Source organism: Caproicibacterium sp. BJN0003, from assembly GCF_026314295.1.
In the GTDB taxonomy this organism is placed as follows: domain Bacteria; phylum Bacillota; class Clostridia; order Oscillospirales; family Acutalibacteraceae; genus Caproicibacterium.
The window spans coordinates 2,303,116-2,360,786 of record NZ_CP111108.1; the positions used below are offsets into that span (position 1 = coordinate 2,303,116).

58 protein-coding genes and 1 tRNA gene (2 of these 59 only partly in view) are annotated in these 57,671 nt (G+C 43.1%); 38 read left to right on the forward strand and 21 right to left on the reverse strand.

From position 1 onward, the window contains the following. From OP489_RS11460 to OP489_RS11485, 6 genes are all read left to right on the forward strand, one after another. A protein-coding gene (locus OP489_RS11460; RefSeq protein ID WP_266162114.1) for a sodium-dependent transporter crosses the window boundary here: on the forward strand, positions 1–1,086 show its 3' portion. 249 nt of this gene lie to the left of the window's left edge; the window shows 1,086 of its 1,335 coding nt (coding positions 250–1,335); the start codon falls outside the window, past its left edge; it ends in the stop codon at positions 1,084–1,086. Positions 1,087–1,118: 32 nt separating this feature from the next. Continuing rightward, positions 1,119–1,721 carry a lactate utilization protein gene (locus OP489_RS11465; protein WP_266162116.1) on the forward strand — a complete coding sequence of 201 codons (603 nt, stop codon included), beginning with the start codon at positions 1,119–1,121 and terminating at the stop codon, positions 1,719–1,721. A gap of 208 nt (positions 1,722–1,929) precedes the next feature. Continuing rightward, positions 1,930–2,322 (forward strand): DUF4176 domain-containing protein, encoded by a 393-nt coding sequence (locus OP489_RS11470; RefSeq protein ID WP_266162117.1) that lies wholly within the window; start codon positions 1,930–1,932, stop codon positions 2,320–2,322. 32 nt (positions 2,323–2,354) lie between these two features. After that, positions 2,355–3,572: a CPBP family intramembrane glutamic endopeptidase gene (locus tag OP489_RS11475; RefSeq protein WP_266162118.1), complete on the forward strand. Its 1,218-nt coding sequence runs from the start codon at positions 2,355–2,357 to the stop codon at positions 3,570–3,572. Continuing rightward, positions 3,569–4,036: a tRNA adenosine(34) deaminase TadA gene (gene tadA, locus OP489_RS11480; RefSeq protein ID WP_266162119.1), complete on the forward strand. Its 468-nt coding sequence runs from the start codon at positions 3,569–3,571 to the stop codon at positions 4,034–4,036. Before OP489_RS11475 ends, tadA begins: the two co-directional genes overlap by 4 nt. Before the next feature lie 24 nt (positions 4,037–4,060). Further along, complete coding sequence (locus OP489_RS11485) at positions 4,061–5,803, forward strand: CvpA family protein (protein ID WP_266162120.1); 1,743 nt, start codon at positions 4,061–4,063, stop codon at positions 5,801–5,803. 198 nt (positions 5,804–6,001) lie between these two features. Here OP489_RS11485 and OP489_RS11490 read toward each other — a convergent pair whose 3' ends face one another. From OP489_RS11490 to ppdK, 6 genes are all read right to left on the reverse strand, one after another. Next, a complete protein-coding gene (locus tag OP489_RS11490) occupies positions 6,002–6,988 on the reverse strand; it encodes a hypothetical protein (protein ID WP_266162121.1) in 987 nt (328 codons plus the stop codon). A 27-nt stretch (positions 6,989–7,015) separates the two neighbouring features. Continuing rightward, positions 7,016–8,608, reverse strand: a complete 1,593-nt coding sequence (locus tag OP489_RS11495; protein ID WP_266162122.1) for an MBOAT family O-acyltransferase — start codon at positions 8,606–8,608, stop codon at positions 7,016–7,018. 18 nt (positions 8,609–8,626) lie between these two features. Continuing rightward, positions 8,627–8,854, reverse strand: a complete 228-nt coding sequence (locus tag OP489_RS11500) for a phosphopantetheine-binding protein (protein WP_180341929.1) — start codon at positions 8,852–8,854, stop codon at positions 8,627–8,629. 57 nt (positions 8,855–8,911) lie between these two features. Next, positions 8,912–10,429 (reverse strand): amino acid adenylation domain-containing protein, encoded by a 1,518-nt coding sequence (locus OP489_RS11505; protein WP_266162123.1) that lies wholly within the window; start codon positions 10,427–10,429, stop codon positions 8,912–8,914. A 242-nt stretch (positions 10,430–10,671) separates the two neighbouring features. Further along, positions 10,672–11,190, reverse strand: coding sequence for a hypothetical protein (locus tag OP489_RS11510; protein ID WP_266162124.1), 519 nt, complete (start codon positions 11,188–11,190; stop codon positions 10,672–10,674). A gap of 312 nt (positions 11,191–11,502) precedes the next feature. After that, positions 11,503–14,133, reverse strand: coding sequence for a pyruvate, phosphate dikinase (ppdK, locus tag OP489_RS11515; RefSeq protein ID WP_266162125.1), 2,631 nt, complete (start codon positions 14,131–14,133; stop codon positions 11,503–11,505). Between the two features lie 418 nt (positions 14,134–14,551). Between ppdK and OP489_RS11520 the strand changes: the two genes are divergently transcribed. The 7 genes from OP489_RS11520 to dnaJ all read left to right on the forward strand — a co-directional run bounded on the left by OP489_RS11520 (position 14,552) and on the right by dnaJ (position 22,365). Further along, the gene (locus tag OP489_RS11520) at positions 14,552–15,508 is read left to right on the forward strand and encodes a ribose-phosphate pyrophosphokinase (protein ID WP_266162126.1); all 957 of its coding nucleotides are present in this window, start codon (positions 14,552–14,554) and stop codon (positions 15,506–15,508) included. Between the two features lie 95 nt (positions 15,509–15,603). Continuing rightward, positions 15,604–16,206, forward strand: a complete 603-nt coding sequence (gene pth / locus OP489_RS11525) for an aminoacyl-tRNA hydrolase (RefSeq protein ID WP_266162128.1) — start codon at positions 15,604–15,606, stop codon at positions 16,204–16,206. Next, entirely contained in the window at positions 16,203–17,318 is a 1,116-nt protein-coding gene (gene hemW / locus OP489_RS11530; RefSeq protein ID WP_266162129.1) for a radical SAM family heme chaperone HemW, read from the forward strand. Before pth ends, hemW begins: the two co-directional genes overlap by 4 nt. 198 nt (positions 17,319–17,516) lie before the next feature. Further along, positions 17,517–18,542, forward strand: coding sequence for a heat-inducible transcriptional repressor HrcA (gene hrcA / locus OP489_RS11535; RefSeq protein ID WP_266162130.1), 1,026 nt, complete (start codon positions 17,517–17,519; stop codon positions 18,540–18,542). 31 nt (positions 18,543–18,573) lie between these two features. Continuing rightward, complete coding sequence (gene grpE, locus OP489_RS11540) at positions 18,574–19,155, forward strand: nucleotide exchange factor GrpE (protein ID WP_266162131.1); 582 nt, start codon at positions 18,574–18,576, stop codon at positions 19,153–19,155. A 98-nt stretch (positions 19,156–19,253) separates the two neighbouring features. After that, positions 19,254–21,119 carry a molecular chaperone DnaK gene (gene dnaK / locus OP489_RS11545; RefSeq protein WP_266162132.1) on the forward strand — a complete coding sequence of 622 codons (1,866 nt, stop codon included), beginning with the start codon at positions 19,254–19,256 and terminating at the stop codon, positions 21,117–21,119. Between the two features lie 109 nt (positions 21,120–21,228). Continuing rightward, positions 21,229–22,365: a molecular chaperone DnaJ gene (dnaJ, locus tag OP489_RS11550; RefSeq protein ID WP_266162133.1), complete on the forward strand. Its 1,137-nt coding sequence runs from the start codon at positions 21,229–21,231 to the stop codon at positions 22,363–22,365. A gap of 155 nt (positions 22,366–22,520) precedes the next feature. On the opposite strand, the gene OP489_RS11555 is transcribed toward dnaJ, so the two are convergent. The 7 genes from OP489_RS11555 to OP489_RS11585 all read right to left on the reverse strand — a co-directional run bounded on the left by OP489_RS11555 (position 22,521) and on the right by OP489_RS11585 (position 29,327). Beyond that, the gene (locus OP489_RS11555; protein ID WP_266162134.1) at positions 22,521–23,282 is read right to left on the reverse strand and encodes a creatininase family protein; all 762 of its coding nucleotides are present in this window, start codon (positions 23,280–23,282) and stop codon (positions 22,521–22,523) included. Then, entirely contained in the window at positions 23,276–23,767 is a 492-nt protein-coding gene (locus OP489_RS11560) for a RidA family protein (protein ID WP_266162135.1), read from the reverse strand. The genes OP489_RS11555 and OP489_RS11560 overlap by 7 nt, the downstream gene beginning before the upstream one ends. Before the next feature lie 25 nt (positions 23,768–23,792). Continuing rightward, positions 23,793–24,581 carry an amidohydrolase family protein gene (locus OP489_RS11565; RefSeq protein WP_266162136.1) on the reverse strand — a complete coding sequence of 263 codons (789 nt, stop codon included), beginning with the start codon at positions 24,579–24,581 and terminating at the stop codon, positions 23,793–23,795. After that, positions 24,578–25,408: an amidohydrolase family protein gene (locus OP489_RS11570; protein ID WP_266162137.1), complete on the reverse strand. Its 831-nt coding sequence runs from the start codon at positions 25,406–25,408 to the stop codon at positions 24,578–24,580. The genes OP489_RS11565 and OP489_RS11570 overlap by 4 nt, the downstream gene beginning before the upstream one ends. Positions 25,409–25,477: 69 nt before the next feature. Further along, positions 25,478–26,596, reverse strand: coding sequence for a mandelate racemase/muconate lactonizing enzyme family protein (locus OP489_RS11575; RefSeq protein ID WP_266162138.1), 1,119 nt, complete (start codon positions 26,594–26,596; stop codon positions 25,478–25,480). Positions 26,597–26,640: 44 nt separating this feature from the next. Beyond that, positions 26,641–28,200 (reverse strand): AbgT family transporter, encoded by a 1,560-nt coding sequence (locus tag OP489_RS11580; protein ID WP_266162139.1) that lies wholly within the window; start codon positions 28,198–28,200, stop codon positions 26,641–26,643. A 440-nt stretch (positions 28,201–28,640) separates the two neighbouring features. Then, positions 28,641–29,327 carry a helix-turn-helix transcriptional regulator gene (locus tag OP489_RS11585; RefSeq protein ID WP_266162140.1) on the reverse strand — a complete coding sequence of 229 codons (687 nt, stop codon included), beginning with the start codon at positions 29,325–29,327 and terminating at the stop codon, positions 28,641–28,643. A 260-nt stretch (positions 29,328–29,587) separates the two neighbouring features. On the opposite strand from OP489_RS11585, the gene gctA reads away from it, so the two are divergent. Genes gctA through OP489_RS11620 form a run of 7 tightly spaced genes read left to right on the forward strand, consistent with a single transcriptional unit; the run spans position 29,588 to position 34,983 of the window. Continuing rightward, entirely contained in the window at positions 29,588–30,637 is a 1,050-nt protein-coding gene (gene gctA, locus OP489_RS11590; RefSeq protein WP_416232452.1) for a glutaconate CoA-transferase subunit A, read from the forward strand. Further along, positions 30,634–31,413, forward strand: coding sequence for a CoA-transferase subunit beta (locus OP489_RS11595; RefSeq protein ID WP_266162141.1), 780 nt, complete (start codon positions 30,634–30,636; stop codon positions 31,411–31,413). The genes gctA and OP489_RS11595 overlap by 4 nt, the downstream gene beginning before the upstream one ends. A gap of 27 nt (positions 31,414–31,440) precedes the next feature. After that, positions 31,441–31,638, forward strand: a complete 198-nt coding sequence (locus OP489_RS11600; RefSeq protein ID WP_266162142.1) for a 4Fe-4S dicluster domain-containing protein — start codon at positions 31,441–31,443, stop codon at positions 31,636–31,638. Between the two features lie 3 nt (positions 31,639–31,641). Then, positions 31,642–32,784 (forward strand): 2-oxoacid:acceptor oxidoreductase subunit alpha, encoded by a 1,143-nt coding sequence (locus OP489_RS11605; RefSeq protein WP_266162143.1) that lies wholly within the window; start codon positions 31,642–31,644, stop codon positions 32,782–32,784. A 1-nt stretch (position 32,785) separates the two neighbouring features. Continuing rightward, complete coding sequence (locus OP489_RS11610; protein WP_266162144.1) at positions 32,786–33,601, forward strand: thiamine pyrophosphate-dependent enzyme; 816 nt, start codon at positions 32,786–32,788, stop codon at positions 33,599–33,601. Between the two features lie 4 nt (positions 33,602–33,605). After that, positions 33,606–34,133 (forward strand): 2-oxoacid:acceptor oxidoreductase family protein, encoded by a 528-nt coding sequence (locus OP489_RS11615; RefSeq protein ID WP_266162145.1) that lies wholly within the window; start codon positions 33,606–33,608, stop codon positions 34,131–34,133. A gap of 25 nt (positions 34,134–34,158) precedes the next feature. After that, on the forward strand, positions 34,159–34,983 hold the full coding sequence (locus OP489_RS11620) for a helix-turn-helix transcriptional regulator (protein WP_266162146.1): 825 nt from the start codon (positions 34,159–34,161) through the stop codon (positions 34,981–34,983). Positions 34,984–35,156: 173 nt separating this feature from the next. Here OP489_RS11620 and OP489_RS11625 read toward each other — a convergent pair whose 3' ends face one another. The 3 genes from OP489_RS11625 to OP489_RS11635 all read right to left on the reverse strand — a co-directional run bounded on the left by OP489_RS11625 (position 35,157) and on the right by OP489_RS11635 (position 38,318). Beyond that, on the reverse strand, positions 35,157–36,296 hold the full coding sequence (locus OP489_RS11625; RefSeq protein WP_266162147.1) for an NAD(P)-dependent oxidoreductase: 1,140 nt from the start codon (positions 36,294–36,296) through the stop codon (positions 35,157–35,159). Between the two features lie 77 nt (positions 36,297–36,373). Next, positions 36,374–37,789 (reverse strand): sodium/glutamate symporter, encoded by a 1,416-nt coding sequence (locus tag OP489_RS11630; RefSeq protein ID WP_266162148.1) that lies wholly within the window; start codon positions 37,787–37,789, stop codon positions 36,374–36,376. Positions 37,790–38,066: 277 nt separating this feature from the next. Then, positions 38,067–38,318 (reverse strand): hypothetical protein, encoded by a 252-nt coding sequence (locus tag OP489_RS11635; protein ID WP_266162149.1) that lies wholly within the window; start codon positions 38,316–38,318, stop codon positions 38,067–38,069. A gap of 20 nt (positions 38,319–38,338) precedes the next feature. On the opposite strand from OP489_RS11635, the gene OP489_RS11640 reads away from it, so the two are divergent. After that, positions 38,339–39,181, forward strand: coding sequence for an AraC family transcriptional regulator (locus OP489_RS11640; RefSeq protein ID WP_266162150.1), 843 nt, complete (start codon positions 38,339–38,341; stop codon positions 39,179–39,181). 100 nt (positions 39,182–39,281) lie between these two features. Here the strand turns inward: OP489_RS11640 and nifJ are convergent, their stop codons facing one another. Continuing rightward, positions 39,282–42,836 (reverse strand): pyruvate:ferredoxin (flavodoxin) oxidoreductase, encoded by a 3,555-nt coding sequence (gene nifJ / locus OP489_RS11645; RefSeq protein ID WP_266162152.1) that lies wholly within the window; start codon positions 42,834–42,836, stop codon positions 39,282–39,284. Positions 42,837–43,178: 342 nt separating this feature from the next. Here nifJ and OP489_RS11650 point away from each other — a divergent pair, with 342 nt between their 5' ends. Further along, positions 43,179–44,552: a hemolysin family protein gene (locus OP489_RS11650; RefSeq protein ID WP_266162153.1), complete on the forward strand. Its 1,374-nt coding sequence runs from the start codon at positions 43,179–43,181 to the stop codon at positions 44,550–44,552. A gap of 106 nt (positions 44,553–44,658) precedes the next feature. Here OP489_RS11650 and OP489_RS11655 read toward each other — a convergent pair whose 3' ends face one another. Then, entirely contained in the window at positions 44,659–47,091 is a 2,433-nt protein-coding gene (locus tag OP489_RS11655) for a glycogen/starch/alpha-glucan phosphorylase (protein WP_266162154.1), read from the reverse strand. 274 nt (positions 47,092–47,365) lie between these two features. On the opposite strand from OP489_RS11655, the gene OP489_RS11660 reads away from it, so the two are divergent. Then, positions 47,366–49,402 carry a glycoside hydrolase family 13 protein gene (locus OP489_RS11660; protein WP_266162155.1) on the forward strand — a complete coding sequence of 679 codons (2,037 nt, stop codon included), beginning with the start codon at positions 47,366–47,368 and terminating at the stop codon, positions 49,400–49,402. Between the two features lie 52 nt (positions 49,403–49,454). Next, positions 49,455–49,531, forward strand: a tRNA-Arg gene (locus tag OP489_RS11665). Positions 49,532–49,674: 143 nt separating this feature from the next. Here OP489_RS11665 and OP489_RS11670 read toward each other — a convergent pair. From OP489_RS11670 to OP489_RS11680, 3 genes are all read right to left on the reverse strand, one after another. After that, positions 49,675–50,874: a tyrosine-type recombinase/integrase gene (locus tag OP489_RS11670; protein ID WP_266162156.1), complete on the reverse strand. Its 1,200-nt coding sequence runs from the start codon at positions 50,872–50,874 to the stop codon at positions 49,675–49,677. 13 nt (positions 50,875–50,887) lie between these two features. Then, positions 50,888–51,529, reverse strand: a complete 642-nt coding sequence (locus OP489_RS11675) for a PH domain-containing protein (protein ID WP_266162157.1) — start codon at positions 51,527–51,529, stop codon at positions 50,888–50,890. A gap of 359 nt (positions 51,530–51,888) precedes the next feature. After that, positions 51,889–52,257, reverse strand: a complete 369-nt coding sequence (locus tag OP489_RS11680) for a helix-turn-helix domain-containing protein (protein ID WP_266162158.1) — start codon at positions 52,255–52,257, stop codon at positions 51,889–51,891. A 149-nt stretch (positions 52,258–52,406) separates the two neighbouring features. On the opposite strand from OP489_RS11680, the gene OP489_RS11685 reads away from it, so the two are divergent. The 14 genes from OP489_RS11685 to OP489_RS11750 form a co-directional block, all read left to right on the forward strand. Then, positions 52,407–52,553, forward strand: a complete 147-nt coding sequence (locus OP489_RS11685) for a hypothetical protein (protein WP_266162159.1) — start codon at positions 52,407–52,409, stop codon at positions 52,551–52,553. A 16-nt stretch (positions 52,554–52,569) separates the two neighbouring features. After that, positions 52,570–52,902, forward strand: a complete 333-nt coding sequence (locus OP489_RS11690; protein WP_266162160.1) for a hypothetical protein — start codon at positions 52,570–52,572, stop codon at positions 52,900–52,902. Positions 52,903–52,916: 14 nt separating this feature from the next. Beyond that, positions 52,917–53,693, forward strand: a complete 777-nt coding sequence (locus OP489_RS11695) for a phage antirepressor (protein ID WP_266162161.1) — start codon at positions 52,917–52,919, stop codon at positions 53,691–53,693. Next, positions 53,683–53,910, forward strand: coding sequence for a hypothetical protein (locus OP489_RS11700; RefSeq protein WP_266162162.1), 228 nt, complete (start codon positions 53,683–53,685; stop codon positions 53,908–53,910). The genes OP489_RS11695 and OP489_RS11700 overlap by 11 nt, the downstream gene beginning before the upstream one ends. Before the next feature lie 15 nt (positions 53,911–53,925). Continuing rightward, on the forward strand, positions 53,926–54,189 hold the full coding sequence (locus OP489_RS11705) for a hypothetical protein (RefSeq protein WP_266162163.1): 264 nt from the start codon (positions 53,926–53,928) through the stop codon (positions 54,187–54,189). Beyond that, positions 54,179–54,385, forward strand: coding sequence for a hypothetical protein (locus OP489_RS11710; RefSeq protein ID WP_266162164.1), 207 nt, complete (start codon positions 54,179–54,181; stop codon positions 54,383–54,385). Before OP489_RS11705 ends, OP489_RS11710 begins: the two co-directional genes overlap by 11 nt. 199 nt (positions 54,386–54,584) lie before the next feature. After that, the gene (locus OP489_RS11715) at positions 54,585–54,758 is read left to right on the forward strand and encodes a hypothetical protein (protein ID WP_266162165.1); all 174 of its coding nucleotides are present in this window, start codon (positions 54,585–54,587) and stop codon (positions 54,756–54,758) included. Continuing rightward, the gene (locus tag OP489_RS11720) at positions 54,758–55,153 is read left to right on the forward strand and encodes a Lar family restriction alleviation protein (protein WP_266162166.1); all 396 of its coding nucleotides are present in this window, start codon (positions 54,758–54,760) and stop codon (positions 55,151–55,153) included. The genes OP489_RS11715 and OP489_RS11720 overlap by 1 nt, the downstream gene beginning before the upstream one ends. A gap of 1 nt (position 55,154) precedes the next feature. Further along, positions 55,155–55,625, forward strand: a complete 471-nt coding sequence (locus OP489_RS11725; protein WP_266162167.1) for a sigma factor-like helix-turn-helix DNA-binding protein — start codon at positions 55,155–55,157, stop codon at positions 55,623–55,625. Further along, positions 55,625–55,924 carry a hypothetical protein gene (locus OP489_RS11730; protein WP_266162168.1) on the forward strand — a complete coding sequence of 100 codons (300 nt, stop codon included), beginning with the start codon at positions 55,625–55,627 and terminating at the stop codon, positions 55,922–55,924. The genes OP489_RS11725 and OP489_RS11730 overlap by 1 nt, the downstream gene beginning before the upstream one ends. Before the next feature lie 10 nt (positions 55,925–55,934). Beyond that, a complete protein-coding gene (locus OP489_RS11735) occupies positions 55,935–56,453 on the forward strand; it encodes a siphovirus Gp157 family protein (protein ID WP_266162169.1) in 519 nt (172 codons plus the stop codon). Between the two features lie 10 nt (positions 56,454–56,463). Beyond that, the gene (locus tag OP489_RS11740) at positions 56,464–57,057 is read left to right on the forward strand and encodes an ERF family protein (RefSeq protein WP_266162170.1); all 594 of its coding nucleotides are present in this window, start codon (positions 56,464–56,466) and stop codon (positions 57,055–57,057) included. Next, positions 57,047–57,577, forward strand: a complete 531-nt coding sequence (locus tag OP489_RS11745; RefSeq protein WP_266162171.1) for a hypothetical protein — start codon at positions 57,047–57,049, stop codon at positions 57,575–57,577. The genes OP489_RS11740 and OP489_RS11745 overlap by 11 nt, the downstream gene beginning before the upstream one ends. Next, positions 57,574–57,671 carry the 5' end (the start) of a hypothetical protein gene (locus tag OP489_RS11750; RefSeq protein ID WP_266162172.1) on the forward strand. It continues 196 nt past the right edge of the window, so 98 of the gene's 294 nt are visible here — the first part of the coding sequence; it begins with the start codon at positions 57,574–57,576; its stop codon lies beyond the right edge, outside the window. The genes OP489_RS11745 and OP489_RS11750 overlap by 4 nt, the downstream gene beginning before the upstream one ends.

The following is a 57,671-nucleotide window of genomic DNA, read 5'->3' on the forward strand; positions in this document are numbered from 1 at the left end:
GAATACTGTTTCGAAAGCCGCGGTAAGAAAAAGCTCGGTTCTATTTTAGGCTGGATTCCGCTTTTAGGCTCTCTCGGAATTGCCATTGGCTATGCAATCATTATTGGATGGGTTGTACGTTCCTGCTATGGCTCTATCACGGGAGAAATTTTCGTTGGGGAAGCAAAACAATTTTTCTCACAGGCGACCGGCGATTTTGGAAGCCTTTTCTGGAATGCACTGGTTGTTATTCTTGTCTGTTGGATTCTTCTTGCCGGCACCACAAAGGGAATCGAAAAAGCAAGCCGGGTCATGATGCCGCTTTTCTTTGTACTGTTTCTGGTTCTAGCAATCTGGGTCGCGTTTCTTCCTGGTGCCAAAGAAGGATACGAGTTTCTACTGATTCCAAAATGGGATGCGCTCCTCCGCAGTGATACCTGGGTAATGGCAATGGGACAAGCTTTTTTCTCTCTTTCCATCACCGGTTCCGGCATGATCGTCTATGGTGCCTACCTGGACAAAGGCGCCGATATTCCCAGCGCTTCGCTGCGCACTGCACTATTTGATACCATCGCCGCTCTGCTCGCTGCATTCGCCATTATGCCGGCTGTCTTTGCATTTCACATTGATGCAACCAGCGGCCCTTCTCTGATGTTTCTTACCCTACCCGGCATTTTTAAGCAAATTCCGATGGGACAGATTTTCTCCATCTTTTTCTTTGTTTCCGTAATATTTGCCGGAATTACCTCTTTAATCAATATGTTTGAAGCGGTAATTGAAAGCTGGCAGCATCGATTTTCTATTCCTCGCAAAGCAGCCGTCCTTTTATGCGGCGCGCTGACGCTTTTAGTGGGAATTTTTATCGAGGCAGAACCAAAAGTAGGCAATTGGATGGACTTTGTTTCCATTATCATCGTACCAATCGGAGCTGTTCTCGGTGCAATTTCTGTTTACTATATTCTCGGATATGATAAAATTAAAGAGGAACTCCAGATTGGTCACCCAAAGCCGCTTTCAAAAAGCTATCCAATCTTTGCAAAATATATTTATGTTCCACTCACCATTATCGTACTGGTTCTGGGACTTTGTTTCCACGGAATCGGCTAACAAAAAGTTCCTAAACTAAAGGAGGATGCCCTATGGATATTCAAAAAACGATCCAAAATCTTCAAAAGCATGGCTTTACTGTTTCGTATTTTAAAACCGGAGCAGAAGCTGCCTCTCATCTTGTCTCCCAGTTGCACGGCAAAACGATTGGGATCGGCGGAAGCGTGACGATTGATCAGCTTGGTGTCTATGACCAACTCACAAAAGAGAATACCGTTTTTTGGCATTGGAAACAGCAGCCGGCAAAAGAAGTACGGGCTTCTTCTCTTTCTGCACAGGTCTATCTGACCTCTGCCAATGCAATCGCGCAAAGCGGCGAGATTATCAATATTGATGGCAGTGGAAATCGAATTTCCGCCTCTCTTTACAATCATGAAAAAGTGATTTTTATCGTCGGAACCAATAAAATTGCCGATGACTATGATTCTGCCATGTGGCGTGCCCGAAATATTGCCGCACCACTTAACGCCAGAAGGCTGCACCGAAAAACGCCTTGCGCCATGGGGAAAGAACTAAAATGCTATGATTGCGATAGTCCCGAACGCATCTGCAATGGTGTTTCTGTGCTTCTTCGCAAAATGGGTGGTATTCCTGAAATGGAAGTTATCCTGATCGACGAAGACTTGGGATATTAAAAAATAAAAAGTTCCCTCAATCGTAGAAAAAACTATGATTGAGGGAATTCTTTTGCTAAAAAGGAAATATACTCATTCTACGGGATTTTCCATTGCTAATCGGATATTTTAAGCTTTCATTCGAATAAATTGACTTCTTTTGTTTAGGCATGATATACTTAGAATATTAGTTAAATGAAAAATCTTTTATAATTTGAGGGGTCCATTCATGAAAAAAAAGATTACGGCGATTTTTGCGGCAGCTATTTTATTGTTTGCCGCCGGCTGCAGCACGCAAACTTCTTCCAGCGCTGCTGCCAGTTCTTCCTCTTCGGTTTCTTCTTCATCCTATCAAACAACCGATTATTTGCCGCTTGGAAGCATTGTAACCTTGGTGGATAGTTCGAACAAAATTATGATTTCCGGATATGCCTCTAAAGATTCCGATGGTTCTGTTTGGGATTACTGCGGCATTCTTTACCCGGATGGATATACAGATACTTCTAAACTCTATCGCTTTAATCGTTCTCAAGTAAGCAGTATTGTCTCTGATGGATATACTAATGATGATATGAAAGCGTGGTTGTCTCAGATCAAAAATCGGATGCAGGCACGCGGATAATTTTTACAAATCTTCGATGAAAAGGAGCTTTCATGAACGAATCAAATTCTTTTTCGGAAGGTTCTCCGAAAAATTCTGCTCCAAATCCGGAAATTTCAGACTCTGAAACAAAAATTTCAACAGCACAAAATGATTTTGCTTTGTCAAGCGACCCCAAAGTCACTGATTCTGCAGAACCCTCTTTACCGCCAGGAATACAGAAAGATCCTACTACTCAAACCACCTTTGAAGATCCAATCTCGTTTGCCTCTCTTGTAACTGCACAGCGCCTTTCCTATGAGGAAATGCGGGATACCCGCCGCTGTGCAAGTCATTCTTCTTTTCTGGTCCTTATTTCTATCTTTCTGATGAATCTCATGATTTTAGGGCTCACTTGGTTGTGCCGTTCCAATCCCGCTTTACACAGCAATAGCAGCAGCTTTTTCTACCTAAAGCCCATTATTTATTATTCTATTTCCTGCTTTTCCTACTGCGTAGCGATTGGATTTCCAGCTTTGCTTTATCAGCTCCATACTCATCAACCGCTGGAAAAAGTGGTTCGGTTTGATTCTCCTAAAAGTCACGGCCTTTCGCGCAGCGCAATTATTTGCATGTTTTTTGCCGGAATGGGGCTAACACTGCTGGCCAATTATCCTACCTCTTTTGTTACCCAAATTCTTCAAATGTTCGGGATTTCTCACGTTTCTCCCGACGATATGCCTCTCACATCAGACGTTACCACCCAAATTTTTTATATGCTCTATGGCACCCTCATTCCTCCCCTTGTGGAAGAGCTGCTTTTCCGCGGTGTAATTTTAAACATCCTTAGGCGACATGGCGATTCCTTTGCAATTATCATGTCAGCATTTATTTTTGGGCTTTACCATGGAAATATTCCTCAGTTCGTTTTTGCATTTTTAATGGGTCTGATCGCCGGATATCTTTATATTCGAACCGGTTCTATTTTAATTTCAATTTTAATTCACATGTTTAATAACGGATTTTCCTGTCTGAGTGTCCTTATAGAGCAATGGTATGGGAATACTGTCTTTGAGAATTTTCAAAATGCTTACTTTTTGGTATTTTTACTGCTCGGCGCCGTTGGACTCGGATTTCTTATAAAAAATCGAAAAAAATATCTACCACTCCCAAAAAGTAAAACACTTCATGCCCCCCTATCAGTTCGCATGACCTGTGGAATCGGAAATCTTGGAACAATCTTTCTGATTTTAAATTTCATTGTGCTGTGCGCAGTGACAAATATCCTATGACCGATTCTGAATTGATGCGGGAAGCGCTTCTGTTGGCAGCTCAATCAGCAGCAGAAGGCGAAGTCCCGGTAGGAGCAGTATTGAGCAAAGATGGTGAAATCATTTCACGGGGGCGCAATCGGCGGGAAACTGCTAAAAATGCTCTGTGCCATGCAGAACTTGAAGCAATTCAAAAAGGCTGTGAAGTGCTTGGTGGCTGGCGGCTGTGGCAATGTACCCTTTATGTAACATTAGAGCCCTGCCCTATGTGTGCCGGTGCAATTATCAACGCCAGAATTCCACGGCTGGTTTACGGTGCATCTGACCCCAAAGCTGGTTCCTGCGGCTCTGTTGTTGATTTATTTTCACTTCCTTATAATCATCATCCAATGGTGGAATCCGGTCTTTTAGAGCCGGAATGCCGGGCATTATTACAAGAATTTTTTTCAGAATTGAGAAAAAGACGCAAATCGAAAAACTGTTGAATAAAAAATTAAAAGGAGATCGTTATGAAAAAGCCTCTCACCAAAAATGGGAAAAAAGCCGTTGCAGCAATTGTTATTTTGATTCTGGCTTTTATTTACTACTATGTAGAACTGCCGGCAATCAATATTCATTCTGTTGGCTTCTGGGAATTTCTAATTCTTGCCGCAGTGGTAATTGTATTTATTTTGACCGTCTTACCAAAACTCAAAAATTCGAGCAAAGCAAATCCTCCTGACCTTAACCCCAAACACGATAAGCGTTTAAAAAAAGGACTTCTTTGCATCGGCTTTTTAGTTGTGGTATTTCTCTTAGGCGGGTTACTCTCTTCTCCGATTGTTAACGCCTCCAAATATCAACAGCTGCTTACCGTACAAAACCGGGAATTTACCGATGATATTAAACAAATCTCCTATGACGAAATTCCACTGTTGGACAGCGACTCGGCTGCCCTTTTGGGAAACCGAAAAATGGGAAGCATGGTAGATATGGTTTCTCAGTTTGAGGTCAGTAGCACCTATACGCAAATTAACTATCACAATTCTCCTGTACGAGTGGCTCCACTCCAATATGCAGATCCGATTAAATGGCTGACAAATCAATCCAATGGCATCCCAGCTTATATTTTAATCGATATGGCAACACAGGACACCGAACTTGTTAAACTGGATCAGCCAATCAAATATTCGGAATCAGAATATTTTAACCGCAATATTTATCGCCATCTGCGGTTCCGTTATCCTACTTATATTTTTGACAATATCAATTTTGAGCTCGATGAAAATGGGACTCCTTGGTGGGTTTGCCCCGTAAAAGGGTTTAGCATCGGACTATTCGGTGGGCAGACCGTCGATCGCGTTGTTCTCTGTAATGCACAAACCGGTGAATGTCAGGATATGTCTGTAGGTGATGTTCCACAATGGGTTGACCGCGTCTACTCCTCTTCCCTTTTAGTCTCTTACTACAATTATTACGGAACCCTAAAGCATGGCTTTCTCAACTCGGTTTTTGGTCAGAAAGATTGTCTGAAAACCACCGACGGCTATAATTATCTTGCGCTTGACGATGATGTATGGCTTTATACCGGAGTTACTTCCGTTACAGGCGACCAAAGTATCGTTGGATTCGTTTTGATGAATCAGCGCACAGGAGAAACCCATTTCTATAGTGTACAGGGGGCTGTCGAAAGTTCCGCTATGAGCAGCGCTGAGGGCCAAGTACAGAACCTGGGATACAAAGCGACCTTCCCGCTTCTACTCAACACTGCTGACCAGCCGACCTACTTTATTGCGCTAAAAGATAATTCCGGATTGGTTAAAAAATATGCTATGGTCAATGTTCAAAAATATCAGATTGTCGCAATCGGTGACACAGTTGCGGAATGTGAAAAGAAATATGTTTCCCTAATGGCTCAGAATGGAATCTCTGGAGGAACCGTTAACACCACTGCAAATGATAAAAAAATTACCGGTGCAATCCGCAAAATGGCCCAGAGTGTATTGGACGGCAACAGCCATTATTACCTGCTTCTAGACAGCAGCTCGTCCCTTTTCGATGTTCCAGTCTCTCAAGATCTTGACGTTCTGCGCTATTCTGAGGGAGATCGAATTACACTGACTTATACGCCCCCAGCAGATGGCAGTGCAGATGGTGTCTGTACCGTCACAGGAATTGTAAAAGACTCTGCTGGATCTTCTAATTCATCATCTACCGCAACATCTTCCACTGCTTCAGCCACAGAATCCACCTCAAGTACTACAACAAAATAGTATTAGAGATAAAATAAAGCACCGGCCTTAAAAATATTGAGGCCGGTGCTTTTTATATATTCTTTTTTGGGGGTAATTGATCAAGTTCCTAAGATGTACTTTAAAGTAAATAAACAAATTGCAGCAAAACAAAAGTAGCAGATCCTTCTAAAATGATAAGGAACCTGCTACTTTTTAAAGTCATAAAAGTAAGAAAAATCAGCTTGAACTTTTTTGGACAGCTTGCTGATAGATTTTATAATTGTCGTTCCAGAAGGAATAATCTGAGCCACTGCGGTGATCTGTTAAAGAATAATTTTGTTTGAGATATTCTCCAAGGTATTTTGTCACTTTAGCAGCACCAGCTATATTAATATGATAACCGGCATCCATTGTATCTGTTTCCCAGCTAAATCCCATACTGTCGAGGTCGGTATTGAGATCTAAAAACGGAATCCCTCTGGATTCTGCATACGCTTTTGCTGCATCATGCCTTGCACCGGTCCATGTAATCGCCGCTGGAACATCAATCAGAACAAATGCAGCCCCATTCTCCTGACAAAGTTTTTGCATCTGATCCATGGCATATTGAGAAGCCCATGGAATACTGACAAAGTTTGATTTTTTCTTCATATTATTTTGACCTGTATAAGCCTTTATTTTATTATGAAGATGCTGCCCTCCAATTTTAACGGAACCTTTTTGATTGGTATAATTTACCTCTCGAAAAGCACTGGAAAGATCCAATGTTTTCCACCGATTATGATAGCTAAAAATGGGAAATTCATAAGAAAACATATCTGAAAAAGTATTCCCAATCGTATTTTTTCCCTCAAAGATTTCGTCTAAATCGAGAAGCACTACTTTTGGCTTATGACGAGTCAAAATTTCTCTGAGCATATTTAAGCCCTGAGTTGCACGCTGTTCCGGCTCCCCGCTGTCATAAGAAGTAAACCCATAATTATTCCAAAGTTCCATTGGAGAAAAACCGCAATAAGAATCACTGTTTCCAATTACAAAAACATCAATAGAGTTTCGTGGATAAGAATAAAATCCTCGTCCATCCGGATAGTACATACCGGCTTCTGCTGTATTATCTCGCGGCGTTACAAGAAATGACAACCCTTTTAACGCACCGAAAAGGATTCCTAAGGTCAGAATGACGCAGCAGCATCTTTTTAAAATTGTCTTACTTTTTATCTGCATAGACTGGTCCCACCTACTCCTATTCGTTTAAAAATTACCATAAATCGGGTTGATTGCAACATAACCATAACCGTAAGCACCAAACATAATAATCACAAACAGCATCGCCATGCTGAGTCCCCAGCGCAAAAACGAATTTCTTTGTGCGAGTTCATCACGCAGGTGATGCCCTTTCGTATGCAGCCGACCAACAATCCACAAGAGAAGTGTACCGACCGCTAAAATGATCAGATCTTTATAGTCTAATCCCAAACTTAAAAGAGAGCCATCCGTTAAGACAGAAGGATTAAACCCACTAAACATCGAAACAAACATCTGTTTAAAAGAGCTTATTGTATTTGCCCGGAAAAGCAGCATTCCAACATTGACTAAAAAGAAAGTACGCACCACTTGGAACACCTGAAAACCTTTTCCTTTTCGATCAATTTTCGTAGCTTCAAAGAAGTGGCGAAACACCGGCTCAAAAAGAAGTCCTAAAATTGTGATCACATAATAATACATCCCATAAAGGATATATTTTACTCCAGCACCATGCCAGAATCCATTTGTAAACCAAACGCAGAACAGTGAAATAAGCGCTGGAACCAAACCAGCAAAAAATGTATTCAAATGTTTACGTGTAAATTTTCCAAGAGAAAAAATCGGTTTGGAAATAGAAACCGGATAAAAAACATAATCCCGCAGCCATGTGCCCAACGTAATATGCCAACGCCGCCAGAACTGATTGACCGTATGAGAGCTAAACGGACGATCAAAGTTCTTTGAAAGGGAAACGCCGAACAGCTGAGCACTTCCCGCAACGATATCAATGGACCCCGCAAAATCCGTATAAATCTGCAGGGTATAAATCAGCATCGTCAGGATCACCGTGATCCCGGAATAATTTGCAAAACTGCCGCAGACTTTTCCAACCAAAATATCTGCGCGGTCTGCAATCACGACCTTTTGGAAAAGTCCCCACAAAATCAGCTGAATTCCACTGATCGTCCTCTGCCAATCAAAAGCATGTCCTTCATAAAGCTGGTCTGCCAAAAGATCAAAACGTCCAATTGGCCCCTCAACAATCTGTGGGAAAAAGACCAGAAAAAGTGCTACTTTTCCAAAATTCCGATCCGCGGTATATTTCCCATGATAGACATCCATCACATAACTGATTGCCTGCAGCGTATAGAAAGAAATTCCTAAAGGCTGAATCTGACGACTGACCGTAGGAAAAATCTTTGGGAGTCCTATGGAAACCAACAGGCCATCCATCGCTCCGCCGAGAAAATTATAATATTTAAGTACCAGTAAAATTAAAATATTAACTAAAACGGTCAGCAGCACAATCCTGCGCTTTTTTTTATCTATTTTTTGACGAAAAGCCTTCTTTTCCTCTTTGGGAAGTGTTTTTCGAACGGCCGCTCCATTTTTCGCAACCTTATCCAAAGAAAGGGCACAAAAGTAAATTGAAACAGTTGTAATCAGTAAAAAGATCACCAAAAAGCCGCTGCCCATCAGATAAAATCCATAGCTTGCCGCTAAAAGGACAATCCATTTATATCTTTTGGGAACAATTGTATAAAGAAGAAAAATAGGCACTAAAAATACAACCAGATAAGCTAGTGAATTATATGCCATAAGAACAATTTCTCCTCTTTATTCGTCTTGTAAACGTTTTACCATATCATAAATAGTTTGCGCAGAGAAAAAGTTTTTAGGAACAATATCAAGAAGCGTTATCTCAATATCAAATTCATCTTTCAGTTCATTCACAAGCGTAATGATAGTCAAAGAATCAAGGATGCCTCTTTTAACAAGATCAGTCTCTTTCGTAAAATCGACGCCTGGTTTTAAGGTGTTTAAAATTTGCAGTAATTCGTCCATAATGAACCTACTCCTTCTGATAAAATATCATATTATCTGATTCTTAAAAATCAGTTTTTAACATTTTGTTTGCTCCTGATAGTCTTTCAAAAGCTTTTTGCGGTCAATTTTTCCATTTTGGTTATAAGGAAAACTTCTTAGACGACAAAGCCGTCCCGGCAACATATAAGGTGGAAGCCGGCGCTTTAATTGTTTCATCAGGTCTTCGTCTGAAATCTTTTTTCCCTGATAAAACAGGATGATTTGATCGCTTCCCATATCATAACAGACTGCACAGGAAGAAATCTCCGTCACTGCAGAAGCAGCAGCTTCCACTTCTCCCAGTTCAATCCGGTAACCCATATGCTTAATCTGAAAATCCTTTCGTCCGGCATATTCAAGCTCTCCATAAGAATTATACAGAACAAGATCTCCTGTTTTATAAACAGGTTCCGGATAATAGGGATTCAGCGGATTTTGTACAAAAGCATCTGCTGTCTTTTCCGATTCTGCATAATATCCAGGTGCAACAAAAGAGCCTCGTACAAAAAGTTCTCCTTTTTCTCCGGGCTCAACCAGATGATTATTCTCGTCCAAAACAAATACGTCGCAGTTATTGCAGGCATGTCCGATCGGAAGAGATTCCCCATCTGCAAACTCCCGGTTCACTACATAGTAAGTGCAGATATCGGTAGTCTCGGTTGGTCCGAAGAGATTTGCAAAAGTACAGTCCGGCAAATGTCCCATCCAATAATTAAGCTGCCTTGTCGGCATTGTCTCTCCCGCAAAAAGCACTCTCTTTAAAAACTGCGGCTTTTCGTAATCAAATGCTTTCCAGTTTGCAAGCAGGCAAAGCGCAGAAGGCACCCAATAAATAGTATTCACTTTTTTGGCATTGAGTTGTTGCAGCAACTGCAATGGAAATGAAAACGTCTGCTTTTGAATAATATGCAGGGTACCCCCCACACAAAGTGTGCTATAAACATCCGAAACAGACATGCTAAAATAAAAGGGCGTTTGACTGCCAAAGACAACGGAATCATCAATGGAAAACGCCGAAACATACCAGTTAATATAAGAAATTACATTCCGGTGGCAAACAACAACTCCTTTTGGCATCCCAGTAGATCCGGATGTAAAAAGCGCATAAAGCGGATCCGCATCTACCATATTCTCACGGATCTCTAAAAGCAGTTTCTCATTAATTGGCTCCTGCACTGCATTTTCAAAAACTACGGTTTTCCCAGGCAGAAGTTCATCTGCTTTTTCTTTTAAAGTATCTACCGTAAGAATTGCAAACGGCGAAATTTTTTCAAGGATTGCGGTCATTCGTTTCTGCGGCATTTCAGTATCCAACACTACATAAAAGTTTCCGCTGTAAGCAACTCCCATCATCGCAATCAAAGTTTCTACGCTGCGGGGAATCAGTAACGCCACGGCATGATTTTTCTGACCAAACTTCCCCAAAAAACTTCCGAGTGCTTTGGCCTGCTCCAAAAGTTGCTGATAGGTCACTTCCTGCTGATCATCAGAAAACGCTGTTTTTTCCGAAAAATTTTCTTCTGATTTTTCAATCCATTCCAATATATTTTTCATAATTAAAAATCCTTACTTTTATCAATCGCCTTTTTGCAGAATTAACTGCATAAAAGGACAATGCCTTCATAAAAATACATTCTTTTTTATTATAACCATGTCATAAAGAGAACACAAGGGATAATTCCTTCTGAGTGGCATTTAATTCCATAAACCAAGCATTATTTTTCAGATTTTTTCTTTCTTTTGATAAAAAATAAGTGTATTCCCCAAAGAATCCTTTTATTTTATAATCTGTAATTTTATACAATTTTAATCTGCTCTAGAAATTCCAAGAAATTTTGACGATCTTCGTTAGAAAAATATTCTAGGGAAACGGGAAGATATTCTTTAGAAAAAATGAGAAAAATGAACTGCGAAGTTCCAAAAAGATTTTGCAAGTCGCCCCAAAAAAAGTAATCGTTTATTCCCTCTGCCAATACTGAAAGATGATCCTCACAAAACTGATAATGAATTCTGTTTTGTGACGCAGGCATTCGTTCAAAATAAACTTTTTCTTGAAAATTTTCCTGACGAAAGGCAACTACAAAACTAACGATACTTAAAATAACAGCCAAAATAGCAATCATCATTTGTTCCGGCTGCACTGCGCAAATAATGGCAATAATCAGAAACGCAAATGCGCCCCCCAGCAGACTGTTTTTCATTCTGCGCTGCAGTCTTCTTCCTCCGGGCAATTTTTCCCAAAGGAATTTGGCGAATTCTACCATCTGATTGTCGTCAAATTCTGTTATATTTTTAAATAACACTGTTTTGTCCATCGATTGGCTCCTTAAGGCAGAGTATTTTAATTGTGGCATAAAAAGGTGTTTTATGTCACAATTTTATAAAAAGCATATTTTTTATTTGTAAATTTGTATTCCTTTACCTTTAAAGTTTACATAGAACAGCTTTAAAAGTCAAGAATTGTTACGTTTCTTTTAAAACTGACTATTTGGATTTACGCTTTATAGTGTTAATCTTCACATCATTTTGGTCTTCTAAAAATGAAGCTCATTCTGCAGTATAAAAAAGATCTCCGCGCATTGCCTTTTAAGCAATATGCGGAGATCTTTTAATTTAATGGTAAAAAATTACTTGCGAGGATTCTTAATCGCAGCCTGTGCCGCAGCCAGACGTGCAACCGGCACACGGAACGGTGAACAGGAAACATAATTAAGACCAACATCATGGCAGAACTCAACAGAAGTTGGATCTCCACCATGTTCGCCGCAAATTCCGAGATGGATATCCGGGCGGGTCTTGCGGCCCAGCTCAACAGCCATCTTCACCAACTTGCCAACACCCTTTTGATCCAGATGTGCAAACGGATCCAATTCATAGATCTTATTCTCATAATAAGAATCCAGGAACTTACCAGCATCATCACGGCTAAAGCCGAAGGTCATCTGTGTAAGGTCGTTTGTACCAAAGCTGAAGAACTCTGCTTCCTTCGCGATTTCATCTGCAGTCAAAGCAGCACGCGGAATTTCGATCATGGTACCAACCTGATACTTCATATCCATGCCGGATTCTTTGATCAGCTGATCCGCGGTCTCGACAACAATATCTTTTACGAATTTGAGTTCCTTGACTTCGCCGACCAGCGGAATCATAATACGGGGCTCAACCTTAAATTTATTGCGCTTTGTAACAGCGATAGCAGCATTAATAACAGCGGTGGTCTGCATTTTTGCAATTTCCGGATAGGTAACGCACAGACGGCATCCACGGTGACCCATCATCGGGTTGAATTCATGCAGGCTTGCAATTACATTCTTCAAACGAGCAACAGTAATTCCGAGCTCGTCCGCAATCTCTTTAATGTCCTCTTCCTTCGTAGGCAGGAACTCATGAAGTGGGGGATCGAGGTAACGGATAATAACCGGACGGCCTTCCATTGCTTCATACAGGCCTTCAAAATCGCCCTGCTGGAACGGCATAATCTTTGCGAGTGCTTTTTCACGCTCTTCGGTTGTCTCTGCAACGATCATCTCGCGCATTGCCTTAATACGGGTCTCTTCGAAGAACATATGCTCTGTACGGCAAAGGCCAATTCCCTCTGCACCAAACTTACGGCCCTGTTTTGCATCACGGGGAGTATCAGCGTTGGTGTAAACTTCGAGCTGACGGTACTTATCGGCCCATTCCATAAAGCGGCCAAAGTTTCCGCTAATGGTAGCCGGAGCACTCGGAATCGCCTCTCCATAGATATTGCCGGTGGTGCCGTCAAGAGAAATATAATCTCCCTCTTTAATGGTCTTACCGCCGAGGGTAAAGGTCTTTGCATCATAGTCAACAACGATCTCACCACAGCCGGAAACACAGCAGGTTCCCATGCCACGTGCAACAACAGCTGCGTGGCTGGTCATGCCGCCGCGGACAGTCAGGATACCTTCTGCACTCTGCATGCCTTCGATGTCTTCCGGAGAAGTCTCACGGCGAACCAGGACTACCTTCTCGCCGTTCTTTGCCCACTCTTTTGCGTCTTCAGCAGAGAAAACGACACGGCCGCAGGCAGCGCCCGGAGATGCAGCCAATCCTTTGCCAAGTGCCTTTGCCTTTTTAAGTGCTTCAGCGTCAAACTGCGGATGAAGCAAAGCATCAAGCTGCTTCGGCTCAACACGGAGAACTGCTTCTTTCTCGTCGATCATGCCCTCGTCCACAAGGTCAACAGCAACTTTCAGAGCTGCGTTTGCGGTACGTTTTCCGTTACGAGTCTGCAGCATGTAGAGCTTGCCATTTTCAATGGTGAACTCCATATCCTGCATATCGGTATAATGTTTTTCGAGACGGTCTGCAATCGAAGCAAACTGCTTGTATACTTCAGGCATATCCTGCTTGAGCTGTGCAATCGGAGAAGGTGTACGAACACCAGCGACAACATCTTCGCCCTGTGCATTGATGAGATATTCGCCGAACAGTGCTTTCTCACCGGTTGCCGGGTTACGAGTAAATGCAACGCCTGTGCCGGAACGATCGCCAGAGTTACCAAAGACCATTGCCTGTACACTAACAGCAGTGCCCCAGTCATAAGGAATCTCGTTTAAGCGGCGATAAACATTTGCACGGGGGTTGTCCCAGGAACGGAAAACAGCCTTGACTGCTTCCATCAGCTGAACCTTCGGGTCAGATGGGAAATCCTCGCCCTTTTTCTCTTTATAGAAAGCTTTAAAGCGAACAACCAAATCTTTCAAATCATCAGCAGAAAGCTCGGTATCCATCTTAACGCCTTTTTCTGCCTTCTTCTGATCGATAATCTTCTCAAACTCAGGCTTCGGCAGCTCCATAACAACATCCGAGAACATCTGGATGAAACGGCGATAAGAATCATAAGCAAAGCGCTCATTGTTCGTGAACTTTGCAAGACCTTTGACCACAACGTCATTGAGGCCCAAATTCAGAATTGTATCCATCATGCCAGGCATGGAAGCGCGGGCACCGGAACGAACGGAAACCAAAAGCGGATTTTCCGGATCTGCAAATTTCTTACCGCAGATTTTTTCCATCTTTACAAGATACTCATCAATTTCCGCCTTGATCTCATCATTGATCTGGCGGCCATCATTGTAATACTGGGTACAGGCTTCTGTAGAGATTGTAAATCCCTGGGGAACCGGCATTCCTGCATTGGTCATTTCGGCAAGGTTTGCGCCTTTGCCGCCCAGGAGTTCTCTCATGTCCTTGTTGCCCTCTGAGAACAGATAGACATACTTGTGACTCATAGATAATCCTCCTACACTTTTAATATCAGTTTGCTGAAGTAAACTCAAATCCACAAAGTGGCAGATTTCGCCCACTTCGTTATTATTATAGCAACTTCCTGCCATGATTTCCACAGAAATTTTTGAAAATGCAAAGGTTTTCGAAGAAAATCGAAAGAAAAATGGCGCTTCCTACGAAAAAACAGATTCTTATCACTTCTCCCTTGAAATTTTATAGTAAAACACCTATACTAATAATATATTTTCTGATATTTATTTCACACAAAATAGACTTTTTACGAATTTTTCTTTTTTGTGCGGAATGATAGAAAAAGGGTTTTTCCCCTTTTGGCAACCTTATTATAGGACAAGCTGCCATGAAAAAAATCGGGAAAAAGAGGAGCCCACAAAACTGAATCATTTTACAGGGGGATATGACATGAATTTTCACGGCAAGGAAATCAAGATTTTCGCTGCCAACGCCAGTAAAAGCGTAGCAAAACAGATCAGCGAATGTCTGGGACTGCCCATGGGTAAGAGTGAAGTAACCACTTTCAGCGACGGAGAGATCTCCGTTTCTCTTCAGGAATCCGTACGCGGATCTGATTGCTTTATCGTTCAATCGACCTGCGCGCCGGTCAACAACAACCTGATGGAACTGCTTATCATGATTGATGCGATGAAGCGTGCCAGCGCTGCCCGAATCACTGCAGTGATTCCTTACTTTGGCTATGCCCGTCAGGACCGCAAGGCAAAAGCACGCGATCCGATCAGTGCAAAGCTTTGTGCCGATCTGATCACCACAGCCGGTGCGGACCGCGTCCTCACAATGGACCTTCACGCCGCACAGATTCAAGGCTTTTTCAACATTCCCGTTGACCATCTGCGCGGAGTTCCGCTTTTGGCATCTTTCCTCAAAGAGCGTGTCGCAGACCATGTTGACGATTATGTGGTAGTTTCCCCCGACCTCGGCAGCGTTACTCGCGCCCGTGACTTTGCAACCCGTGTTGGCACGCCGCTTGCCATTGTAGATAAGCGCCGCCAAAAAGCCAATGTCTGCGAAGTTATGAACATCATCGGTTCCGTTCAGGGTAAAAAAGTCATCCTGGTCGACGATATGATCGATACTGCCGGTACCCTCTGCAATGCTGCAAAAGCAATTATGGAGCATGGTGCACTTTCCGTTACCGCCTGTGCAACTCATGGTGTTCTTTCCGGCCCCGCAATTCAGAGAATCCAGGATTCGGTCATTGACGAAGTTGTCCTTTTGGATACAGTTCCGCTGCCTCCTGAAAAGAAGCTGGACAAAATTACACTTTTGCCGACCGCTCCGACTTTTGCAGAAGCAATCGAGCGCATCTATGAAGATAAACCGGTTTCCCCTATGTTTATCTGAAATCCGGCTTGTTAAAATTCAAAATAGAGAAGGGACTGCTGGCCTCCCGGGCGGCGGCCCCTTCTTTTCATCTTTTTAAAGGAGGATTTTCCCCGATGTTTTTTCAAAAATCTCCGGAAGCTATTGGTTCCATTGAATATCTTCTGGTGGGGCTTGGCAATCCCGGCAAAGAGTATGAAGGGACACGCCATAACACCGGATTTATGGCAATTGACAAAATTGCTGATGACGCGGGTGTAAAACTTGACCGCCTAAAATTTAAGGGGCTTTGTACGTCTGCAACATTCGGCGGTAAAAAAGTGCTTCTTCTAAAGCCTTCCACTTTTATGAATCTTTCCGGTCAAAGTGTCACCGAAGCCATGCGCTTTTATAAGCTCCCTCCCGAAAAAGTGATTGTGCTTTTTGATGATATTTCTCTCCCCTGCGGGCATCTTCGAATTCGGCGCAAGGGCAGCGACGGCGGACACAACGGCATGAAAAACATTTTGTATCTCTCCGGCAGTGATCAATTTCCACGCATTAAAATCGGCGTAGGGAAAAAGCCGAATCCGCAGTGGGATTTAGCAGACTGGGTCCTTAGCCACTTTTCAACAGACGAAATGAAACTGATGGACGAAAGCACCAAAAACGCTGCGGCCGCAGCTGCTCTTATGGTAAATGACAAAATTGACGAAGCGATGAATCGCTATAACGGATGAACGGGCTTTATCTGCATGTGCCCTTTTGCGTTCAAAAATGCCCTTACTGCGATTTCTTTTCTCTGCGGGCAACAGAAGAGCAGATGGAATCCTATACGGATTTTTTGATTTTCACTATGAAAAAATGGAAAAAAGAGCACCCGGATTTTTTCTGCGACACGCTTTATTTTGGAGGCGGAACCCCCAGCCTTTTAGGGGCTGAGCGGCTCTGCCGTCTAACAAATACTGCCCGAACCGAATTTGGTCTTACCGATGCTGAAATCACGGTGGAAGTTAATCCCGGAGAAATTCCGCCCGATTTTTTCCCACCTCTTTTTGAGGCAGGTGTCAACCGTATTTCATTAGGGCTTCAGTCCGCAAATTCTAAAGAACTTTCTTTTCTCGGGCGCCGACACACGCCTCAACAGGCTGCTTCCGCCATGGCAGAAGCACGACGCGCCGGAATTCAAAATATTTCTCTTGATTTGATTTTGGCATTTCCGGGACAGACCGACGATTCTTTAAAAGAAAGCATTCGATTCTGCCAAGAAAATGGTGCTTCTCACGTTTCCGCCTATCTTTTGCAAATCGAACCGGGCACGTTGTTTTTTAAAAATCGAAACAGTTTAAATCTTCCCGGAGAAGAAGAAAACTGTGAACGATATCTTCTTGCCTGCCAAGAATTAAAAAATGCAGGTTTTTCCCAATATGAAATTTCGAATTTTGCAAAGCCGGGCTATGAAAGCCGCCACAATTTAAAATACTGGAATCAGGAAGAATATCTTGGGCTTGGTCCTTCTGCTTCTTCCTATTATAATAGAAAACGATTTTACTGGCCGCGTTCTCTGCGGGGATTTCTGATGGGAGAACCACCTATAGAAGAAACCGATCGTGTAATCCCTGCCGGCAGTTTTTCGGAATATGCACTTTTGCGTCTGCGCCTCTGCAAAGGACTAACTGAAAAAGATTGTCTGAGCCGCTTTTCTCATGGAATCCCAAGCTCTCTGCGTGAAGCAGCGATTCCTTACCAAAAAGCCGGGCTTTTAACGCAGTCACCTGAATCACTTTCACTGACGCCGCGGGGGTTTTTGGTTTCAAATTCTTTGATCGAAACCTTGCTGGAAGCATTATAAATCTTAAAATAACTTTTCTAAAAAGGGACTGGCAATTTTTTTGCCGGCCCCTTTTTCTAGTTTTTTGTAAAAATTTTTGACAATTCATAATCTCTTTACAAATACCCTATTGACACTGGGGCAAAGTAATGGTACATTTATAAATGTAGTTAGCACTCGATCTTATAGAGTGCTAACTCGTCAAAAGAGGTGATCTTCATGGAACTCAGCCCACGCAAGCAAAAAATTTTAACAGCGGTCATTGAACTTTATACTGAAACCGGTGAACCGGTCGGAAGCAAAGTGCTGTGTGAGATGCTTGAGTTTCCGGTTTCCTCTGCCACTGTGCGCAACGAGATGAGTGAGCTTTCCGCAATGGGTCTTTTGGAACAGCCACACACTTCCGCCGGAAGGGTTCCCAGTGAATCCGGATATCGTTTTTATCTGGACTCTTTAATTGAACCGGAATCCACCACTCCGGATGAGCGGCATTTTATTGATGCTTTGCTTCTCCCCAGCGCCTATGACCCGGAAAAACTTTTGGACGGTGTTTCACGAGCACTTTCTGGAATGACCCGTTTAGCGGCAATTTCCATTACCCCCAGCGGACGGGATGCAGTTGTTCGGGCAGTTCAGTTTGTTCAGACAAGCCGTCGCACCTCAATGGTCATTTTGATGACCAGCAACGGTACCATGCACACACGGGTTTTTCATTGTGAGTTTGATCTTTCCCCTGAAATTTTGCGGGTATTTTTTCGAGTTTTTAATGAAAAGCTTGTAAACATGCCAATTCGCAAAATTACGCCTGCTTTTATCCAATCTTTGGCGGCTTCCATGGGGAATGTCGGTATGCTGATGAGCAGTGCATTGATGGCATTGTTAGAAGTAGCCCGCGAAGCAATGGGAGCTGACGTTCGCATGGATGGAGAAACGAATCTGCTCTATTATCCCGAGGTTGGAGAAGGGGATCTTCGCCGAGTGATGGGATTTTTAGCGCGGCAAGACGAAGTTTACCGCCTGCTGATTGAACCCGGTGACCGGGTTTTGATTGGAAAAGAGATCGGGGTTCCGGCACTTGACAGCATGGCGCTAATTATTTCCCACTATGCAATCAATGGAACGCCTGCCGGAGCAATCGCACTTTTAGGGCCCATGCGTATGAATTACAAGCGCCTTCTCGGGAGTCTTTCGTACCTTTCCGACAGTGTAGGACGAATGCTCACGGAATTAATGAAATTACAATGACTTTAGAGTCAAAAAGATAGGGGGCATCATCTTGAATAAAAAAGAAGACAACCAAGAGAAGCAAAAAGAGAAGCCACAGGAAGAAAAAGCTGAAAAAACTAAGGTGGAAGAAAAGGAACCTGCTGAGTCAAAGCCCGAAGAAAAAGTGGAAAATCCACAGGAGGATCCTGCAAAACTTTTGGAAAAAGCGCAGGCGGAGCTTAAAAAGCAAAAAGACATTCTGCTGCGCACGGCCGCAGAATACGATAACTATCGTAAACGCACCGAACGCGAGAAAGCAACGGCTTATGCCGATGCAACTGCGGCGACGGTTTTGGAATTTCTTCCGGTAGCCGATAACCTGACGCGAGCTCTCAGTCAGAAAGACTGTTCCATAGAAGACCTGCGCAAAGGGATTGAGATGGTTCAAAAGCAAATGGAATCCGCACTTAAAAAGCTTGGAGTTGAACCCATGGGCAAAAAAGGCGATCCATTTGATGCCGAATATCACAATGCCGTTTCTCACATTGAAAGTGACGATCTTGGAGAAAATGTCATTGCAGAAGTTTTTCAGCCCGGTTATAAACTGGGTGACCGTATTGTTCGTCACGCGATGGTTCAGGTTGCCAATTGATTTTGGAAACCCTAGTTTTTCTTTTGTCCTTCCGCATGGATTTCATGCAGATTTAAATAAAACATTTACACCGAAACATTGATTTGGAGGTAACAAATATGAGTAAAACAATTGGTATTGATTTAGGCACTACAAACTCCTGTGTTGCAGTTATTGAAGGCGGTGAGCCAGTCGTCATCGCAAATGCCGAAGGCGGACGTACAACCCCTTCCGTTGTCGGCTTTAAAAAAGACGGCGAGCGCATGGTCGGCGCAACCGCAAAACGTCAAGCTGTTGCGAATCCGGAGCGCACCGTTTCTTCTATTAAGCGCCACATGGGCACCGACTACAAAGTAAAAATTGATGATAAACAGTATACCCCTCAGGAAATCAGCGCAATGATTCTGCAAAAGCTGAAGGCTGATGCCGAAGCTTATCTTGGCCAGCCGGTCACCAGCGCAGTTATCACCGTTCCTGCATATTTTAGTGATGCACAGCGTCAGGCTACAAAAGATGCCGGCAAAATTGCAGGCCTCGATGTAAAACGTATCATCAACGAGCCAACCGCAGCAGCGCTTTCTTATGGCGTTGATAAAGGGCAGGAACAAAAGATCATGGTTTACGACCTCGGCGGCGGCACTTTTGATGTCTCTATCATCGAAATGGGTGACGGCGTTCAGGAAGTTCTCGCAACTGCTGGTGATACTCACCTCGGCGGCGATGACTTCGATAGCCGTGTCATTGATTGGATGCTCAAAGGCTTTAAAGCAGAAAACGGCATCGATCTCTCCAACGATAAGATGGCAATGCAGCGCTTAAAGGAAGCTGCTGAAAAAGCAAAGATTGATCTTTCCGGCATGACCACCACCCAGATCAACCTCCCCTTTATCACAGCAGATGCAAACGGCCCGAAACATTTGGATATGACGCTCACAAAAGCAAAATTTGATGAACTCACTTCCGATCTGGTCGAGCGCACCATGGGCCCTGTTAATCAGGCAATGAAGGACGCCGGACTTTCCTTCAACGATATTAATAAGATTTTGTTGGTCGGTGGTTCCACTCGTATGCCGGCTGTTCAGGAAGCTGTTAAAAAGGTGAGCGGCAAAGAGCCATTTAAGGGCATCAACCCCGATGAATGTGTTGCAATTGGCGCTGCTATTCAGGCCGGTGTTCTGGGCGGCGAAGTCGAAGGTCTGCTACTTTTGGATGTTACCCCGCTTTCTCTTGGCGTTGAAACCATGGGCGGCGTTATGACAAAGGTAATTGACCGCAACACAACGATCCCGACCAAAAAGAGTCAGATTTTCTCTACTGCTGCAGATGGTCAGACACAGGTTGAAGTCAATGTTCTGCAGGGCGAACGCGATTTTGCCCGCGACAACAAACAGCTTGGCCTCTTCAAACTGGATGGTATTGCTCCGGCTCCGCGTGGAATTCCTCAGATCGAAGTCGCCTTTGATATTGATGCCAACGGCATTGTAAATGTCTCCGCAAAAGATCTTGCGACCGGCAAGGAACAGCATATTACGATTTCTTCTTCCTCCAATATGAGCAAAGATGATATCAATAAGGCTGTAAAAGATGCTGAGAAATATGCAGAGGAAGACAAGAAGCACCGCGAGGTTGTCGATGCAAAGAACAATGCAGAGCAGATGGTCTATGCCGCTGAAAAGCTTATAAAAGACAGTGGCGACAAAATGGACAGCAATGATAAGACAGAACTTGAAAGCAAGATCGCCGCTCTGAAAGAATCTTCCAGCAAAGACGATACTGCAGATATGAAGACAAAATCTGACGAACTGCAGAAGGTGCTGTTCTCCATCAGCGAAAAGCTCTACAAAAATGCTGCTCCACAAGGTGGCGCTGCTGGTGCTGCCCCGCAAGGCGGCGCACAGCCAAATGCACCTCATCAGGATACAAACGGCAACACCGTTTATGATGCAGACTATAAAGATGTAGACGACAACAAAGACAAGAAATAATTTTGGAAGAGAAAGCACAGAACAATCGGATTCTCTGAAAAAATTTGTGTAACGCGTAATCTGGCAGCTTCGGCTGCCTTTCGCGCGTCCTATAGGAGTGATAGAACTAATGGCAGAAAAACGCGATTATTATGAAGTCATGGGCGTGCCGAAGAACGCTTCTGATGACGAAATTAAAAAAGCTTACCGAAAGCTTGCTAAAAAATATCACCCGGATCTTCACCCGGGAGACAAAGTAGCAGAAGAAAAATTCAAAGAGGTTAATGAAGCTTACGAAGTCCTTTCCAATCCGGAAAAGAAAGCACGGTATGATCAGTTTGGTCATGCCGGCGTTGATCCCAATTTTGGCGGAGGTCCCGGCGGAAGTCCATTTGATGCAGATATTGATCTCGGAGATATTTTCAATTCTTTCTTTGGCGGCGGATTCGGCGGTACTCGTCGTCAAAATCCGAATGCTGCACGGCGCGGCAGCGATGCAGAAACCAGCGTTTATATCAGTTTTCAGGAGGCTGCAAAAGGCTGCAAGCAAACGGTTTCCTATGAAAAAATTGACGTCTGTTCTTCCTGCGGCGGAAGTGGTGCCAAAAAAGGCACTTCGGCTAAAACCTGTCCTACCTGCGGAGGCACCGGTCAAATCCACGTCAGCCAGCGCACGCCGTTTGGTGTTATGCAGACTACCCGTACCTGTGATCACTGCGGCGGCACCGGTCGAGTAATCGACAGTCCGTGTCCTACCTGCAGCGGTACCGGTCATGTTCGCCAAAAAAAGACACTCGAAATCAGCATCCCGGCAGGAATCGCTGATCAGCAGGTACTCAATATTTCCGGACAGGGCAACGCTGGAACGCACGGAGGCCCCGCAGGAGATCTTCATGTATTTGTTTCGGTAAGATCTCATCCGATTTTTGAACGCCGCGGATTTGATGTTTGGTGCGAAATGCCGATTACCTTTAGCCAAGCTGCGCTGGGCGCCGAAGTAGTTGTTCCTACAATCGACGGCAAAGTAAGCTACCAGGTACACGAGGGCACACAGCCCGGCGATATCTTTAAGCTGCGCGGAAAAGGCATTCAAAAGCTCGGCAGCCGTGGACGCGGAGATCAATATGTCCGCGTTACGATCGAGGTTCCGAAGAATCTGACTGAAAAGCAAAAGGAACTGCTGCGAAATTTTGATGACTCCGCCAACGATAAGAACTATCAAAACCGTAAGTCTTTTTTCGATAAGCTAAAGAATTTGTTTGATTAAAACACATCTTCTAATCGGGACTGTATCTTAATAGGATAACAGTCCCGATTTTTTATTGTTCATAAAAAGAGAAGCACCCTATCTGCAAATTGCAGATAGGGTGCTTCTCTATATAAATAGGAGAATTGTAAGTAAATTAAAATGGTCTCAAAACGTTACCGATTAAAGTAATCAAAAAATTTTGCCAACTCTTCTGTAACTGCTTCGAAGAGCAGCCTTCCTTTTTCTGGTGATGCAAGATGTGGCTGCCCAATATGTCCCTCGGGATTCACCTCATTGAAATTCGCATATTTCTGATACTTTTTGTAGCCCAGAAGATCACGTTGAAACCACGGGTCTCCGGGTACCGGATCACATTCATGAATTAATTCCTTATGAACAAGCTCTGGGTGAAGATACATCATAATTGAAGTTTCAAATTCACCTGCATGGCCCATTCCGCCTAACTTTGACTCCCGAATCTCGCTGATTCTTGGGCCTGCTACATCCCAATAACGCAATTCTTTGAGAGCAAAAGAGGTTCCATGTTTTTCGCCCATCTCATTGATCACAGCAGAAAGATAAACTTGGTTTCCCCCATGCGAATTGACCAGATACATTCTCTGAAAGCCATTTTCCCGCACACATTCACAAATATCGCAGGCATAATTGACCAAATCCTTTTGGGGCATGGTGATATATCCCGGCGCAAAACGATGATGCGGTGAATATCCATAGCAAACCTGCGGCAGAAGAATGATCGGCGTCTTTGCAAGCGCTGCTGCCTGTTCGGTAACTTCTTTTCCCAAAAAAGCATCCGTCCCTACCGGTAGATGATAAGAATGCTGTTCTGTAGATGCAAAATTGACTACCACTGCAGCTTTTTCACGATACTGCTCAAATTCCAGCTGACTTAACTCGTTCCAGTTAATCAGCATTCCGACTCCTTCTTTCCTGTTTTTTGCAATTCAAAAAGAACTTCAATCTCCGCGGACTGTCCATTTGGTAAAGCACTCACACCGATTGCGCTGCGCACCCCCTGATTCTCAGCTCCCAAAAGAGCAGAAAACAATTCGGAAGCTCCATCCGCAACTGCGCTTTGCTCATGAAATTCTCCTGCACTGGCAATAAAAACTGTCATTTTAATAATTTTCGAAATACGATTTAGGTCTCCGATACATTCTTGTGCATTCGCCAAAATATTCAGCGCGCATTGCCGGGTCGCTTTTTTGCCCTCTTCCAAGGAAACATCTTTTCCCAGATGCCCCACAACCAAAGGTTTTCCATCTTTTGCGCAGCCAGTTCCAGAAGTATAAAGATAATTTTCTCCGAACACCGTCATCATGTTATAACGTCCAATTGAAGAAGTATGTTTTGGGATTTTCAAAGAAAGTTCCTCTATTTTTTTATAAATATCACTCAATATAATGCCCCCTTTTCATCCGGGCTCAGTCGGCAAAGGCTGCAGCTGCACGAGTATAAAGCCGCAAGAAATTTCCGCTAAACCATTTTTCAAGTTTTTGAGGATCAATTCCGCTGAGAAGCACCGAACCCAAGCTGACCGCAGGATCATTCCATGGTCCGTCTGTTCCATAAAGGGCCTTATCAGGATTTAACTCCTGATCAACCATGGTCAATGCCCCATAACGCTTATTGACCGGGCTGCAAAGATCATAATACAGATTCGAATAACGATTGCAAAGTTCAATACATTTTCCGGTTCCAAGATCCATTGCGCCATGACCGATAATCAGCGGTGCCTCCGGGTATTCTTTTGCGAGCTCTTCAAAAACACTCAGCCGATCTCCGCCAAAATAAGTATGGCTCAAAATTGGGATATGATGTTCACTCGCATAGCGGAACATCTTTTCATAATTCTTCCCATCAAGCGGATAATCTCCGGAAAGTTCCGGATGAACCTTAAATCCAACGATTTCTTTATGAGAAAAATACTCTGGCACTTCTTCATCAAACAGCTCCGGATAGTTCGGATTTACCATATACTGCCCCAGAAAACGACCCGGATGTCTGCGGCAAACGTCCAACGTATACTGATTTCCTCTGACAGGGTCGCCTGAAATTGCCATATTAGAAGAAAAGACGACGGTATCCACGCCCAAACGATCCATATTATCGAGCATCTGATACTCGTTATTATAAGGAAGGTAAAAATTCCAGATTGGTCCCATATGTGCATGAGAATCAATCACGCGATATTTTTTGCTTGCTTCCATCATAAATTCCCTCCTTTGATCGGCAGTCCCATGATTCTGCGAGCATTATCTCCTGCAATCAGTTTTTTCTCTTCAAATGACAGATTGGCAAACGTCACTTGACCGACCATCGTTCCAATTGTGGAAACCGGGAATTTAGAACCAGCAATAAAGCGCTGTGCTCCAACCTGATTCACCATATATTCAAGCTCTCTGTGAACATCCAGCCCGGAAGTTTGCACATACAGGTTCTGACATTCCCGCAAAAGCTTGATTAAAGTCCATGCTGTACGCTGAAATCCATCTGCCAAAACAATATCCAATTTCGGAAAGTCTTTTGCGACTTCATAAAGTTTCGACCAATCCGGTTCATCACGGCGATTTGGAGAAAATTCAACGGTGATCGGAATATGCCGACGCTGAAATTCTTCAAAATAATCTCCATAGAACCACTTTGTAAACGCATAGCGCGTTGCTTTGGCCGGATTTCCTGTGGAAGACGGGAATAAGCGAACTGCTTTTATGCCCTCTTTTTCCATCTGATCCACATAGGCTTTCGGAGAACAGCCCATTGCCTCTTCACTGGGAACAACAACCCACGTTGGAATCATTTCCGGGCGATCGTCGCCGATTTCTTCCATTAAAAGATTGTTTCCATAATTCGCCTCATATGCTTTTGCAAGCACATGATACGGCGCCGACTGTGCAATGTGATTGCGGCGCAGCTCCTTTAAGAGTCGCTCTTTATCCACCCACACTCCGGTGAACGGAACCGGTGGGCGTCCAAAGCTGACTGCAAAGTCGAGAAATTCAAGTGCAGAAATTTTTTCGGTAAAATTTTGTTCTACCATTTCTGCTCACCTCTTTCTAATATTATAAAAGCATTTAAAGTGACCCATTTATTTTTTCAGGAACTGATTTTAGTCGGTCCTATATTTTTTAATCTTATCCCAGTCGAGGCTGACCCCCAGCCCCGGACGATCTACTGCCAGAGCATAACCATCCTCTACCGGTAAAGTCTCTTTGATTACATCGTCTTCAAAATAGAGATTGCCGATTACGTCACTGGGATGATCAATTCTTGGAGCCGCAAGACCGAGCTGCAGCTCTGCGGCAGTCCCGATCCCAAATTCCGGCATACTTCCAATACAAAATCCTACTCCGGCGAGCTCGCAGAGATTTGCGATCTGCATAGAACGATAAAGTCCACCGGATTCGCTCACATAAACATTGAAAATATCGCCTGCATTTGCCCGCACTGCATCGAGTGCATCTGCCGGCTCCCAAATACTCTCATCCAGCATGAGAGGAATCGGGAATTTTTCCCGAATTTTAGAAAGCCTTAAAAGTTCTCTAGGTGCAAAAGGCTGCTCAATCGAGAGGACTCCCAGATCTGCTAACTGATAAGCAACTTTAATCAGCGTTTTTTCATCACGCCATCCCATATTTGCATCCACACGAATTCCAAGCTTTGGCCCAAACTTTTCGCGAATTGCACGAACCGCTTTTACATCGTCTTCAAAATCAATCCCAACTTTCACCTTCACCGTATGGAACCCAGCTTTTACATGCTGTTCCACTTGAGCAACGCGCTCTTCGACCGTACCCATCGCAACTGAATGAGAAAGAGGAATCCGCTCTCTGCGTTTGCCCCCAAGCAACTGATAAACCGGTAGTCCAGTGGATTTTCCGATTGCATCATACATGGCCATTTCGATGCCGGCTTTAAAGCAAAGTGCATTTTTACTCCAAGCGATTGCTTTATCCATTTTTGCGATAGCTTCGGTGATACTAAAAGCATCAAGTCCTAATACGGAATCAGAAAGCTTCTGCCCCATATCCCGCAAAAGGCCGCTTCCATAGGTATCCCAGATGGAAGAAACTTCACCAAGGCCACAAATTCCATTATCCGTATGCAGTAAAACAATGACTGCATCTCCAAATGGGTTGTTTCCCAGCGCTGTTTTCCAAACTTTTCCACCCTTAGCACCGCGCTTTGGGATACGAATTGGTATGTACTCGATTTTTTCGATCTTCATTTGATTCCTTTCTTTCTCTTATAAATTGCTACGATGTTTTTGCTTTATAGATAAAGTCCGCCGCCAGGGCCCAGAGGCCATCCGGCCAGGAACCATATAGAGAACAAAACGACCCAAGTCAATAGGTATGATAATGTATATGGCATCAGCAAAGACATTAAGGTGCCCATGCCTGCTTTTTTGTCATAGGTTTTGACAAGTCCCAAAAGCATCGCGAAATAAGCCATAACCGGTGTGATTGCATTGGTAACAGAATCGCCCATGCGGTAAACCATTTGGGTCAATGCCGGACTATAGCCAAGCATCATAAACATCGGCACGAGGATCGGTGCCAAAAGGGAATATTTTGCGTTTGCACTTGGCACAAAGAGATTGATCAGCGCACAAACAACAATCAGGATCAGCATCAAAGGCAGCCCGCTGAGTCCACTGTCGCGAATCGCAGCCGCACCATTTACAGCAAGGATTGATCCGAGGTTGCTTGTTGTAAACCACCCGGTAAATTGTCCTGCAAAGAAGCAGAGAACGACAAACGGAGCTACATCGCGGATTCCTTTTGCCATTGCTACCCCAAGTGCTTTTCCATCCGGAATTGTACCGGCAACTTTGCCGTAAACAATTCCCGGAATTCCAATCAGCAAAACCATTGTTGTTACAATCGAACCAAGCTGCATTTTCTGATTATTGAAAACATTGACGCCGTTTGCATCACATAGAAAACCATATGGTGGAATAACACCGATAATTAAAATAGCCAACATAACCAGAATTGAGATTCCACCGGCGCGCATGCCTTTTTTCTGTTCCGGAGTCGTCTGATAACTGGAAAGATCGACCGCTTTAATATCACTATCCGAAAGATTCGGATCCCATTTGCCCATCCGGGGCTCCAAAACCTTTTCCGTTACAAACGTATTGACGACTGTTAATACAATACACGCAACCGCAATAAAATACCAGTTACAGGTTGGCAAAACCACCGCGTTTGGGTCAAGGATGGCTGCGGCAGCCTGAGAGGTCGCAGAAATTCTTGCATCGGAAATGCCAATCAGCAGATTTGCTGCTAACCCGCAGCCGGTCGCCGCATAAGCACAGCACATTCCTACAATTGGATTTCTGCCGACGGCTAAAAACAACATTGCTGCTAAAGGCGGCAGAATTACGAATCCGATATCAGACATAAAGTTTGAAGAAATCCCAAGAAAAATAATAATTGCAGTAAGCATTGTGCCGCTTACTTTCATCCCCATGCGAATAAACAAAGAATCCAAAAAACCAGATTTATCTGCAATACCGACTGCAATAAATAATGGCAGTGCAATCGCAAGCGGTGCGAAAGTAGACATGTTTTGATAGCAGTTACTGATCATATATTGAATCCCTGCCGGACTCAGCAAATTAAAAACAGTAACCAGTTTTCCATCTGCCGGACTAATTGCACTCCACCCACAGATTGAACCAATCCATGAAATAACTGCTACAAGGACAACCAGCCAAATAAACAGGATAACAGGATCCGGCAGTTTATTGCCGACTCTTTCTACTCCGTCCAAAAACTTTGAACGTTTTACCGACTTAGGCTGCTGTTCCCCTTCTTTTCCCATGAATAATTCCTCCTTCTAATTTTGGAATTGCTCCCCAAGATTCTCATACCCGCTAAATTTGATTGTCTCAATCCACCTTTCTTTATTGTAAATTTCGATTGCAATCGGCTAAATTCTTACATAATGTTTTTCTTTCAAACTAATTGTAAGTTTTGTCTTCTGCCATTATTATAAAAGCCTTTTTTTAAAAGTCAACAAAAATCATGCTGTATTACTGCATAAACTATTCCTTTTTTGTTTGTATACCTTGCCTAATTTTAAGTAAAAAGCAGGGCTATAATTACAAATATTGACTAATCTTACGATATTATTGACTTTTCTTTTTTATTTTTAAAAGCTTTAAATGTTTTAAATTTATTTTTTACACAAAAACTCCGAAGAATTTGCCCTTTCAAAAAAGGCTTCATTCTTCGGAGTTTTGACTGCAATTTTAATAAATTTTATTCTTTTGGCAGATTTTGCTGATCTTTTTGCTTTGCTTCTTCCAAATAGTTATAAAGTGTAAATTTAGAAATCTGGAAAGCCTGGCACAATTCCACATTTGCTTTTGAAATTTTAAAGACCCCCTTTTTATTTAAGTAGCTGAGGGCCCGAATCTTCTCGTTTCGATCCATCATAGACATTGGCTTTCCAATTTGTTGTTCACAGTGGCTAATGTAATAGTGCAGCACATCGTCCACATTTTCAAAGCCAATCTCTTCTTCCGGTATGGAACCGGAATCATTTCCATTCGGCACAAAACCACGCAGCATATTTTGAGACAAAATGAGATCTGTTACATCAAGATTTACGCAGACAGAACCAATAATTTGATTTTTTTCATCATTAATCAGAGTGGTACAAGATTTAAAAATATGTCCCGAACGGTTGCCTGTTCCGTTAAAAAAATAGATCCGACTGTCATGATATTTTTCAATATCGTCCCCACAATGAGCAATCATCCCTCCGCGCGGAGAACCACCTACCGAACGTCCGCTTACAGAACCGTTAATAATATGCACGATGGAATGATCAAATCCTTCCCGAAAATCATGGATAATAATTTCACATTTTTCCCCCATGAATTTTTGGATTCCTTCTGCAAAACGAATAAAAAAATCAAAGTCAATATTCTTTGAAATTCTCATAAAATTGCACCATCTTTCTGTACAAAAAAATTTTTAATATTTTCTTAATTTCATGAAATTTATGAATTGATCTGAATATATTTTTGATTATAGAACAAATAGTTTGATTTGTCTATTGCTTTTAAAAAATAGATTTTAAGCAACAGCGTTCTTGCGTTAACATCTACAAACATTTGATTGATTCTCCGCTTTTGCTGACATTTTGGCGCATGTTATTAAAATTGAATTGACAGCAAGAATGGTTGTAGATATAGTGCGAAATGAACGAAGATGCAATTCGGCTAATTATTCTAAATAAATCATTTCGAAAAGATGTGATGTTTTTGTACAGTAGTAATCATAAAATTTGTTCTCTTTCCGAAGCTATTTCTACCTATGTACACTCCGGCGATCACATGGCATTCGGCGGTTTTACCACCGGTCGAAAACCGCTTGCGGCTGTTTGTGAAATTTTACGGCAGGGACAGACAGATCTGATCGGCGAAGGCGGCCCTGCCGGCAGTGACTGGGATATGCTGATCGGCGCCGGAAGAGTAAAAGCTTACATAAACTGTTATACTGCAAACCCCCGTTTTTCCAATGTAAGCCGCCGATTTCGCGCAGCAATTCAAGAAGGTTCCATTCTTTTTGAAGATTACTCTCAAGATGCACAGATGACCATGTTTCATGCAGCAGCTATGGGGCTACCCTACATTCCCGTTCGTATGATGCTTGGCTCCGGCATGGAAAAAGAATGGGGCCTCTCCGAAGAAGAACGCAAGAAAATCGATAAACTACCGAATCAGAAATTTTTGATTCAGCAAAATCCTTTTAATCCCGAAGAAAAGCTCCTTTTGCTCCCGGTTCCTCGGCTGGACACCGCCATTATTCATGCACAAATCGCCTCTCCCGACGGCACCTGCCGTCTTTTGAGCGATCCGTTTCAAGATATTGATCTGGCCTTCGCCGCAAAAAATACGATTGTTACCTGCGAAGAACTGGTCTCCAACGAATGGATTCGCCGCGAACCGGAAAAGAATACCATTCCCGGCATTACCGTAAGTGCAGTTGTTCATCTTCCTTATGGAGGACACCCCTCTCAGGTTTACGGCTACTACGATTACGATAAGGAATTTTATCTTGAATATGATCGTGCAGGAAAATCTGACGAGGCATTTCAGCAATTTTTAAAAGAGTGGGTCTATGGGGTCAAAAATCATGCTGAATATCTAGAAAAACTTGGTGTTAATCGGCTGCTTAGCTTAAAAAATGTCCCTGGATATGGATTTCATGTTTCCGACGAAACCATCGCAGAGGAGGAGAGCAAATGAGTGAATCTTATACTCATGGTGAGATGCAGGCTTATACGATTGCTCGCCTTATCAAAAAAGATCAGGTCGTAATCGTTGGTACAGGTTTGCCTTTGGTAGGAGCAATTCTTGCCAAAAAGCGCCTTCAACCAACATGCCGTTTAATTGTTGAAAGCGGATTGATGGATTTCAATCCAAAAGAAATTCCCCGCAGCGTGAGCGATAACCGTTCAATGGCACACTGTGCCGTAGCATGTCCGCCGATTCGTTATCTTGGCTATCAGGCAAATGCACTTTTAAATCATAATGATAACCTCATTGGTTTTATCGGAGGTGCCGCCGTCGATATTTACGGCAACGTTTCTGCCACTTCCATTGGAGACTACCATCACCCGAAAGTTCGTTTTCCGGGTTCCGGAGGAGCAAACGGAATCGCATCTTTTGTCAATACCGTAATTGTCATGCCACATGAAAAGCGGCGTTTTGTAAAGGAAATGCCCTATATCACAAGTCCCGGTTGGCTTGAGGGACCCGATGGGCGCAAAAAGTCTGGACTTCCCTCAGACCGCGGACCGCAAGCAGTGGTTTCTAATCTCGGCATCATGAAGTTCGATGAAAAGACAAAAGAAATGTATCTCTCGGGCTATTACCCATTTACTTCACCGGAAGAGATCGCGGAAAACACCGGATTTTCAATGGATCTGTCCCGCGCAAAAGTTCTTCCGGAACCAGACGAGGATACCGTTCGTTTTCTGCGTGAAAAAGTCGACCCAGATCACCTTTATCTTCAACCATAAACTGTAAGCAAACATGGAGGAATTCCTATGAAAAAAGGAATCAGCATTTTTATTAATGAAAAGCTTTGCAAACAATGTGGAATCTGTTCCGCACTGTGCCCAAAGAAGGTTTTAACACAGGAGGTCGGCTGTCCTCCGGTTGTCGCCAATTTGGAAGACTGCATCGGATGCGCACTATGCCAAATGCGGTGCCCTGATTTTGCGATTGAAGTGGAGGTAAAATAAGCCATGGAAAAAACGGTTAAAAAATTTATCGAAGGCAACGTTGCCATTGTAGAAGGCGCCATCGCTGCCGGCGCTCGTTTTTATGCCGGCTATCCAATCTCTCCCAGCTCTGAAATTGCCGAAACCGCTTCCAAAGAGCTGCCAAAGCATGGTGGAATGTATGTTCAAATGGAAGATGAACTAAGCTCTATGGCAACCCTGCTGGGTGCTTCTCTCGCGGGTAAAAAATCGTTTACTGCAACCAGTGGCCCCGGTTTCTCTCTGATGCAGGAAAACTTGGGACTCGGAATTATGTCTGAGATTCCAGCTGTTATCTATGATGTTCAGCGCTGCGGCCCTTCCACTGGCGCTGCGACGAAACCCGCACAGGGAGATCTCATGCAGGCGCGCTGGGGAACGCACGGCGATCACGGAATCATCGCTCTGAGCCCTTCTTCTGCACAGGATTGTTTTGATCTTTCCATTACCGCATTTAATCTCTCTGAAAAATATCGAATTCCTGTCGTTTTCCTTGCTGATGAAGTAATCGGTCATTTGCGTGAAACCGTTATTATTCGGCAGCCGGATCCTTCTGAGATCATCAACCGTCGGCAGCCAGACCCCAATACAAGACCCGAGGATTTTCGTCCCTATGATTTTTCCGGAAATATGCCCGCACCGATGCCTTTTATCGGGAATAAAAAATTTCTAATGCGCACAACCGGTTCCACACATGACGAAAAAGGCGCTTTTCGCCCAACACCGGATAACATTAGCCGTGTGACCAATTACCTAACAAACAAAATTGAAAAAAACGCCGATGATATTGTAATAACCCGAGCATACCATCTTGAAGACGCCGACGAAGTCATTATTACCTTCGGATGCTGTGTACGCAGCGCTATGACTGCTGTTGATCGTCTGCGCCAAGAAGGAATAAAAGCAGGTCTTCTGCAGTTGGTCACGATCTGGCCCATGGCAGAAAAGAAAATCCGCTCCGTTCTCTCTTCCGTACATAGAGTCGTGATTCCGGAAATGAACATGGGACAGCTTGCAAATGAAATTCGTAAATTTAACGATTACGGCTGCAAGGTCATACAGGTCAACCGCAATGATGGCATTTTGATTACGCCACAGCAAATCATTGATGGATTGGAGGCAAAATAAAATGGCTACTTATAAAGATTATATGCTTTTTGATAAGCTTCCCCAAACTTGGTGTGCCGGCTGCGGAGAAGGAATTGCACTGCAATCCATTGCGGTAGTACTTGCTTCTACCGGATATGATAAGCACGATATCGCGCTGGTCAGTGGCATTGGGTGCTTTGGCAGGGTTGATGATTACCTCGACCTCAACTGCATGCATGTTACCCACGGCCGGGCGCTGCCGGCGGCAACCGGAATTGCGCTTGCGAATCCGAATCTCCATGTACTTGTCACGATGGGAGACGGCGATGGTGTAACCATTGGCGGAAATCATCTGATTCACTGTGCCCGCCGTAATATTAATCTGACGGCCATCATTGCAAATAACTACAATTATGGGCAAACCGGAGGGCAGTATTCTGCCACAACACCAACCGGTAGTGTCACCTCGACTTCCCCTTACGGGCATATTGAACCCCCAATGGACATTTGCAAATTGGCCGCTGCAGCAGGCGGAACCTATGTTGCCCGTGCCACCTCTTACAACCCGATACAAATGCGCAAGCTGATTAAAGATGGGATCGAGCATAAAGGTTTTTCTTTGATTGAAATTATGGTGGCCTGCCCCACACATTATGGTCGTTACAACAAGCAAGGAGAAGCTGCCCGCATGATGAAGCTAATGAATGAACAGAGTATCACTCCCGAGCAAGCCTCCCATATGACGGAAGAAGAACTCAGCAACAAAATCATTGTTGGATGCCTTGTCAACAAAGAGCGCGAAGATTACTATACAAAATATCATAAAATCATTGAAGAAGAGAGCGAGGAGGCGTAAAATAATGAAAAAAGAAATTGTTTTAAGCGGCGTCGGTGGTCAGGGGTTGATCTCCACTGGCGAGATCATCGGTCAAGCAGCTTCTATTTTTGAAGGATTGAACGCCACAATGACTGCTTCTTATGGCTCCGAAACAAGAGGAACCTTCACCAAAACAGACGTGATCGTCAGTGACCAGCAGATTGGTTATCCCAATGTAGAGGTTCCGGATTTAATTTTATGTCTCGCACAGGTCGCCTACGATAAATATCTTCCCTCGTTTCGTGATGATACGCTGATCGTATATGATACGGATGAGGTTAAAAAGGCGGATTCTTCTAAAGGACAACACATCGGCTATCCATTCCGCTCGATGGGAATTGAACTCGGCAATATTCAGGCAGCAAATACAATCGCATTGGGCGTTATGATGAAACACACCGGGCTTCTGTCAAAAGAAAATATTCTTTTTGCGATTGCCTCCCGCTTTGCAGGGAAAGAAAAAGCAATCGCAATGAACAGCAGAGCACTGGAAAAAGGATTCGAATTATAATCTTTCCCGAAAGCGAGGGGTCTTTGTGGAAAATGAATTTGAAATCTCCAAATATGAGCGTGACAAAAATCCGCATGCACATTTTCACGAAACTTATGAGATTTTGATTCCACTTAGCAATGAAGGAACTTTTTTCGTGCAGGAAAATGGCTATCAGCTTTGCTTTGGCACCATTTTTATTCTGCACGAATATGTAATCCACCGTTGCTTTTGCACGGGAAACAAATCTTATGCACGCTATGCAATTCATTTTCCACGCCGAATTTTAGAAGAAATGTCTACTTCCCACACTAATCTTTCCGCTCTTTTTGAAAGTGCACCGTTGGTTTTGCGAGTACAGGATGATGCGCTTGCAAATTTACTGGGAATCCTTTGCAACCTGACCAAACCCGATTCCGATGATTTCGGCAACGACATAGAACGTGCGCTCTCCTTTCGCAAATTTCTCCTTATGCTGGCAAAAATAATTGCGCAGGAAGAACCGCTTCCTCCTCCACTGCCAAAATCAGATCCCCGTGTTGATAAAGTCCTACAATACATTCATGCAAATTATTCCTCCCCTATTTCTTTGGAGACCCTCTCAAAAGAATTTTATATCAGCAAATCAAGGCTTAGTCAGCAGTTTCGAAAGTCGACTGGTTTTTCCATTGGAGATTATATTATTACCTATCGCATTCGGCGTGCCTGCGTCCTACTTCGCCAAGGAATGAAAATTCAAAACATTAGTAAAGCCGTTGGCTTTCAAAACGACACCCATTTTATCCGCACCTTTAAAAAGCGAATGGGAATGTGTCCCAGCGACTTTGAAAAACAGGTTCTCGTGGGATCTGCTCCAAATATTCTTTTTTAGTTTGTTTTTATTTTTTATATTAATTGCTTTTTTTGCTTTTTTGATTTTAAAATTTGAATCATAAAATGAGCTGCAAAAAAGGCTTCGAAAAGAGTTTTTCTTTTCGAAGCCTTTTTGTTTTGTTTCGAAGGTGCAATTTCGAAACAACAGGGAGAAAAATGAGATATTAGAATTTAGGAAGCGGCCGTCTCGTCTTCACGCTGAGGCGCAGGGAATGGAATCGTACGTGTCTTTCCAGAACCGGATGGATAATACGGAAGTTGTTCGTCAAAACACTTTTTTCCATTCTCATACCATGCAACCAAATGCTGAATGGTATCGCGCGCTTTCGCGGCTACGGCCAGATCGGAGTTGAAAGCTTGATGAGGCTGCACATAAATATTGTCCGAGCGTTCTAAAGCACGCTTTACAATTTCCGTAGCAGCCAAACAGTTTGGATTATCGGTCTCTGCCACATGATTTAGACTCTTTGAAAAAGCTTCTTCATCGGTAAAAACATCCAAACCAATTCCTTTAATAATTCCCTCGTCATAAAGTTCCAACAACTGTGATTCCGGTGCAATCTCGCCCCTTGTCACATTGATGAAAATCAGACCGGGCTTTGCTTTTTGCAGATATTTTCTTGAAAAATAATTGACATTATAAAATGGACTGTGAGAAATTTTTGTCAAGTTCATGGCATTAATAATAATATCGCTATTTGCGATTGCCTGCTCTTTTGTTACAAAATTTACCTTATGGTGATAAAATTCATCCAGCTGACTTTCACGAATATCTACTGCCTGTGCGGTCAATCCATTTGCCGCAACAAGGTCATAAATCCGCTTGCCGATTTTACCAACACCAAAAACCGTCGCGACACGATTCCCTGCCAACTCTTCAAAAGAAGGCTCCCGGTTCCGTTCAAAAGTTCTAGTGCAGACTGTATAATCATTGAGCAGCCCGGCTGTTGCATATAAGAATTTAATCGCCGTCTGTGCCACCGCATTGACGCAGTATTCGCGTAAAGATGTAATATTTGCACGATCCGCCAGTGCCTCATAATGATCATATCCGGCACTGCGGGTAATGATGCTTTTCTTCTTGCCATTCAGATATCCCTTTGGCAAAATAGAATGTGTTTTTGTAGTGATGATATCAGGTAACTCTAAATCAGGATGTGCTGCTAAAAAGTCCTGTACATTTTCCGGCGTAATCAAATAATGTAGATTTGCCGGAAGCTGATGTGCCTGCTGCGCTTTTGTTGTCTCCTCTTCCAAATGTCTTGCTTCTTCGCCAAGCGCCTCAAAATGAATGATATCATATGGTTTCATGATTCTCATCCTCCTTATAATAAATTCAAGGACGCGCTTCCAATCTTCAATTTACCAATCATCAAGCTGATTTAATTTTAAGCTGCTTTGCCTTGGTCATTTCTGCTGATCGGCATTTTTTCTACTTTACCAACATCACTTTGTGAATAGGTTTGTACTTTTGACTTCGGATTCCACCATTTGCAGGCATAAGCTACAATTCCCATTACCGCAACAATTGCGAAGCATACCCATGTGACAATATGAGGACCTGCAGCTGCCATCGTCGTCATTAGGACCGGCGGAATTACCTGTAGACCAACAATAATTGGACGATTGATTAGATCTGAAATGCCGGAATCCTCAATTCCTCTGGACTTTAGTTCCGGATCGCAAATACGCTGAAGCATAACGCCTGTTGCAGCAACGCCGCAGGCATGGCCCCAAACCATCATATTGCGTTCGAACCAATCCTTTGGAGAAGAATGTTTGCCAACGATATGGAACCAGAGCCAGTTTGTTAAGAACCCTGCCGCACAAACTACAATCAGCGGGACCGCATATTTGACAACAATCCCAAGCTGTAGAGAACCAATACCGGAAACCATCAGGAAATCGGTAGAAGTACCGCTGATCCGGCTGATGCTTCCCCGGTCAATGTATTTGTCCGAATGGGTCTTATTCATAACTGCATTAACAATGAATCCAAAAAGAAGTGCTGTGCAGAAGGCTGGAATTTCGACTCCGATTACGGGTATTAATGCTTTTGAAAGCATGTAGCCGAAAAGAGAAGGAACTAAAACTAATCCTAAATGGAATGCCATCGGATCCATGCAGATCGTAGAAATGGTCGCCTTCGTGCTCGCCTGCTGATCCATTGGCTGTACCAAACCGGTCTTCATGGACAACGGCAAATCCTTTGGAGAAGTTACATAATGGGTATATCCTTTGCGGGCGCCCCAGTTAATGATCGCCACGCCGGAAATAATGCCTCCGACTAAGCCGACCGTCGCGGTTGTATAACCCAAAGCAGAAGCTTCATCCCAACCAAGGCTTTCATATGTCTGACCAACAGCAGCTGCTGTTCCATGGCCGCCATAGAATCCGGTTGCCATCATCAATCCAAATCCCGGATTCAAATTTTTGAAGAACAGATCCAACACATAAACTGTGAGGAACATCCCAACTGCATACTGCAACACTGCAACGCCGGTAATGTTAAAGAACATTCCACCGATCGCCGGTCCGGATTTTGCCTCTTTGCTTGGCTTATCTCCAATCGGCATTGCGGCAAACACAATTACAATTAAAACACTTGCATATGTACTAAGGCTCTTGGAAAAAGGAAGAATTCCCCAACCATTTGGGCCTAACACTAAAGCGAAGATTCCAGCTATTAGAGCCGGTGGGATCAACAGTTTTTGAAAAATTTTCAATTTCGCACGCAGCAGCTGCCCCAACAGCAGCAAACCGGCCATCATACTGACATCAGTCAAGACCGTCCAAAGGGTCATAATCAAACGCCTCCCATCAAATTTTGAAAAACAACTTTTGCAATTCCGGACTTGCTCCCTTTTAAGAGAGAAAAAGGAATCGGCAACTTTGCCAATTTTTTTTTTGCTCTCTCCCTTTTTCATGCACTATCATATCATCCAATTTTCGCAATTTCCTGCACTGTATTTGCATAAAAATGATGTATCTTGCTATTTGGTGGTATATTTTCTTTTTTGGAATTATTTTTTACTTTTTTCCCCATATGATAAGGAAACAAATAAAATTCATAAAACAATTTCATTCATTTTTAGATAAAATCACTTTGGATTTCTTTCCCTTTTTCCCCTTTTTCTGTTTATTGATTCTGCTTTGGAATAAAGCAGTTTCATAATATTCCTTTAATCCCTTAATACCAGCAAAAAAGCTACAGAAATAGCACAATAAATGTCTTTTTTCTCTTGCTAATGCATTGGTTTGCTGTAAAATTTGCATATCTTGCTCCGCAATTTTTATCGTTTTCCAATGAAACCCTCTAACAAAAACTTTCATTTTGGGAAGGAGATCTTTTTATGATTCGCTACAAATATGAAATTCATTCTAGTCGAAATGATACTTATTCCATGGATCGCCCACACTTTCACGAAGATGTTGAAATCATGATGTGTACTTCCGGCGAAGGACTTTTCTTTTTGGAACCGGAAATTTATCCACTCCATCGGGGAGAGTTATTCCTTTTTGGTGCTTCAATTCTGCACCGAAGCGTTGCAAACGAATCCTACCGCAGCCGAGTCCTCCATATTGCGCCAAGTTTACTGCAATCTCTTTCCACTCCAAAAACAAACCTTGCAGCCTGCGCCGAACGGTCAAAAATTCAGGTAACTCTATCGGAAGAAGAAACCGTGGAGCTTGAAAAGCTCTATAATCAGCTTCAGACTCCCTGCTCCAGCGGAAACTTTGGGGAAGATATGCAGCAATTGCTAACTCTTTTAACGTTTCTACACAAAACATTCTGTTATTTTGCTACAGCAGATTTGAAAGCAACAGAAATTAACCATGATTTAGAAAAGGTTGCGCCAATTTTGGAATATATTCGGGCACATTTATCAGAACCCTTAACCATTGACTTGATTGCCTCACACTTTTTCCTGAGTAAATACTACCTCTGCCATATTTTTAAACCTGCAACCGGATTTGGCGTCATGGACTACGTCATTCATTGCCGAATTTTGCGGGCCCGGGAACTTTTACGCAATGGAATGCGCGTGCAGGAGACTGGAGAAACCGTCGGATTTCGCAACAATGAACATTTTATCCGGACTTTCAAAAAACTGACCGGAACTTCTCCTAAGCGTTATGCTAAAGAATATCTGCTCAGCGATCAAAATAAAAAAGGAGAAAGTCTTTCAGCCTGAATTTGGGCTAAAGACTTTCTCCCTATCGCTGCTTTAAAATAGCGATAAAAAAGGATCCCAACCATTCAGGCGGGACCCTTTTTATTTTCTTCTCAGAAAATTATTTCATACTTGCAAGTTTTTCCAATTGATCGTAATGATCTTTCGCAGCTTCTTCTGCTTTCTCAAAGAGCATCTTTGCACGATCCGGGAATGCACGAGTCAAAGAATTGTAACGAACTTCGCCCATGATAAAGTCATGATAGCTTGCAGTTGGCGCTTTAGAGTCAAGCTGCATTGGGTTCTTTCCAATTGCTGCAAGGCGAGGATCATAACGGAGCAGATTCCAATATCCAGCATCTACAGCCTTCTTTTCCTCGGTCTGTGCAATACTCATGCCGCCCTTGATTCCGTGATTGATGCAAGGAGCATAAGCAATGATAATGGACGGGCCATGATAGCTCTCAGCCTCATGGAACGCCTTGACACACTGATTCATGTTAGCGCCCATTGCAACCTGTGCCACATAGACATAGCCATAGCTCATTGCAATGGCAGCCATATCCTTTTTCTTCGTTGCTTTTCCGGTAGCCGCAAACTGGGCAACTGCACCGATTGGGGTTGCCTTAGATGCCTGTCCGCCGGTATTGGAATAAACTTCGGTATCAAAGACGAGAATGTTGACGTCTTCTCCAGAAGCCAAGACATGGTCAACTCCGCCGAAGCCAATATCATAGCACCAACCGTCGCCGCCGAAAATCCATGTGGATTTCTTCGCGAGAAATTCTTTTTCTTCCAGAATTCCCTTGGAAACCGGGCAGCCTTTTGCAGCTGCTTTTTCCAATTCCGGAATCAGCTTATCGGTTGCAGCACGGTTTGCACCGCTGTCTTTTTCGGTATCAAAATAATCACTGCAAGCCTTTTTAAAGGATTCAGAAGCACGTTCATCTTTCGCAAGTTCCTTGATTTCGTCCATGAGACGACCACGAACTGCATCCTGACCAAGTGCCATGCCCATGCCATATTCCGCGTTATCTTCAAACAAGGAGTTTGCCCATGCCGGACCAAATCCACGCTGATTGCGGGTATACGGTGTAGAAGGTTCACTACCGCCCCAAATAGAGGAGCAACCGGTAGCATTTGCAATATACATGCGATCGCCGAAAAGCTGAGTCGCAAGTTTTGCATAAGGAGTCTCTCCGCAGCCTGCGCATGCACCAGAGAACTCAAGAAGCGGCTGCTTAAACTGACTGCCTTTAACGGTAGTCTCCTTAAACTTCTCAATCACTTCAGGTTTCTCCGGCAGTTTTACGCCATAGTCAAAACCTTCCTGAGAAACAGCCTGTGTCTCCATCGGCTTCATTGAGAGTGCTTTATTCCCCTTCATTCCTGGGCAAACATTTACGCAGGAACCGCAGCCGGTGCAGTCATAAGCAGAAATCGTCACAGCAAACTTCATGCCAGGCATACCGGTCATATCTTTTGTCTTCTGAGAGGCAGGTGCTGCTTTTGCTTCCGCTTGGGTCATTGCAGCCGGGCGAATGCAGGCATGCGGGCAAACATAAGAGCAGAAATTACACTGAATACAGTTATCAGGATTCCACTCCGGAACATCTACAGCAATTCCACGCTTCTCATAAGCAGAGGAACCTGCCGGAGCTGTGCCGTCTGCCATATCTTTAAAGGCAGAAACCGGCAGCTTATTTCCCTGATAGCGGTTGATCGGTTTCAACACGTTGTTTACATAATTTACAGTGTCAGGATCGCCCTCGGTTGCAACAGAGACCTTCTGGTCATCGGTGCAGTTCTTCCAGGATTCTGGCACATTCACTTTATGATATTCTTTTGCGCCGCGATCAATTGCCGCAAAGTTCATATCAACAATCTTTTGGCCCTTCTTCGCATAGCTATGCTCTGCAGCGGCCTTCATATACTCAATCGCTTTTTCTTCCGGAATGATCTTTGCGATGCTGAAGAAAGCAGACTGAAGAATTGTGTTGATACGGTTGCCAAGTCCAATTTCCTTGCCAAGCTTTACACCATTAATGGTGTAGAAGTTAATGTTGTGATCAGCAATGAATTTCTTCATCTTGCCAGGCAACTCCTTGTCTAGCTCTTCATCACTCCACTGGCAGTTCAGCAGGAAGCTGCCGCCGTCTTTCAAGTCCTCAACCATATCGTAGTCGGTCACATAGCTGGACTTATGGCAGGCAACAAAATCGGCCTTGCTGATATAATAGGTGGATTTGATCGGGCGATCGCCAAAACGCAGATGAGAAACAGTCAATCCACCGGACTTCTTGGAATCATAGGCAAAATAGCCCTGAGCGTACATATCGGTATGATCACCGATAATCTTGATGGAGTTTTTGTTCGCACCGACAGTACCGTCTGCGCCAAGTCCCCAGAATTTGCAGGAATGGGTTCCCTTCGGAGTGGTATCCGGGGTTTCCTTAACCGGCAAAGAAAGGTTCGTGACATCATCCACAATGCTGATTGTAAAGCGTTTCTTAGGAGTCTCGCTCTGCATATTGCGATAGACAGCAACAATGTCTCCCGGGGTTGTATCCTTGGAACCAAGGCCATAACGTCCGGTATAAATCGGCACACAACCAAACTCAGTGCCGGAAAGGCCCGCCAAAACATCCAGATACAGCGGCTCGCCAATGGAACCGGGCTCACGGGTACGGTCGAGAACAGAAATTTTCTTTACCGTCTTGGGCAGAACTTTTGCCAGATATTCCGGTACAAACGGACGATAAAGATGAACCTTAACAAGACCAACCTTTTCGCCGGCAGCATTCAAATAATCGACCACTTCTTCTGCGCATTCGCAAACAGAACCCATGGCAATAATGACCTGCTCTGCATCGGGAGCACCATGATAGTTGAACGGTTTATAATCGGTACCGATCTTCGCGTTCACCTGATTCATATAATCCTCGACAATTGCGGGCAATGCATCATAATAAGGATTAGAAGCCTCGCTTGCCTGGAAGAAAATATCATCATTCTGAGCAGTTCCGCGGGTTACCGGATGTTCCGGATTCAATGCATTTTTGCGGAACTTTGCAACTTCATCCCAGTCCAGCATATCGCCGAGATCTTTATAATCCCAGTAATGAATCTTCTGAACTTCATGAGAAGTACGGAATCCATCAAAGAAATGCAGGAACGGCACATGTCCTTTAATTGCGGCCAAATGTGCAACTGCGCCCAGATCCATAGCCTCTTGCGGGCTGTTGGAGCAGAGCATTGCAAAGCCAGTCTGACGGCATGCATAAATATCGGAATGATCACCGAAAATACAAAGTGCGTGCGTTGCAAGAGAACGAGCTGCGCAATGAATCACTCCAGGAAGAAGTTCTCCTGCGATCTTATACATGTTTGGAATCATCAGGAGCAAACCTTGAGAAGCAGTGTAAGTGGTTGTGAGCGCGCCGGCAGCCAAAGAACCATGTACGGCTCCGGAAGCGCCTCCCTCGGACTGCATCTCTGTAATATGCACCTTTCGCCCGAACAGGTTTTTCTGTCCTGCTGCAGCACTCTTGTCCGCTTCATCTGCCATGGGTGAAGACGGAGTAATTGGGTAGATGGCAGCAACATCAGTAAATGCATAAGAAACATATGATGCAGCCGTATTGCCATCCATAGTCTTCATTTTTCTGGAATCCATTGGGCAAATCCTCCTTTAATAAACGTATAAGAAGCGCCTTATAAAATTTTTCGCTTTCTCTTACGTAAAACTATTTTTATTCTAACATTTTTCTATTCTCCTGTAAAGAAACTTTTTATGGATTGTATATTTTTTAACAATAGGTCCCTACTTTTTTTGCAACATGCCTAGTTTTTAATGTTTTATGGCATAAAGTCCCTTATTTTCTTCTCCAAAACAGTTGCACATTGACATTTCTCCTATTGATAGGATACAATAAGTAAGTAAAAATCTATCATTATTTAGATCATTAGAGAAAATACCGTTTTATGCTTTCCTAACTGAAAGGGGAAATGAACTTTTATGGCTCCTGAACCTGGGCCCACTGATTTTTTATGGACAACAATTATTTTACTGCTTTTACTGCTTTTGCTGACTGCAATTTTGACTACAGCAGAAATCGGAATCATCAATCTTTCCGACAGCCAAATCAAAAAGCTCACTGAAGAAGGAAATCCGCAGGCTAACACCATTTCGAAACTCACCAAACATTCCGCACGGTTTTTAGGGTCCGTGCGTTTGGGAATTGGGATCTGCGAATTTTTGGCGGCAGGACTTGCCTCATGGGGAATTGCACCATTTCTTGGAAATGCGCTGTCCTCTCTAGGTCTTCCTCAAAATGTCACTTTTATTCTTGGATTTGTCTTAACGATCCTTCTTTTGGTCTTTTTATTTTTACTTTTCGGAGAAGCAATTCCCAAAAAGTTTGCTCCTCAGCGCATTGAATCCTCTGCCTATCGATATGCAGGCTTTTTAAAAGGTCTTATTATCTTTTTAAAGCCGATGTTTTCACTGATTTCGGGCTGCACTCATTTCGCGATGCGAATTGGCGGGTTAGACCCCAATCATGAAGACTCGACCGTTACAGAAGAAGAAATTTTAATGATGGTCGATCAGGGCGAAGAAAAAGGAGTCATTGCAGAAGACGCGAAAGACATGATCTCCAACATCTTCGATTTTGATGACAGTACCGTTGCAGAAGTGATGACGCACCGTACAGACATCATTGCCGTGGAAGATACCGATACCATACAGGACGTTGTCAATCTCGCAATTCAGGAAGGTTTTTCCCGGATTCCCGTCTATCACGAAGACCTAGATAATATTCTTGGCATTATCTATGTAAAAGATTTGCTCAAATATGTTGGAGCTCCTGTCGATCAAACACTGAAACTCACAAAGCTGATGCGTTTAGCTCATTTTGTTCCGGAAACCAACAAGTGCAGCGAGCTCTTTAAAGAAATGACAGAGAACCATTTTCAGATTGCGGTCATTGTTGATGAATATGGTGGAACCGAAGGACTGATTTCCCTGGAGGACCTGCTAGAATCCATCGTCGGCAATATTCAGGATGAATATGACCGTGAAGAAGAAGAAGTCATTGAAGAAGGGCCTAACTGCTGGAATGTTGACGGTTCGATTGCGATTGACGATGTGGAAGATCTTACTGGCGTTACCCTGCCCCGCGGTGATTATGACACGCTTGCCGGTCTTTTAGTCGAACTGCTTGGCAGAATCCCCAATCCGGATGAGCAGCCTTGTGTCAAATATGGGATGCTTACTTTTACTGCTCTGCGGGTAGAAGAACGCCGGATCACGCGAATTCGTATCCGCAAAAAAGTTTCTTCACCGGAAGCCACCGAAAAAGGCAGCGCAAAATCACAAAATAAAAAATAAAGTTAAAAAATCCTCATCGGAAAATTTTCCGGTGAGGATTTTTTTAGGAAAGCCAATCATAAAAGCCGCAAAATAAAGCAACGCTCTTTGTGATTGGCTAACCTGTTTATTCATGATTAGGTTTTGGGGCAACCCCAGGAACCGGCATGCAGTTCCAAATATTTGCCGCATATTCGTGGATCGCACGGTCAGCCGCAAATCTTCCCGCATTTGCAATATTAGTTAGGCACATCTTCTGCCAACTGAGCGAATCCTGATAGAGCTTCGCCGATTTTTGCTGCGCTTTCGCATAGCTATCAAAATCAGCTAAAACCATGTATGGATCTTGATTAATCAGCGAATCCGCAATTTCCGAAAAATCATTTCCATTCCAACCGGTGTGTATCTCATCGACCGCTCTGTGAATAATCGGATTGTTTTCATAAATCTGCCGCGGATGATATCCCGCTTGCTTTAAACTGTTCACTTCCTGCGTAGTCATTCCGAAGAGAAGCATATTATCGTCCCCCACAGAATCATGAATCTCCACATTGGCGCCGTCCAGCGTTCCCAGCGTGACCGCTCCATTAATCATAAATTTCATATTACTGGTGCCGCTCGCCTCGGTGCCTGCTAGGGAAATCTGTTCACTGATATCGGCCGCTGGAATCATCAATTCTGCCAGCGTAACTCGATAATCCTCGATATAGACAATCTTAAGTTTCTCTTTTACGCGGGGGTCATTGTCAATGACCTGCGAAAGCTGATAGATAAACCGTATAATCTGCTTCGCAAGATAATAGCCGGGCGCCGCTTTCGCTCCGAAAAGATAGGTGCGCGGCTGAAAATCGGCATTCGGATTTTCCCGCAGCCACTGATAGGTAGAAAGGATATGCAGTGCATTCAGATGCTGGCGTTTATACTCATGCATTCTTTTTACCTGCACGTCAAAAATGGAATCAGGATCTAGTATGATTCCATTTTCTCTCTGAATATAGTCAGCTAAACGTTCTTTGTTTTCACGCTTAATTTTAGAAAGAGCTTCCAGCGTTGATCTGTCGTCTTTAAATTTTTCAAACTTTTTAAGTTCATCGGCAAAATGAATATATCCGTCCCCGGTTTTTTCGGTCAGCAGCTCTGAAAGCCCCGGGTTCGCCTGACAAAGCCATCTTCTGTGCGCAATTCCATTCGTCACATTCGTAAATTTCTGAGGCATTTCCGTATAAAAGTCATGAAAAACCGTATCTTTTAAAATTTGGCTGTGCAGACCCGAAACCCCGTTTACATGATGTGCTCCTACAACAGCCAGGTTTGCCATCTTGACAAATCCATCGTTGAGCGGTGCCATACGACCAACCTTATAACCGTCCACACCATGCCCATGCATTTCAGCGCAGAAGCGGCGGTTGATCTCCTCGATAATCTGATAAATTCTTGGCAGACGCAGACGGAACAAGTCCGTATTCCAACATTCCAGTGCTTCCTTCATCACGGTATGGTTTGTATAGGCAAACGTACGAGTGGTAATATCCCATGCGTTTTCCCAACTGTAACCACACTCATCCAACATAATCCGCATCAGTTCGGGGATCGCAAGGACCGGGTGTGTATCATTCAGATGGATTGCCACCAAATCGGGCAAATTATCCAGCGTTGAATAGTGGAAAAGATGATTCCTAACAATATCCTGAATACTGGCGCTCACCAAAAAATACTGTTGGGTAAGCCGCAGGCTTTTTCCTTCCATGTGATTATCTTCCGGATAAAGCACCTTCGTAATCACTTCTGCCATTGCATTTCGCTCCATCGCCCGCAGATATTCGCCGGAATTAAAAAGCTTCATATTAAAATCAGGGCTTTTGCTCTTCCAAATCCGCAAACACGAAATCCCCTTGCCGTCTACTCCGGAAACATACATATCACATGGAATTGCAATAATATTGGTATAGTCTTTATGGATTGTCATATGATGAGAACCGGACCATGACTCTTCAATATGCCCGTCAAAATGGACTTCTACTGCTTTTTCCGGGATTTCACGCAGCCAGACCTGACCGCCGGGCAACCAAAAATCAGGCAGTTCCGTCTGCCAGCCGTCTACCAGCTTCTGGCGAAAGACCCCATATTCATAGCAAAGACTGTATCCGGTAGCAGGATAGCCATCGGTCGCTAATCCGTCCAAAAAGCAGGCGGCCAGTCTTCCCAATCCGCCGTTTCCAAGTCCGGCATCCGGCTCGCAGTCATAAAGACGATCGAGTTTTAAGCCCATTTCCCCCAGGGCTTGCCGAAAAGGTTCTTCCAGCCCCAAATTCCAAAGATTGTTTTTCAGGCTGCGCCCCATCAAAAATTCCATGCAAAGATAATACACGTGCTTTGTATGATTTTTTTCTGCTTTTTCTGAAAATTCACTATATCCTTTTGAAAGAAGATCAATCACAACTTTAGCGACCGCTTTATAGCATTGATCATCTGTCGCATTGTCCAGCGCAACCCCAAAATTCTGCCCCAATTTTGCAAGAACACGATTTTGTATTTCTTTTTCGGATAAATGATAATTCATTTGCGCTCCTCCAATGAAAGCCTCATTTGGATTGCTGCCGGCTTTCTCCAATGTTTTTGTTCGAAAATTCACAAAGTGGGATTGTTTCATTATTATAAAATAAATCCCGTTATGTTGCAACAATCCAAAATCATTTTACATCTAACCCATCAAACATATTCATGCCTTTTCGTTTTCCTCTATATTTTCCTTTTGCAAAAAGTTGCAATCCAAAACAGAATCTATTAAACTAAAAGTAATTTGCAGCCGAATGATTAGAACCGAGGAACAACTAATGTTTAATTCACGCAGTCTGTCTTATCGCAGTCCTATGGGGGCCGTAGGCGACCATCAGCCCGTTCATTTTCGCGTGACCATGCCGCGCGATTTACGGGTCAGCGCAGTGCGGCTTTTGGTTCTGCACGACCAGGATCAAAGTCTTTCCACACTGGACCTTTTTTGGTGCGGAATGAACGGAGAAAACTTTGAATGGTGGGAATGCCACTTTATTCCGCAGGAAGAAGGACTCTATTTCTATCATTTTCAGGTGAATACATGGCGCGGCTGGCAGGATCTTTATCGAGGAACAGACGGCGAAGATTCCGCTTTTCACGGTCCTATTGGGAGGCTGTGGCAGCTGACTGTTTTTGAGCATACCTACCGCACGCCGGATTGGCTTTCCGGCGGTGTGATGTACCAAATTTTTCCCGACCGCTTTTTTGCTTCCGGTAAAGAAAAATTCAATGTTCCAAATGACCGGATGCTTCATAAAAAATGGGACGAAGAACCGATCTGGCAGTTTGGCGAAAAAGGAATCATCAAAAATAACGACTATTTTGGAGGCGATCTCCCTGGAATCACTCAAAAGCTGGATTATTTAAAAGGGTTAGGAGTCACCTGCATTTATCTAAACCCCATTTTTGAGGCTCATTCCAATCATCGCTACAACACAGCAAATTATGAAAAAATTGACCCGCTCCTCGGCAATGAGGAAGATTTTTGCACTCTTTGCAGAGAAGCCAAAAGACTCGGAATCCATGTAATCATTGACGGTGTCTTCAATCATACCGGCAGCGACAGTATTTATTTTAATCGGGAAGGTCGTTATCCGGGACCCGGAGCCTATCAGAGCAAAGACTCCCCTTACTATTCATGGTATCGTTTTCACAATTGGCCAAATGATTATGAATGCTGGTGGAATTTTAATACCTTGCCCGATGTAAAGGAAGAAAATCCGGATTACCGTAATTATATCACGGGAAAAGATGGAATTATCCGCAAATGGATTCGCGCCGGAGCTTCCGGCTGGCGCTTAGATGTTGCAGACGAACTGCCTGACGATTTTCTGGAAGACATCCGCAAAGCTGCACGGGAAGAAAATCCGGATGCAGTTATCCTCGGGGAAGTCTGGGAAGATGCCACCACAAAATATGCTTATGGAAAAAGGCGGCGATATCTTTTAGGGAATCAGCTTGACAGCGTCATGAATTATCCATTTCGCAACGCAATTTTGGGCTTTCTTTCTGGGCAGGACGCGGCACAGATCATGGAATCCATCACCGAAATTTTAGAAAATTATCCGCCGCAAACGATTCGAATTTTAATGAATCATATTGGAACACACGATACCGAGCGGGCTTTGAGCGCATTAGGCGGAGAACCGCTTAACGGGCGTGACCGAAAATGGCAGAGCGAGCAAAAACTCTCAGAGGAACAGCGGGCTCATGGAGTTGAGCGGCTTAAAGCAGCATCCCTCATTCAATATACACTGCCGGGAGTCCCATGCCTTTATTATGGGGATGAAGCCGGTATGGAAGGCTATCGGGATCCCTTTAACCGCCGGGTTTATCCATGGGGAAACGAAGACGCCGATCTTTTGGAATGGTACCGTGGTTTAGGTTCTCTTCGTAAAGAATTTTCCTGTTTAAAAGAAGGGGACTTTCAGCCGATTCACGCAAGCGGTCATCTGCTGATCTATACCCGCAGCAATCTGCGTGATCAGCTCCTGATCGCCGTTAACGCGGCAGATTCGGAAGAACCCTTCTATCTTCCCAACGACTGGCGCACGGCACAGGTTGAATTTGGGCCGGAGCCAGATCGAAACGGCAGTGTAACTCTCGAAGCACAGGGGATACTCTTACTCTCTCTCAGAAAGATTGCGGGACCAAATCCTTCTTTAGAAGCTCTGCCTGCCCCCTCTTTCAATGAAACAATCGAGTCCATCAAAGACCAGATTTTAGAGAGCGAACAAAAACCCGTAATCAAAGAACAGCTGATGGATTTTCTTGAAAAAATAGATTCCCAAAAGTCAGATTCCAAAAAAAGCACTTGACTTTTTTTAATAGATTGTCTATAATGAAAAAGCTGTCAAGATGATAGCTTATGCGCTCATAGCTCAGCTGGATAGAGTGCTTGACTACGAATCAAGAGGTCCTGGGTTCGAATCCCCGTGGGCGCACCAAAGAATTTTAAGAAATCCGCATTAGATAGCCATTTATTGACTATTTGATGCGGCTTTTCTTTTTTCTATTTTTGCATCAAAACCGCTGAAAATCGCTGAAAAATCGGGGAAACGTCGGCGGTTGCTACGCGGTTGCTACGTGTTTATGATAGCTTTTCTATAGCTGGCTGTAGCTTTTCTGCGGTTTGAAAAATATAGCTATCAATATCAACACTAAAATCGGTGTGACCCATGATTGCAATAAAATCTTCTTCACGGACTCCGGCAGCCGACATCATTGTTGCGCACGTCCTTCGGGTAGCGTGGGGAGATAGCTTTCTGACTCCGATCTGCTCTAATGCAGGATAATAACATTTTTTACGGAAATATTCAGCTCTATAAGGGCTTCCATCATCTTTACAAAAAACTGTTTGTCCTCCTTTTGCAATCCACTCTTTTAGAATTGGGACTATTTTATGGTGAACTGGCACAACTTTGTTTTTACCGGCATCTGTTTTAATACCGCCATATAGAGCGTAATTTCCATTTGATTCTCGGACGCTAAATTTTGTTAGGTTTAAAAATTCGGTGATACGCAATCCGGTGTATGTCATAAATAGTATGAAATCTGCAAACGGAACTTTTTCCGATCCTGCTGTACCAAATGCAGCATTTTCAATCTTCTTTCTTTCTAAGTCATCAAAACAATCTTTTACGGACTGTGATTTCTTCGGGAGGTCTAACAATACCGCCCAATTATCTCTAACAATATTATTTTTAGCTGCAAATTTGCATAATAGCCCACAAAGCACCTTAACGTCGTGTAGGGACGAATAAGATGATGGTGGTAAAATTACTGGCTTTCCACCTTTTAAAGTGGCTACGCCCTTTTTATCGCATTTGGTGTGCGGCTTTTGCAAAGACTCTAAAATATTTTGAACTTGTCCGTAACCGATCTCACGAAATCTTATTTTCCAAAGAGGGGAAAGCTTGTTATAAGCTGCTCTATAACTATCGGATAACTGCTTTGATTTATCTTTAAGCCCGATCGGCTTCCATTCTGCATACAGCTCTTCTAAAGTGATATTTAATTTATCTGTAGGATTCTTTTTATAGTCATATAGCGCGTCTTTAGCTTCCTGTGCGGTTGCGTAATACCCAATTGCTTCCCTCTTCTTGTCGGATTCAGAAGGGCATAAAGCCACATATGGACGGTTCTTAATGTCATATCGTTTAAAAATCGACCCGGTTCCGTTTTCCCTTTTGATCGTTTTTCTTTTTGTTTCTATCTGCTTTTTCCCGCACCAGGGGCAATAAATCCAATCGTCTGATAATTTTTTTCTGCAGTTTTTACAATTAGGCATAGTTGCCACCTTTTTATAACCCTAATAATTGCTTCTTCTTAGCGTCGTATTCCTCTTGTGTTATCGCCCCGGCATCTAACAAGCCTTTATACTTTAGCAGTTCATCTGCAGCTGAAGGCGCGGGAGATTCAATCCTTGGAGATTCCGGCGCAGCCGGTTTATTATTATCTGATTTTATTTTGTCTATTACAATATGAATAAGGGAATTAATATTCTCTGCTTCATCTTTTCCTAGCCCTACATTAAAAACCTCTTTGTATGTGTCTATTGTGAGTATTCCCATCAAAATTCCAGAGCTGAAAGTAATATCATTGATATTACTGATATTAACTGTTTGAAATACTTTTCCCAAAGGCTGCTTTTGAGCTATCATTATTCTTTTATCTGTGATAGCATATGCAAAGTTTTTATCATGGCTTGTTGAAGATTTATAATTATGTAGCCCAATGAATGTCATATACACGGTTTCATTACGCATTAAATTGTCCTCAATTATTTGAAAATGTTTCAAAGCCCAACTCTTTATCGTTCCAGACCCGAACTTATGGGTAATACAATAGTTATACATTTCCTCTGCTGTGTGCATTGGGATAAAATCTGCATCATTATCGACTATCCCTGCATGTTTCTGCTTCACGTTATTTTTTCCAAACATATTTTTCTCTCCTTTAATTATAGATACTTACAATATATTCCAGTATCTAACAAGATTCAATACAATAGCCCAAAATTTATTTTGTTTTTTCACCTCATGGGTCAAAAATGACCCATGAGATTTTATTTTTTAAAAAATTCCAATTTTTGTATTGATTTTGTCGAACTTCTGTTCTAAAATAAAGAAGCTACAAGAACAAATGTGCGTATTTTAGGAGATGGAACGAATGGATTATAAGTCAATGATAATTGAAATTGTCAGATCAGTAAAAAGTAAGCGAATATTAAAATGGATTTACGAGTTTACGGTTGAATGGACGAAACAAGATAAGTGATTAAACGCCAAAAGGCGAGGCACCTTCAAAGTGTCTCGTCTTTTTTTATTGCCTGCATAAATTTTTTAACCGCTTGCCAGTCTGATTCTCCAAATTCCGCAAATGCTTTAAAAAGTGATAGTGCTTCCGGATTCTCTCCGCTTAGCATTTGTACGATTTTTGCTACGACAGCAGCTTCCGTATTGTCTTGCTTTTCCCCTTCTCCGGTTTTAAGCCATTCTTCTTTGACCCCAAATTCTTTTGCTATTGATTTAGTAGCTGTCCCTGTAGGGTTTCTTACTCCGATTTCATAGCAAGCAATTGTGTTTCTGGAACTTCCAATCTTTTTTGCGAGATCATTTTGAGTCATTCCAGATTCTTTTCTCAAACTTGTAATTCGCTCTCCAATTGTCATTATTTTTCCTCCTTTCAATTATTTATTATATATCAGTTTAGTCGCGTAGTCAACAAATAATTTTAAAAAATGTTTTAAAAACGCTTGACATTAGTTGCAAGCTGTATTAATATAGTTGCATAAGGTACAGAAAGTGAGGTGAAAAGCAAATGGATAAATTCAACGTTTCCGTTCCAAAAATTGAGACCGTGGAAGACGTGATTGAGTCTTTCCAGAAAATGACCGTTTTGCAGCAAGCGACTGTAATGGGATTTATCGCCGGGCAGATGGCGTCAGTCGAAAAGAAATCAGCTTAAAAGGAGATGAAAAACAATGGCAACAGTAACAGATAAAACCGTAAAAATTACCGCACAGATTAATGGTATAGACGAAGCGATAGAAAAAGCGAAGCAGCTTAAATCACTTTTGCAGGAAGTGAAAGAATTAGCCGCGTCGCTTGATCTGAAACTAACTGTTGACGGTGAACCCTATTCGCCGAAGCAGCCTAAAGAAAATCTTCGTGGGATTACGGTTGATCTTTCTGGCTCTAAATCCACTCGTGATACTCAGATAGTAGAACCGATTAAAGGCGCAAAATTCATTGACAAGATCACGGCTGATTTATCCAGTCATGATATTCGCGGAGAACAGTCAAAAAATTATTAAAAGGAAGTGAAAAAATGAACGATTTACAAATTTTCAAAAATTCTGATTTTGGAGAACTTCGGACGATCGTCAAGGAAGGCGAACCGTGGTTTGTAGCGATTGATGTTTGCAAGGCATTAGAAATTGCTAATAGCCGCATGGCGGTTGATCGGCTTGACGAAGATGAAAAGGACGTCAGTTTAACTGACACCCTTGGTGGAAAGCAGCAAATGCAAATTGTCTCCGAGTCCGGCCTGTACAGTTTAGCCCTCGGAAGTCGCAAGCCACAGGCAAAGCCTTTTAAACGTTGGGTAACGCATGAAGTGATTCCATCAATCCGAAAGCATGGAGCGTATGCAACACCAGCAACGATTGAAAGCCTTATCCAAAACCCGGAAAGCGGAATCAAATTGTTAACTGCCCTTAAAGAGGAGCAGGACAAGCGCAAGGTGCTAGAGGATAAAGTTAATCAAGATAGGCCAAAAGTCCTCTTTGCGGACGCGGTAGCGGCAAGTGAAAGCCCAATGCTGATTGGGGAGCTTGCCAAAGTTATTAAGCAAAATGGCGTAAACATTGGAGAGAAAAGATTGTTTGAATGGCTCCGCAATAACGGCTATCTTATTCGACGCAAGGGGACAGACTATAATTCCCCAACCCAGAGATCAATGGAAATGGGGTTGTTTAAGGTAAAGGAAACCGCGATCACCCATTCAGACGGTCACATAACCGTAAACCGCACGACAAAGGTGACGGGACGCGGCCAGAGATATTTCGTAAATAAGTTTTTGGGAAGTGAAAATTATGATAACTGAAAAAGATATTCTGTCAATGCAAAGCGTTCTCCCAACTACAGCCGCTAAGTACATAAAAGAAACGCCAACGTTTATCCGTCTTGGCTTGCAGCAAAATCGGCTCCCGATCGGAAGTGCTGTCCAGAATCCTAGCGGCAAATGGTCTTACCATATCAGCCCCGGACTGCTAGTTGCCTATCAAAAAGGCACGCTGAATATCGAAATCAAACCAAATTGAAAGGAAGTAAAAGTCGTGGCGAACTTAATTGATATTGAAGCAAAAATTAAAATTCCCAATCGAATTAAAATTTCCAATCGAGAAGAAATCTTATCATGCGTGGGGCATTTGAAAAAAGCTTCCGACGAACTGAAAGCAGCTTTTTCAGTGCTGGAAGAAGATGAAATTCCAAAAGTCGACTATTTGAGAAAAGCCCAATTCATGCCGGAAGAATCAGAGCCAGATCATTTGAAAGAAATGCAGTTTTTAGGAGAAGATGATCCCGATCATGAAAATTAATGGCTCAAAGCTAAAATTTCAGATGGCAATACACAATCTAACCCAAACAAAGCTTTCCAAAAAATCCGGCTTGTCAACCTACACTGTCTTTAACGCTTTAAACAGCAAGAATGTGCGGCCAATGACGGAAAGATTGCTTTCGAGAGCAATTGGGATTGAGGAAGGAAAAATTTTAGAGGAGGAAAAGAAATGCTAAAAGAGCAAGTATGCAGCGTTTGCGGAAATAAATTCTTGCCTATTAAAAACAAGGTTTATCTATCGTACGAGCCAAAAGGAATTACTGATAGCCTTAAAAGCCCATCTGATGTTTTTGACACTATGGACTGCCCTTATTGCGGTTGCCAAACCTTGCTTAAGAAACGGTTTCCAATAGTGAGAAACAAGGAGGAAAAGCAATGGACCTATTAGAGTATGTGGGATTGATCGCTATTGTATCGGTAGCAATCTATTCAGTCAAAAAGATTTCGGTTTCCTGCTATCGAAAAAAGGCCATGCGCGAATGGGCGCGTGAGCAAAGGCACGTTGCAAATTTGAAAAGCAAAAATAGAGTAGAAATGAGGGTTGAGTGATGGACAAACTAAAACCGTGCCCGTTCTGCGGAGGGAAAGCAAGAATCAGAACTGTACTAAATGATAATTTTGTGGAATGTGGTAATTGTTGGTCTCATGGACCGCACGTTCTCGGGTTTAATATGACCAAGGAACAAGCCATTTCTGCGTGGAATCGTTGTCCAAAAGCGAAAAGCAGATCTGAAATTATCAAAGGCCTTTGGAAACTTTACGATAAATACGAAGATGCGGAACATGTTATATGCGGAGATGCCGCAAGGCTATTGCAATCTTCACTGGAAAATAAGGCAATGAACTGTGAGGGGTGTAAACATATCTCTGATTCTGCATTTGAGCCCCCCTGTGACAGCTGTATGCGGTTAAAACCTGATTGGTACACCACAGAGGAAAAATGAAATGAGTATTGGACATGAGCTTGAATTTGTCAAGCAATCCATAAGCCGAAGCAAAAATAAATCTAATGCAGCATTGCTTGTCCAATGCAAACAAAGCTTATTAGATCAGGAAACGCTTAGAAATGGAAAACAAATAAACTTGCGCAAGGCCAAATTGCTTTCATATGATGCCATGCTGGAAAATGGATATTCCCCTCAAATGCTTATGCCCTGGGACGATATTAAATCAGATAACAGCCATTTAAGGGACGAGCTTTACAAGGCTGCAATGAAAATCATAAAAAATGAATTAACGGAATCCCAAAGAACGATTGTACTAAAACGGATTAGTGGAGAGAGAGTAAAAGACATTGCCTTAGAAATTGGGATTACCCCCACAACCGTAAGCGACCAGTATAAAAAGGGGCTTGAAAGAATCAAGAAATTTCTAAAATATGTGGAGCCTTACATAAAAAGAATGGAGGAAAATTAATGTCAGAACAAAAAAATACCGCTCTGAACGCTACCAACATTCAGAGTGGCAAAGAAAAACCATCTGAACCAACCTTACCACATTCCATTAAAAAAAGCAAGATTTCTCTCGAGGACTGCCCCGAGAATTACATCAACATGACAAAGGCATTACTTAAATTGATAGAAGTCGTGTCTTGCTTTGATGGGAAAGTGACATCTTCAAGAATGGAACAAAGCACAGAGCCCTATGCAACGGTCGAATGTTTAATTGATGGACACGCTTATTCAGTTGACTTTTCAAAGAAACTTGAATTTTGAGGTGAAAGAAATGGGAATTATTAACGGACTTTACGAAGTCGGCAGTAACTATAAAGCGTTTTTGGACGCATTGGAAGCCGGAGAAATCCCTGACGAAGCAGTCGAAGATACTTTGGGCGCGATTGACGGAGAATTTGAAGAAAAAATTGACTCTATCGCTTGCATTGTAAAGCAATTAGATGCAGATGCTACGGCGATCAAAGCCGAAAAGGACAAGCTTTCCGAGAGGCAATCTGTAAAAGAACACCAGCGCGATCGCATGAAAGATTATATCAGACAGGCAATGGCACTTGTAGGAAAAAGCAAAATTGAAACCCCTAGGAACAAAGTCTCTATCGGAAAACCATCAAAATCCGTCGTTATTACAGACTTGCATATTCTTAAAAATTGTCAAGAAGCTTGGAAGCCTTATGATTACGGAAAGCCAACAAACGTTGACAAGGCAAAGCTAAAAGAAATTTTACAGGCTGGAAAATTGGTTGATGGAGCGGAACTAAGAGACGGCGCACCTAGATTGACAATTAAGTGAGGTAAAAAAGATGAAAATTGAATCTCAACTTTTGGAAGTCCAAAAAGAGTTAAAAGCCCCAAAAGGCCAATATAACAGTTTCGGAAAATACAACTATCGGAGTTGTGAGGACATCTTGGAAGCGGTAAAACCGATTTTATCAAAAAATGGGCTTTCCCTTGTCTTGTCAGACAGCGTGATTTTATCCGGCGATTGGCATTACATAATGGCAACGGCAAGACTAAAAAATGCAGATGGAGAAGCAATCGAAGTCACGGCATATGCCAGGGAATCACAGTCAAAAAAAGGTATGGACGACAGCCAGATTACCGGAACCGCTTCCAGCTATGCGCGCAAATACGCTCTGAATGGCCTGTTTTTGATTGATGATACCAAAGACGCAGACACCGACGGATACAAAAAAGCGGCTGACAGACCGGCAGATAAGCCAAAAGAATATATCTGTGAAGAATGTGGAAAGCCGATAAAGCCTTTTAAAACGCTAAAAGGCGAAATAATCGGAGTCGAAGCCCTAGTTGCAAATACAAAAGCAAGATACAAAAAAGCTTTGTGCGCCGAATGCTCTGTAAAGGCGAAAGCGGAGAAATTGAAAGATGGAACTTGATTTTGAGGGTTGCCACCTACTGATTGACGATCGCGGTTCTTGGCTATGCCTACATACCCCACAAGACCGCCTCGCAAAAAGGATTTGTGATGCGGTTGAGAAGGACAAGATTTATACCGCCAAAATATCTAGGAAAAGAAAGAAACGCAGTCTTGACTCTAACGCCTATTTTTGGACGTTATGTGACAAACTCGCGGAGAAAACCGGCATTCCAAAATCTGAAATTTACCGGCAGGAAATACAGGACATTGGCGGTAATTGTGAAATGGTGACAATCAAAAAAGAGGAAGCGGAAAAATTTTGCCATTTATGGGAATCTCATGGTATAGGCTGGATTGCGAAGCCATTATCAGAATCTTATGGACTGATTAATATAATCGCCTATCAAGGATCGTCAACATATGATACGGCGCAGATGTCACGGCTTATCGACACGATTGTGCAGGACTGCAAGGCACAAGGGATTGAAACGCTTCCACCCGACAAATTGGAAGAAATGAAATCGAGGTGGAACCCGTGAAAGAAGAATACTGTATCATGCCATGCGGACTTTTTTGGTTAAATAAGCGGTATGAAGGGCTTGTCCGGCACGAAGTGTTTTTCGGTCCGTATCG

Coding starts and splice junctions, on each gene's coding strand:
- OP489_RS11465 (WP_266162116.1), top strand. CDS start 1,119: ATGGATATTCAAAAAACGATCCAAAATCTTCAAAAGCATGGCTTTACT.
- OP489_RS11470 (WP_266162117.1), top strand. CDS start 1,930: ATGAAAAAAAAGATTACGGCGATTTTTGCGGCAGCTATTTTATTGTTT.
- OP489_RS11475 (WP_266162118.1), top strand. CDS start 2,355: ATGAACGAATCAAATTCTTTTTCGGAAGGTTCTCCGAAAAATTCTGCT.
- tadA (WP_266162119.1), top strand. CDS start 3,569: ATGACCGATTCTGAATTGATGCGGGAAGCGCTTCTGTTGGCAGCTCAA.
- OP489_RS11485 (WP_266162120.1), top strand. CDS start 4,061: ATGAAAAAGCCTCTCACCAAAAATGGGAAAAAAGCCGTTGCAGCAATT.
- OP489_RS11490 (WP_266162121.1), bottom strand. CDS start 6,988: ATGCAGATAAAAAGTAAGACAATTTTAAAAAGATGCTGCTGCGTCATT.
- OP489_RS11495 (WP_266162122.1), bottom strand. CDS start 8,608: ATGGCATATAATTCACTAGCTTATCTGGTTGTATTTTTAGTGCCTATT.
- OP489_RS11500 (WP_180341929.1), bottom strand. CDS start 8,854: ATGGACGAATTACTGCAAATTTTAAACACCTTAAAACCAGGCGTCGAT.
- OP489_RS11505 (WP_266162123.1), bottom strand. CDS start 10,429: ATGAAAAATATATTGGAATGGATTGAAAAATCAGAAGAAAATTTTTCG.
- OP489_RS11510 (WP_266162124.1), bottom strand. CDS start 11,190: ATGGACAAAACAGTGTTATTTAAAAATATAACAGAATTTGACGACAAT.
- ppdK (WP_266162125.1), bottom strand. CDS start 14,133: ATGAGTCACAAGTATGTCTATCTGTTCTCAGAGGGCAACAAGGACATG.
- OP489_RS11520 (WP_266162126.1), top strand. CDS start 14,552: ATGAATTTTCACGGCAAGGAAATCAAGATTTTCGCTGCCAACGCCAGT.
- pth (WP_266162128.1), top strand. CDS start 15,604: ATGTTTTTTCAAAAATCTCCGGAAGCTATTGGTTCCATTGAATATCTT.
- hemW (WP_266162129.1), top strand. CDS start 16,203: ATGAACGGGCTTTATCTGCATGTGCCCTTTTGCGTTCAAAAATGCCCT.
- hrcA (WP_266162130.1), top strand. CDS start 17,517: ATGGAACTCAGCCCACGCAAGCAAAAAATTTTAACAGCGGTCATTGAA.
- dnaK (WP_266162132.1), top strand. CDS start 19,254: ATGAGTAAAACAATTGGTATTGATTTAGGCACTACAAACTCCTGTGTT.
- dnaJ (WP_266162133.1), top strand. CDS start 21,229: ATGGCAGAAAAACGCGATTATTATGAAGTCATGGGCGTGCCGAAGAAC.
- OP489_RS11555 (WP_266162134.1), bottom strand. CDS start 23,282: ATGCTGATTAACTGGAACGAGTTAAGTCAGCTGGAATTTGAGCAGTAT.
- OP489_RS11565 (WP_266162136.1), bottom strand. CDS start 24,581: ATGATGGAAGCAAGCAAAAAATATCGCGTGATTGATTCTCATGCACAT.
- OP489_RS11570 (WP_266162137.1), bottom strand. CDS start 25,408: ATGGTAGAACAAAATTTTACCGAAAAAATTTCTGCACTTGAATTTCTC.
- OP489_RS11575 (WP_266162138.1), bottom strand. CDS start 26,596: ATGAAGATCGAAAAAATCGAGTACATACCAATTCGTATCCCAAAGCGC.
- OP489_RS11580 (WP_266162139.1), bottom strand. CDS start 28,200: ATGGGAAAAGAAGGGGAACAGCAGCCTAAGTCGGTAAAACGTTCAAAG.
- OP489_RS11585 (WP_266162140.1), bottom strand. CDS start 29,327: ATGAGAATTTCAAAGAATATTGACTTTGATTTTTTTATTCGTTTTGCA.
- gctA (WP_416232452.1), top strand. CDS start 29,588: ATGAACGAAGATGCAATTCGGCTAATTATTCTAAATAAATCATTTCGA.
- OP489_RS11595 (WP_266162141.1), top strand. CDS start 30,634: ATGAGTGAATCTTATACTCATGGTGAGATGCAGGCTTATACGATTGCT.
- OP489_RS11600 (WP_266162142.1), top strand. CDS start 31,441: ATGAAAAAAGGAATCAGCATTTTTATTAATGAAAAGCTTTGCAAACAA.
- OP489_RS11605 (WP_266162143.1), top strand. CDS start 31,642: ATGGAAAAAACGGTTAAAAAATTTATCGAAGGCAACGTTGCCATTGTA.
- OP489_RS11610 (WP_266162144.1), top strand. CDS start 32,786: ATGGCTACTTATAAAGATTATATGCTTTTTGATAAGCTTCCCCAAACT.
- OP489_RS11615 (WP_266162145.1), top strand. CDS start 33,606: ATGAAAAAAGAAATTGTTTTAAGCGGCGTCGGTGGTCAGGGGTTGATC.
- OP489_RS11625 (WP_266162147.1), bottom strand. CDS start 36,296: ATGAAACCATATGATATCATTCATTTTGAGGCGCTTGGCGAAGAAGCA.
- OP489_RS11630 (WP_266162148.1), bottom strand. CDS start 37,789: ATGACCCTTTGGACGGTCTTGACTGATGTCAGTATGATGGCCGGTTTG.
- OP489_RS11635 (WP_266162149.1), bottom strand. CDS start 38,318: ATGAAAGTTTTTGTTAGAGGGTTTCATTGGAAAACGATAAAAATTGCG.
- OP489_RS11640 (WP_266162150.1), top strand. CDS start 38,339: ATGATTCGCTACAAATATGAAATTCATTCTAGTCGAAATGATACTTAT.
- nifJ (WP_266162152.1), bottom strand. CDS start 42,836: ATGGATTCCAGAAAAATGAAGACTATGGATGGCAATACGGCTGCATCA.
- OP489_RS11650 (WP_266162153.1), top strand. CDS start 43,179: ATGGCTCCTGAACCTGGGCCCACTGATTTTTTATGGACAACAATTATT.
- OP489_RS11655 (WP_266162154.1), bottom strand. CDS start 47,091: ATGAATTATCATTTATCCGAAAAAGAAATACAAAATCGTGTTCTTGCA.
- OP489_RS11660 (WP_266162155.1), top strand. CDS start 47,366: ATGTTTAATTCACGCAGTCTGTCTTATCGCAGTCCTATGGGGGCCGTA.
- OP489_RS11670 (WP_266162156.1), bottom strand. CDS start 50,874: ATGCCTAATTGTAAAAACTGCAGAAAAAAATTATCAGACGATTGGATT.
- OP489_RS11675 (WP_266162157.1), bottom strand. CDS start 51,529: ATGTTTGGAAAAAATAACGTGAAGCAGAAACATGCAGGGATAGTCGAT.
- OP489_RS11680 (WP_266162158.1), bottom strand. CDS start 52,257: ATGACAATTGGAGAGCGAATTACAAGTTTGAGAAAAGAATCTGGAATG.
- OP489_RS11685 (WP_266162159.1), top strand. CDS start 52,407: ATGGATAAATTCAACGTTTCCGTTCCAAAAATTGAGACCGTGGAAGAC.
- OP489_RS11690 (WP_266162160.1), top strand. CDS start 52,570: ATGGCAACAGTAACAGATAAAACCGTAAAAATTACCGCACAGATTAAT.
- OP489_RS11695 (WP_266162161.1), top strand. CDS start 52,917: ATGAACGATTTACAAATTTTCAAAAATTCTGATTTTGGAGAACTTCGG.
- OP489_RS11700 (WP_266162162.1), top strand. CDS start 53,683: ATGATAACTGAAAAAGATATTCTGTCAATGCAAAGCGTTCTCCCAACT.
- OP489_RS11710 (WP_266162164.1), top strand. CDS start 54,179: ATGAAAATTAATGGCTCAAAGCTAAAATTTCAGATGGCAATACACAAT.
- OP489_RS11715 (WP_266162165.1), top strand. CDS start 54,585: ATGGACCTATTAGAGTATGTGGGATTGATCGCTATTGTATCGGTAGCA.
- OP489_RS11720 (WP_266162166.1), top strand. CDS start 54,758: ATGGACAAACTAAAACCGTGCCCGTTCTGCGGAGGGAAAGCAAGAATC.
- OP489_RS11725 (WP_266162167.1), top strand. CDS start 55,155: ATGAGTATTGGACATGAGCTTGAATTTGTCAAGCAATCCATAAGCCGA.
- OP489_RS11730 (WP_266162168.1), top strand. CDS start 55,625: ATGTCAGAACAAAAAAATACCGCTCTGAACGCTACCAACATTCAGAGT.
- OP489_RS11735 (WP_266162169.1), top strand. CDS start 55,935: ATGGGAATTATTAACGGACTTTACGAAGTCGGCAGTAACTATAAAGCG.
- OP489_RS11740 (WP_266162170.1), top strand. CDS start 56,464: ATGAAAATTGAATCTCAACTTTTGGAAGTCCAAAAAGAGTTAAAAGCC.
- OP489_RS11745 (WP_266162171.1), top strand. CDS start 57,047: ATGGAACTTGATTTTGAGGGTTGCCACCTACTGATTGACGATCGCGGT.